The 57,671-nt window shown below is 62.7% G+C and carries 36 protein-coding genes and 2 tRNA genes (2 of these 38 running past the window's edge); 34 read left to right on the top strand and 4 right to left on the bottom strand.

Annotated elements, in window-relative coordinates:
- From CQR48_RS07600 to CQR48_RS07585, 4 genes are all read left to right on the top strand, one after another.
- Nucleotides 1-1,541: the 3' portion of a diaminopimelate decarboxylase family protein gene (locus CQR48_RS07600; protein ID WP_101452495.1), read on the top strand. The gene continues 88 nt to the left of window position 1, outside the view; 1,541 of the gene's 1,629 nt are visible here — the last part of the coding sequence; the start codon falls outside the window, past its left edge; its stop codon occupies nt 1,539-1,541.
- A 238-nt stretch (nt 1,542-1,779) separates the two neighbouring features.
- Nucleotides 1,780-3,087, top strand: coding sequence for a homoserine dehydrogenase (locus CQR48_RS07595; protein ID WP_101452494.1), 1,308 nt, complete (start codon nt 1,780-1,782; stop codon nt 3,085-3,087).
- Nucleotides 3,088-3,231: 144 nt separating this feature from the next.
- A complete protein-coding gene (thrB, locus tag CQR48_RS07590) occupies nt 3,232-4,230 on the top strand; it encodes a homoserine kinase (RefSeq protein WP_101452493.1) in 999 nt (332 codons plus the stop codon).
- 137 nt (nt 4,231-4,367) lie between these two features.
- Nucleotides 4,368-5,843: a Maf family protein gene (locus CQR48_RS07585; protein ID WP_101452492.1), complete on the top strand. Its 1,476-nt coding sequence runs from the start codon at nt 4,368-4,370 to the stop codon at nt 5,841-5,843.
- A gap of 74 nt (nt 5,844-5,917) precedes the next feature.
- Here the strand turns inward: CQR48_RS07585 and CQR48_RS07580 are convergent, their stop codons facing one another.
- Nucleotides 5,918-6,862 carry an AEC family transporter gene (locus CQR48_RS07580; RefSeq protein ID WP_033492761.1) on the bottom strand — a complete coding sequence of 315 codons (945 nt, stop codon included), beginning with the start codon at nt 6,860-6,862 and terminating at the stop codon, nt 5,918-5,920.
- 431 nt (nt 6,863-7,293) lie between these two features.
- On the opposite strand from CQR48_RS07580, the gene dapE reads away from it, so the two are divergent.
- From dapE to rplA, 12 genes are all read left to right on the top strand, one after another.
- Entirely contained in the window at nt 7,294-8,451 is a 1,158-nt protein-coding gene (gene dapE, locus CQR48_RS07575) for a succinyl-diaminopimelate desuccinylase (RefSeq protein ID WP_425513416.1), read from the top strand.
- Nucleotides 8,452-8,876: 425 nt separating this feature from the next.
- Nucleotides 8,877-11,831: an Rne/Rng family ribonuclease gene (locus CQR48_RS07570; RefSeq protein WP_101452491.1), complete on the top strand. Its 2,955-nt coding sequence runs from the start codon at nt 8,877-8,879 to the stop codon at nt 11,829-11,831.
- A gap of 166 nt (nt 11,832-11,997) precedes the next feature.
- Nucleotides 11,998-12,306, top strand: coding sequence for a 50S ribosomal protein L21 (gene rplU / locus CQR48_RS07565; RefSeq protein WP_015451052.1), 309 nt, complete (start codon nt 11,998-12,000; stop codon nt 12,304-12,306).
- Between the two features lie 30 nt (nt 12,307-12,336).
- The gene (gene rpmA / locus CQR48_RS07560) at nt 12,337-12,588 is read left to right on the top strand and encodes a 50S ribosomal protein L27 (RefSeq protein WP_015451051.1); all 252 of its coding nucleotides are present in this window, start codon (nt 12,337-12,339) and stop codon (nt 12,586-12,588) included.
- 271 nt (nt 12,589-12,859) lie between these two features.
- Nucleotides 12,860-14,557, top strand: a complete 1,698-nt coding sequence (gene obgE / locus CQR48_RS07555) for a GTPase ObgE (protein ID WP_101452490.1) — start codon at nt 12,860-12,862, stop codon at nt 14,555-14,557.
- Entirely contained in the window at nt 14,557-15,690 is a 1,134-nt protein-coding gene (gene proB / locus CQR48_RS07550; RefSeq protein WP_015451049.1) for a glutamate 5-kinase, read from the top strand. The genes obgE and proB overlap by 1 nt, the downstream gene beginning before the upstream one ends.
- A gap of 250 nt (nt 15,691-15,940) precedes the next feature.
- Complete coding sequence (locus CQR48_RS07545; protein WP_101452489.1) at nt 15,941-17,146, top strand: pyridoxal phosphate-dependent aminotransferase; 1,206 nt, start codon at nt 15,941-15,943, stop codon at nt 17,144-17,146.
- 232 nt (nt 17,147-17,378) lie between these two features.
- Nucleotides 17,379-17,454: transfer RNA gene (locus tag CQR48_RS07540), tRNA-Trp, on the top strand.
- Nucleotides 17,455-17,491: 37 nt separating this feature from the next.
- Nucleotides 17,492-17,716, top strand: coding sequence for a preprotein translocase subunit SecE (gene secE / locus CQR48_RS07535; protein ID WP_015451047.1), 225 nt, complete (start codon nt 17,492-17,494; stop codon nt 17,714-17,716).
- Nucleotides 17,717-17,742: 26 nt separating this feature from the next.
- The gene (gene nusG, locus CQR48_RS07530) at nt 17,743-18,612 is read left to right on the top strand and encodes a transcription termination/antitermination protein NusG (protein WP_101452488.1); all 870 of its coding nucleotides are present in this window, start codon (nt 17,743-17,745) and stop codon (nt 18,610-18,612) included.
- 352 nt (nt 18,613-18,964) lie between these two features.
- Complete coding sequence (gene rplK / locus CQR48_RS07525; protein WP_015451045.1) at nt 18,965-19,396, top strand: 50S ribosomal protein L11; 432 nt, start codon at nt 18,965-18,967, stop codon at nt 19,394-19,396.
- Nucleotides 19,397-19,410: 14 nt separating this feature from the next.
- The gene (gene rplA, locus CQR48_RS07520) at nt 19,411-20,106 is read left to right on the top strand and encodes a 50S ribosomal protein L1 (RefSeq protein WP_015451044.1); all 696 of its coding nucleotides are present in this window, start codon (nt 19,411-19,413) and stop codon (nt 20,104-20,106) included.
- Between the two features lie 288 nt (nt 20,107-20,394).
- Here rplA and CQR48_RS07515 read toward each other — a convergent pair whose 3' ends face one another.
- Entirely contained in the window at nt 20,395-21,414 is a 1,020-nt protein-coding gene (locus CQR48_RS07515) for a PucR family transcriptional regulator (protein WP_101452487.1), read from the bottom strand.
- A 9-nt stretch (nt 21,415-21,423) separates the two neighbouring features.
- Complete coding sequence (locus tag CQR48_RS07510; RefSeq protein WP_101452486.1) at nt 21,424-23,601, bottom strand: DUF6020 family protein; 2,178 nt, start codon at nt 23,599-23,601, stop codon at nt 21,424-21,426.
- Between the two features lie 454 nt (nt 23,602-24,055).
- Here CQR48_RS07510 and CQR48_RS07505 point away from each other — a divergent pair, with 454 nt between their 5' ends.
- The gene (locus CQR48_RS07505; protein WP_240932112.1) at nt 24,056-24,925 is read left to right on the top strand and encodes a biotin--[acetyl-CoA-carboxylase] ligase; all 870 of its coding nucleotides are present in this window, start codon (nt 24,056-24,058) and stop codon (nt 24,923-24,925) included.
- 191 nt (nt 24,926-25,116) lie between these two features.
- On the opposite strand, the gene CQR48_RS07500 is transcribed toward CQR48_RS07505, so the two are convergent.
- Nucleotides 25,117-25,731, bottom strand: coding sequence for a biotin transporter BioY (locus CQR48_RS07500; RefSeq protein WP_101452485.1), 615 nt, complete (start codon nt 25,729-25,731; stop codon nt 25,117-25,119).
- Between the two features lie 258 nt (nt 25,732-25,989).
- Here CQR48_RS07500 and CQR48_RS07495 point away from each other — a divergent pair, with 258 nt between their 5' ends.
- From CQR48_RS07495 to CQR48_RS07415, 17 genes are all read left to right on the top strand, one after another.
- The gene (locus CQR48_RS07495) at nt 25,990-27,867 is read left to right on the top strand and encodes an ATP-binding protein (protein WP_101452484.1); all 1,878 of its coding nucleotides are present in this window, start codon (nt 25,990-25,992) and stop codon (nt 27,865-27,867) included.
- Nucleotides 27,864-29,492: an acyl-CoA carboxylase subunit beta gene (locus tag CQR48_RS07490; RefSeq protein WP_205827625.1), complete on the top strand. Its 1,629-nt coding sequence runs from the start codon at nt 27,864-27,866 to the stop codon at nt 29,490-29,492. Before CQR48_RS07495 ends, CQR48_RS07490 begins: the two co-directional genes overlap by 4 nt.
- An 83-nt stretch (nt 29,493-29,575) precedes the next feature.
- On the top strand, nt 29,576-38,980 hold the full coding sequence (locus tag CQR48_RS07485) for a type I polyketide synthase (protein ID WP_101452483.1): 9,405 nt from the start codon (nt 29,576-29,578) through the stop codon (nt 38,978-38,980).
- 253 nt (nt 38,981-39,233) lie between these two features.
- On the top strand, nt 39,234-40,625 hold the full coding sequence (locus CQR48_RS07480; protein ID WP_101452482.1) for a CPBP family intramembrane glutamic endopeptidase: 1,392 nt from the start codon (nt 39,234-39,236) through the stop codon (nt 40,623-40,625).
- 77 nt (nt 40,626-40,702) lie between these two features.
- Complete coding sequence (locus tag CQR48_RS07475) at nt 40,703-41,212, top strand: holo-ACP synthase (RefSeq protein ID WP_033506172.1); 510 nt, start codon at nt 40,703-40,705, stop codon at nt 41,210-41,212.
- A 139-nt stretch (nt 41,213-41,351) separates the two neighbouring features.
- A complete protein-coding gene (locus CQR48_RS07470) occupies nt 41,352-43,163 on the top strand; it encodes an amylosucrase (protein ID WP_101452481.1) in 1,812 nt (603 codons plus the stop codon).
- A gap of 158 nt (nt 43,164-43,321) precedes the next feature.
- A tRNA-Gly gene (locus tag CQR48_RS07465) sits at nt 43,322-43,395 on the top strand.
- A gap of 827 nt (nt 43,396-44,222) precedes the next feature.
- Nucleotides 44,223-44,864 (top strand): hypothetical protein, encoded by a 642-nt coding sequence (locus tag CQR48_RS07460; protein WP_044092801.1) that lies wholly within the window; start codon nt 44,223-44,225, stop codon nt 44,862-44,864.
- Between the two features lie 145 nt (nt 44,865-45,009).
- Nucleotides 45,010-45,279 carry a 30S ribosomal protein S15 gene (gene rpsO, locus CQR48_RS07455; protein ID WP_015451031.1) on the top strand — a complete coding sequence of 90 codons (270 nt, stop codon included), beginning with the start codon at nt 45,010-45,012 and terminating at the stop codon, nt 45,277-45,279.
- Nucleotides 45,280-45,613: 334 nt separating this feature from the next.
- On the top strand, nt 45,614-48,334 hold the full coding sequence (locus tag CQR48_RS07450; protein ID WP_015451030.1) for a polyribonucleotide nucleotidyltransferase: 2,721 nt from the start codon (nt 45,614-45,616) through the stop codon (nt 48,332-48,334).
- A gap of 434 nt (nt 48,335-48,768) precedes the next feature.
- A complete protein-coding gene (locus tag CQR48_RS07445; RefSeq protein ID WP_015451029.1) occupies nt 48,769-49,332 on the top strand; it encodes a LemA family protein in 564 nt (187 codons plus the stop codon).
- A 114-nt stretch (nt 49,333-49,446) separates the two neighbouring features.
- Complete coding sequence (locus CQR48_RS09195) at nt 49,447-51,639, top strand: DUF2207 domain-containing protein (RefSeq protein ID WP_180334584.1); 2,193 nt, start codon at nt 49,447-49,449, stop codon at nt 51,637-51,639.
- Nucleotides 51,640-51,657: 18 nt separating this feature from the next.
- Nucleotides 51,658-53,154 (top strand): DUF2207 family protein, encoded by a 1,497-nt coding sequence (locus tag CQR48_RS07435; RefSeq protein ID WP_101452480.1) that lies wholly within the window; start codon nt 51,658-51,660, stop codon nt 53,152-53,154.
- Between the two features lie 254 nt (nt 53,155-53,408).
- The gene (locus CQR48_RS07430; RefSeq protein ID WP_101452479.1) at nt 53,409-54,272 is read left to right on the top strand and encodes an aldo/keto reductase; all 864 of its coding nucleotides are present in this window, start codon (nt 53,409-53,411) and stop codon (nt 54,270-54,272) included.
- Nucleotides 54,273-54,440: 168 nt separating this feature from the next.
- Nucleotides 54,441-55,949: a peptidase U32 family protein gene (locus tag CQR48_RS07425; RefSeq protein ID WP_244898967.1), complete on the top strand. Its 1,509-nt coding sequence runs from the start codon at nt 54,441-54,443 to the stop codon at nt 55,947-55,949.
- 352 nt (nt 55,950-56,301) lie between these two features.
- On the top strand, nt 56,302-57,345 hold the full coding sequence (locus CQR48_RS07420; RefSeq protein ID WP_101452478.1) for a purine nucleoside phosphorylase YfiH/LACC1 family protein: 1,044 nt from the start codon (nt 56,302-56,304) through the stop codon (nt 57,343-57,345).
- Between the two features lie 97 nt (nt 57,346-57,442).
- Nucleotides 57,443-57,671, top strand: partial view of an IspD/TarI family cytidylyltransferase gene (locus CQR48_RS07415; RefSeq protein ID WP_244898966.1) — the start only. 707 nt of this gene lie beyond the right edge of the window; only the first 229 of its 936 coding nucleotides appear in the window; the start codon lies at nt 57,443-57,445; its stop codon lies beyond the right edge, outside the window.

The following is a 57,671-nucleotide window of genomic DNA, read 5'->3' as shown; positions in this document are numbered from 1 at the left end:
TGACTTTCCACGGCCGCAGCGCGCAATCCCTGCTCGACGAGTTCGGCTCGCCGCTGTACGTGATGGACACCGATGACATCGATGCCCGCGCGCATCACTTCGTTCATGCGGCCGCCACTGCGTTCTCCAACGCCACAACCCACGTGAGCTTCGCCGCCAAGGCGTTCATGTCCAAGGAAGTGCTGCGACTGGTGACGAACGCCGGCATGCTGGTCGACACTTGCACGATGGGCGAGATGCGCATCGCGCTCGCTGCGGGTGTTCCCGGGCGTCGTCTCGTGCTTCACGGCAACAACAAGTCGGACGAGGAAATCGAACTCGCCATCCGCGGGGGCTTCGCGAGGATTGTGGTCGACGCCCCGGACGAACCCGCACGCATCGCGCGCATCGCCCATCGCTTGGGCAAAACCGCACGCGTCATGCTGCGCGTCACCACCGGCATCCACGCCGGCGGCCACGAATACATCTCCACCGCGCACGAGGACCAGAAATTCGGTATGTCCCTGCTGCCTGCCGGCACCGATCCGTCCGCGCTTAAGGTACTCGACGACCTTATCGCACAGGAGGACGCACACACGCCAAGCCGCGCGGACGCCACAGCGCCCGCCGGCCAGGACACCCATACGGTGGGACACAGCGGGCAACGCGATCTGCAATACGATATGCGCTCGCCCTACGACCTCGACGCATCCGGCATCAGCAAGCAAGACGCCGCGCTCGCCGAGGCCATGGACCTGGTCGCCCGCGGTCCTGCGCTCGCCGTGCTGAAGGATCTGTACCGGTATCCCGGCGATCTGGAACTCGTCGGCATCCATTCGCATATCGGTTCGCAGATCCATGACGCGAACGCGTTCATCGAGGCGGCCAAGCGCATGATGCTGCTGCGCAAGACCTTCTATGCGACCGACGCCTACACGCTGCCGGAAGTCGATTTGGGCGGCGGGTATTCGGTGGCGTACACCGAAGGCGAGGATTCGATGGACATCGACTTGGAGCTGGGACGTCTCGCTTCGGCGGTCACCGCCATCAACCGTGCGCTCGGCATGCCCATGCCGGTCATCTCCTTCGAACCGGGACGCTGGATTGTCGCCCCGACCTGTGTGACCCTGTACCGCGTCGGCGCCATCAAGCACGTAGGTTTGCCCGAAGGCACCACAGCGAAGGACGGCTCGCCGATTACCGAACGCACCTACGTGTCGGTGGACGGCGGCATGAGTGACAACATCCGCCCGGCGTTGTACGACGCGGATTACACGGCTCGCGTGGCCAACCGGCGGGGGAGCGCCGACACCATGCTGTCGCGCGTGGTCGGCATCCACTGCGAATCCGGCGACATCCTCGTGTACGAGTGCCAGTTGCCGGCGGACCTCAAGCGTGGCGACATTCTCGCCGTCCCCGTGACCGGCGCGTATGGCAGAACGATGGCCAGCAACTACAACCAGGCGCTGTTCCCCGCGGTGGTGGCGGTCAGCTCGTCCGGGGCACATGTGATGCTTCGCCGCCAGACCATCGACGATCTGCTCGGCTACGACCTGGGCTGACATCGGATTGTCATCGGGAGCGTATGAGGGCCGCATCGACCGTGGAGGTCGGCGCGGCCCTCGTTGTAATCGCGGTTCGTGAATGGTGTCCGGCTGCGGTGTGATCCACAGGTCGCATGGCACGCATATTCGGCGAAACGTCAGCTTGTCCCGGTACCATGGGCAAGGATGATGACGACGCATCGCGGCCCCGCCTGCATCTGGTGCAGTGGCTGCGAGCTCACGGGAAGGATCCACTGTGGTACAAGACAATCAAGCCCCCATTCGCATTGCGTTGCTTGGCGCGGGAACCGTCGGCTCGCAGACCGCACGTCTGCTGGTCGAGCAGCATGACGAGCTGGTCCACCGCATCGGCCGCGACTATAGGATCGTCGGCATCGCCACGCTTGACCCGGTCAGCGACCCGTGGATCGACCAGTCCCTGCTCACCCGTGATACTGCGGAGCTGTGCACCCGCGCCGATATCGTCATCGAGCTGATTGGCGGCATCGAGCCGGCACGCACCTTCGTGCTCAAGGCCATCGAATCCGGCGCTTCGGTCATAACCGCCAACAAGGCGCTGCTTGCCAAGCACGGTCAGGAAATCTACAAGGCCGCACGGGAGCACGGCGTCGACATCTTCTTCGAAGCCGCGGTCGGCGGGGCAATCCCGATTGTGCGCCCTCTGCGCGAATCCTTCGCAGGTGACAAGATCAACAGCATGCTGGGCATCGTCAACGGCACCACGAACTACATCCTCGACGAGATGACCACCAAGGGCCTCGACTTCGACGTGGCGTTGCATCAGGCGCAGGAGAAGGGTTACGCCGAGGCGGACCCGACCGGTGACATCGAAGGCTATGACGCCGCGAACAAGGCCGCCATCATGGCGACGCTCGCATTCCACACCCAGGTCGGCATCGACGACGTATCCGTCGAAGGCATCACCAAGATCGCAGCGGCCGATATCGCCGCTGCGACCGCCGAACACAAGGTCATCAAGCTGCTCGCCGTCGTCGAGCACAATGAAGCCGGTGTGTCCGCACGCGTCTACCCAGCCCTCATCAATGAAAACCACCCGCTCGCCTCCGTGCATGGCAGCTTCAACGCCGTGTTCATCAAGGCTAAGGAAGCCGACGACATCATGCTGTACGGCCGTGGCGCAGGCGGCGCGCCTACCGCTTCCGCCGTTGTCGGCGACGTGGTGATGGCCGCGCGCAACATCGTGTCCGGCACCACCGCGACCGGTATCCAGACGTACAACACCCTGCCGCTTGCCCCGGCGGATGCGTCCAAGGCCGCATTCGCCGTGCGTTTCCTCATCCACGACAAGCCGGGTGTGCTCGCCTCGATCGCCGAGGAATTCGCGAACCACGGCATCTCCATCAACGGTGTGAACCAAGACCTCCAGCCCACACAGCATGATCCGGGCTATTCGGGCGAGCTGCAGCAGCTGCGCATCGTCACCCATCTGTGCGACGAGGTCACGCTGCGCAAGACGGTGGACGCCGTATGCAAGCTCGAATGCGTCTCCGGCGAGCCGTCCATCCTGCGCGTGCTCGACTGAACCGAAACCGCGCAATCCGCGGCGCCGATGCCGGCTGATCGTGACTTCACGGCGGCCGGTATCCGGGACTTACCACAACCAACGCACAACCGACAATCGGCGGAACAGTCGGCACGCATGCCCACTGCCCGCGGAAGGATGACCATGATCCCCGTAGCCAAGCAAGTCCATGTCCAGGTACCGGCGACCAGCGCGAATCTGGGGTCCGGATTCGACACCATCGGCCTGGCGCTCAACTATTACGACGAGCTGACCTTCACATTGAAGGACGATACCAACGACCATAGCGTCACCGTGCTCATCGACGGCGAGGGGGAAGACACGCTGCCGCGCGACGAAACGAATCTCGTGGTCTCCACCTTCCGTAAAGCGTGCAACACGCTTGGATTGGAAAGACTCGGTTTCACGCTTGAAGCGCATAATCGCATTCCGCAGGCGCGAGGCATGGGGTCATCCGCCGAGGCGATTGTGGCCGGCATCTCCGCCGCCGCGGCATTCGCCCAAGAAGGCGACCTCAATCGTGACGCGGTGTTTGAGCTGGCCGCCACCATTGAAGGTCATCCCGACAACGTTGCCCCGGCAGTGTACGGCGGTTTGACGGTGTCTTGGGATTACCAGACACCGGAAGGCGTCGGCTCCACCCGCGTGCCGGGCGGTGAGCCGCTCTCCGGCGGATTCCATACCGTGAACTATCCGGTCAGCGAGAACATCCACGCTTCTGTGTTCGTGCCGGACTACGAACTGTCCACTGAAAAGGCACGTCAGGCGCTGCCCGCATCCGTGCCCTACCGTGACGCGGTGTTCAACGTGTCCCGCGTCGGCCTGCTGCCGGGGGCCATGAATCCTGGTGTGCTTCACGGCAGCCTTGACGCGAACGCCGTTTTGTTCAGCGCCACCCAGGATCGCCTTCACCAGCCGTACCGCAAGGACCTTATGGCCCCCTCGTGGGAGCTGATCGAGTCGTTGCGCGACCACGGCTATGCTGCGGCGGTGTCCGGAGCAGGTCCGTGCGTGCTGGTGTTGCATGATGGCGACGCCCGCGCCGACATCGAACGGATTGCCGGCGATCAGCTGGCTTCCGGACATTGGCGCGTACTGCATCTGACGGTCAACACCACTGGAGTGACTGTTCGGCGCAGCTAATCTGGCACCGCGCCCAACGCCGTGTCCGGCCTGTCGTGGCATGCACCAGTCACGACGACAGAACGGCGGGATGCGCTTGGGGAATACGTGCACACTTGGAGGCGGCTTCGGCGCCAATCGAATCGGAGGTATGAACAATGACGATATCGATCATTCTGGCTTCCCAATCCAAGCCCCGACGTGACGTGCTGTACGCCGCCGGGATCTGCCCGACCATCAAGGTCTCGCATGTTGACGAGCCTGCCGCGTTGGAACAGGCTGCCAGCAAGCTCAGCGTGCCCGTTGAGCGGCTTGATGTCGGCCACCGTGTCGCCATCCTCGCCCGTGCAAAGGCGAATGTGGTCTACGAAGCGTACCGAGCGGTCGCTGACACATCAAAGGCGGCAAGAGGCGAGCGCGTAATCGCTTACCCGCTTGAAGCCGAAGAGGTGCGCGTGCAACGTCGTGCGGATGAAGAACTCTCCGCTGACGCAACTGAAGCTCCTGCCGTATCAGGATCATCTGACGTGGGTACGGGACAACCTGCTTCGGTGGCCTCAAGCGCCATTACCCGCGATTTTTCCGGTATCACCCCGCCTACTCGTGTCGAACCGATTGACACGCCGGTCAATGGCAGTGAGGGGCTGAACGGTTCCGGCCCTGGCCCGTTGATTGTCGGTTGTGATTCGATGTTCCTGTTCGATGGTGAATGCTATGGCAAGCCGCATGACGAAGCTACGGCACGGGAACGCCTCCGCCGTATGCGCGGGCGCAGCGGGGAGCTGTGGACCGGTCATTGCGTCATCGATTTCGCCACTGGCCGGGCGGTACAGGATGCGAGCCGTGCGGTCGTGTATTTCGGCGATTACACCGATGAGGACATTGAACGCTACATCGCCACCGGCGAGCCACTTGAGGTAGCCGGGTCGTTCACATTGGAGGGTTTCGGCGGCGCGTTCATCGACCGGATCGATGGCGACCCGCATGGTGTCATCGGCATCAGCCTGCCGTTGCTGCGTCGTCTCGTCAGCAAACTCGATATCAGCTGGACGGATCTGTGGAATGTCAAGCCGCACGCCCCGAATCCGGAAGAACTTGACCAGCACCCCGGCAGCACCCCGCCTCCGGTGGAGAACGTGCACCAGCCCGGTGACGGTTGGGTTTCCTGCGCATGCGGACGCCGGCATTGGGGTACGCACGGTGCCGCGGGAATCCTGCTCGCTCGGCGGGATGCCGCGGGCGAGGTCACGCACGTGGCCATGCAACATCGCGCCAAGTGGAGCGCGGAAGGCGGCACTTGGGGCATTCCGGGCGGCGCAATCGCCGACAATGAAACACCGATCGAAGGGGCGTTGCGCGAGAGCTTTGAAGAAGCGAACATCACTCCGCAAGATATCGAGGTGGTCGGCTCTTACCGCGAGGACCATGGCCCGTGGGCGTACACCACGGTGTTCGCCTTCGAAAAGCCCGGTCATGAGGTGCATCTGCGGGCGAACGACGATGAAAGCATGGAAATCGCCTGGATTCCGATTGGCGAAGTGACCGACCGTAAACTCCTGACCGCGATGCGCACCGATTGGCAACGCTTCTCAGACCGTCTGCGCATCCTGTCCGCCGCCAACCGAGGCCGCTGACGCCCCTCCCGCAAGAACTGGGACTGGGGCGTCAGCAGAGTCCAAGCCAGCAGCAGAGTCGAAGCCGCCAGGGTTCAGGACAGCAGCGCGGCCACGATTGCGATGAAGATCGGGCTGGTCAGCGTACTGAGCAGGATGCCGTCGCGCGCGAAGGTGAGTCCCACGTTGTACCGCGCCGCATAGTTGTACACGTTCTGGCCGGTTGGCAGGGCCGCGAGCACCACGCACGCGTACAGGGTCGCGCCGCGGAAGCCCATCACGTAGTACGACAGCAGGAACGCGATAATTGGCATGACGATATTCTTCAGCACTGCGACGGTGACGGTCGCCGGCACATCGCTCTTGTTCTGCATCGGCTTGGTGCCATGCAACGACATGCCGAAAGCCATGAGGATCATCGGCACCGCGGATTCGCCGATCATGTTGATTGGGTCGTAAATGAAGTCAGGGATGATGAAATGCCCGGTTTTCGCGGTGATCGCCGAGACGATGATGCCACCGAGCGACCCGATGAGCAGTGGCTGGTGCAACGGCTGCGACAGAATGCGTTTCATGGACACCTCGCCCTTGGTGGTCACATCCAGCACGGTCAGTGCCACAGGGGTGAAAATCGCTTGCTGCATGACCAGAATCGGAGCGACCAGTGCGGGATTTCCGAGAATGTATGTGGCGATCGGCAGGCCGATATTGTTCGAGTTGAGGTAGAGCGAGTTGAGCGCGCCGATGGTCGCGTCCGCGGCCTTCATGTGGAAGAACAGCCGGTTGAGGATCAGGAACACCAGTCCGACCAGCATGGCTGAGAAGAACGCCACGAAAATCGAGGAGTGGAAAATCGCGAAAATCTTCTCTTTGGACAGGATTGCGAACATCAGGCAGGGGCTGGAAATGAAGAAGCTGAACCTGTTGAGCACCATCTGCGCGTTCGACCCGCCGATCTGCATGCGGGCGGCCACATACCCGACTGCGATCACGATGCCGATCACGCAGAATCCTTCCATGGCGCTCAGTAAACCTGGCATTCCCACCTCTCCTCGTCTTGATGTTTGTCCTGTCCGATGCTCCAAGCCTTGCGGCCAGCATGTCCGCTATCCGGACACGGTTGCGATACCGGTTCCGCGTTTCGCATGGTAAGCGTCGTCGGCGACGATGGCCTTCTGGCGTGCGTCTCGACTCCAGTATCCGTCTTTGCGGTGTGACGCGCGTCCATGGTCTCGTATCACGGGCATCGCCGGCAGGACACCCGTAAACGCACTGAAAAACGGGAATCTGAGACATTCCGTGCGGGTATCCATGACCTTTGCGATGATGAGACATGACGAAATAGGCGGGTATTGGCGATGGCGTGGGTTGCGAGGCGCGCATGCCGGTCTTCCCGATTGGCCTTCCCTGATTGACGGAGGATGATATGACAATGACGGATAACGGTGGAAACGACAGCGAAGCCGAGCGGATGCGTACCGAAATCGAGCGGATGTTCACTGATATCATGAACCGGTATTCTGTCAGCGACGATGAAGGCCCGTTGGCTGACGAGGTTGAGGCGTTCCTGTCCCGCCAACCGCATCTGACGGTGCGGCGGCATGGCGATACCGTGGTCGCGTCCACGAATCTGGGCCGGGAGCGTCGGGTGGTCCTCGCCGGGCATCTGGACACGGTCCCGGTAATCGACAATTTCCCGCCGCGCTGGCTGGAACCGGGCGATCCGCTGATCCGCGAGGACATCGCCGCCGCATACCCTGGCGAACGAGTGATGTGGGGGCGGGGTGCCACCGATATGAAAGCCTCGGATGCGGTGATGCTGTATCTCGCGGCGAATCTGAAGAATCCGAAATACGATCTCACCTTCGTGTTCTACGACCATGAAGAAGTCGCGGCGGAGAAGAACGGTTTGCGCAAGGTCGCACAAAGCCATCCTGATTGGATCCAGGGCGATTTTGCGCTGATCGGCGAGCCGACGGATTGCGGCATCGAAGGCGGCTGCAACGGAACCATCCGTTTCGATGTGATCACGCACGGTGTGGCGGCGCATTCGGCCCGTGCGTGGATGGGCTCGAACGCCATCCATAAGGCGGCACCGATCCTCAATACGCTTAACGCGTACGAGCCGCAAGACGTGACCGTGGACGGACTGACATATCGCGAAGGCGTCAACGCAACGCTGATTTCCGGCGGCAAAGGCACGAACGTCATCCCCGATGAATGCCGTGTCCATGTCAATTACCGTTTCGCGCCCGACAAGACGATTGCACAGGCGAAGGCGCTAATGATGGGCGCGGACGCGGGCGCCGAGCTGGGCAACGGCGAGCATGTGGCGACCGGTGGCATGTTTGCGGGCTTCGGCATCGAGATGAAGGACGAGTCGCCGAGCGCGCGCCCCGGTATGGACGATCCGCTCGCCGCCTCGCTCGCCGCGTTGGTCAAGGAGCGTACTGGCCGCGATCCACAGGCGAAGCTTGGGTGGACTGATGTCGCACGCTTCGCTCAGCTCGGTGTCCCGGCGGTCAATCTCGGGGCCGGCAGTCCGTTGCTCGCCCACAAGCATGATGAGCAGGTTGCAGCCAGCGAATTGACGCGTATGGCATCCATCCTGCTGGATTGGCTGGCGTAGTCCTCGGTTCCAGCACGAGTTCCGTGCATTCCCTGATTAAGCACCGAGTAGGCACCGCGAAATACCTGCACAATCTCGGTGTGTGCTCAGCGCAATCCTGGCGTATTCACGCGTGGCAGGTCATAATCGCCGCAAGCACGAACAATACTGCCGATTTTTCGACTTGTGCGCGAGCTTCGCATTTTTTGTGTCATACTTGAGTGTGACGGTTCTGCAACAGCCGTCATGCGTTTGATGGCGTCGATCCCCTCGCAATCCGGCTATGGTGGCCAATGCGAGCGCCGGTGTCCGCCGTCGCGCAGCTAGACTTTTATGTATTGCCCCGTATGGGCGCGAATGGTGCGCGGCCGCGGTGAGAGCGCGGTGTGACAACTGTGCGGGGCCGGGAAAAGGCGATATGGCTGCAGCATATCGCGAGGAGCATTGTGCCCAGAACAGAAGAACAGGGCTTTGCGGACGATTCGAATGAATCCCGCGAAGCGCAGCAGCAGACCAACACGACTCCAACATCGGCACAGCATCAGGCGGCTTCGTCTGAGACGTTCTCGGCCCCGGTTCGCCGGCGTCGCGGAGGCCGTCGTGTCGTGCGTGGCGCAGGGGCCGCAGGCGCGGACCTTGCGCTGAAGGTTGAGGAGCACCCCAAGCCGTTGTTCGAAGAGCCAGCGATTGATCCGGCTCCCGTGCGCAACACTGCGTCTGCGGACAACGCAACGGAAGATGCTGAAACGGACGGGGAACAGCATGCGCCGCACCGTGGCCGCCGCCGGATTTCCCGCGCGGCAGGGTTGCAGGGCACCTCAACGAGGTCCCGCCGTCGTACCCGTATCGCTGCCGATGATGAGCCGTCCGCGCAGCCTGTCGCAGATACTGCCGTTCTGGGCGGCCATGGCGTAGCCGACGCGGAAACTCCGGAGGAGCGTGTCCAGGATGCGCTTGATTCCCTCTCCCACGAGCATGGGGATGCAGCGCCGTCCGCCACCCGGACGCATCGCCGTTCCAAGCCGATGACATCCCTGCTCTTCCAGGAGCCGGTGCTGCCGTCGCATCAGTCTTCCGGGGCATCCGTCTCCGACGCCGATGACATGGAATCCGAAGATGATTCCGACCGTCGTGATGCGCGTGATGCGCGTGACGAACGTGACGAGGAACGCGAACCTCGCCGCACTCGCCGTAGCCGCTCGCGTCGTGGTCGCGGCCGCGGTGAAGATGATGTGGAACGTGATGACGAACGCTCCAATCAGAGTGCGAATTCGCGTGACAGCCGTGACAGCAGTGACGAGTCCGCCGCCGACGATCGGGAAGAAGACGAACCTCGTCGCGGCCGACGTTCCCGCCGATTGAATGCACAGGAGCGTCGTGCTGCCGCCGAGGTCGAACAGATTGAAGAAGACCTCGAATACGACGACATCGCCTATACCCCAATCGCCGAAGTGATGTCCGGCAATCGGAACGCCGGCGGCTCACGCAAGGACGACCATGCCGATGACGATGAGGACGCTCAGGACACCCGCACCCGTCGCCGTCGCCGCCGGTCGTCCCGCGAGGAGTCCGAGGACGACAACGAGCAGATTCTCGAGGTGCGCCACCGCCACCGTGACGAGGACGAGGATACGACAGTCACCCGTCGCCGTCGTCGCCGTCGTTCAGACAAAGGCGTGGAGGAGAGCGAAGAGCCAGTCCGCCGTTCCCGCAAGCAGCAATACATCGACGAAATCACCGATGTCGAAGGCTCCACCCGTCTCGAGGCCAAGAAGCAGCGTCGCCGGGACAACCGTCGTGAGCGCAGCCGCCAGAACCAGATCATGGAGCAGGACTTCCTCGCCCGCCGCGAGCATGTTGACCGGCTCATGGTTGTGCGCGAACGCGGCCACCATACGCAGATTTCGGTGATCGAGGACAACGTGCTGGTTGAGCATTACGTCTCCGACATCCAGGAGGTCGCCACCGTCGGCAACATCTATCTCGGCCGCGTGCAGAATGTGCTGCCGAGCATGGAGGCGGCGTTCGTGAATATCGGCCAGCCGCGTAACGGCGTCTTGTACGCCGGCGAGGTCAACTGGGACACCACGCGTCTTGAAGGGCAGCCGCGCCGCATCGAGCTCGCCTTCAAGTCAGGCGACCCGGTGCTTGTGCAAGTCACCAAGGACCCGATCGGTCACAAGGGTGCGCGTCTGACCTCGCAGGTCACGCTCGCAGGCCGTTTCCTTGTCCTCGTACCGTCCGGCGGTATGACGGGCGTCAGCCGCAAGCTGCCTGACCGTGAGCGTGCTCGCCTGAAGTCCATCGTTTCGAAGATCGCTCCGAAGGATATGGGTGTGATTATCCGTACCGCAGCTGAAGGCGCTTCCGAGGAGGCCATCGAGAAGGATCTCGAGGCGTTGCGCCGGCAGTGGGACAAGATTTGCGAGAAGCGCGACCTGTATCTGCACGGCAAGCGTCCGAAGCTGCTGCAGGGCGAGCCGGATGTCGCCATCCGCGTGGTGCGTGACATCTTCAACGACGATTTCTCCCAGATGATCGTCGAGGGCGACCGCGTGTACGAGCGGATCGAGGAATATCTCGACACGATGGCCCCGGACCTGCGCGACAAGCTGGTCAAGTGGGATCCCGAGGAGCATGGCGGCAAGGACGTGTTCGACAAGTGGCAGATTGATTCCCAGCTGCGCAAGGGCATGGAACGTCAGGTATACCTGCCGTCCGGCGGTTCGATCGTCATCGACCGCACCGAGGCAATGACCACGATCGATGTGAACACGGGCCGGTTCATCGGCAAGGGCAAGAGCCTTGAGGAGACTGTCACCCGGTGCAATCTTGAGGCGTCCGAGGAAATCGCCCGCCAGCTGCGTCTGCGTGACATCGGCGGCATGATCATGATCGACTATGTCGACATGGTGATGCCCGCGAACCGTGACTTGGTGCTGCGCCGCTTGGTCGAGTGCCTGGCGCGTGACCGTACCAAGCATCAGGTCGCTGAGGTCACTTCGCTCGGTTTGGTGCAAATGACGCGCAAGCGCATCGGCCAGGGCTTGGTCGAGGCTTTCTCGGAGGAGTGCCCGACGTGCAAGGGCCGCGGCTTCATCATCCATGACGAGCCGACGGTCAGTGCCGAGTATGACGATCCGTACGCGATGAAGGGCGGCGATCCGTTCGTCAAGACGAACAAGCACGGTCACGGCACTCCCGAGGTGCAGGCGCCGAAGGGCTCGAGCCCGGCGGTCAAGGCCAAGCTTGCGCAGATCGCCGCGGCGGCGGTCGCAGCGAATAACGCCGAGAACGCAGAAAACACGGAGCGCGCCGAGCGCAATGCCGCCTCACAGGCTGATGACTCGGCAGACTCGGCAGTCGATGCCGACAATACGGACGGTGCCACTGAACGGTGACTGACGGCCTTCGGGCACCGATACGAGACCGGTGTCCGAAGGCTGACACGCGTTGTTTCATCGACTTGACGGATGTACGCGGGTCGGTGTAGTTTTGAGAGTTGGTGTCTGGCCGGAGGCTCGAACGCGCTGGACAGTAAGCTTTCCACAACATAAGGAACGGAATATGTACGCGATTGTGAAGGCCGGTGGCCATCAGGAAAAGGTCGAGGTCGGTGACGTCATCCTGGTCAACCGTCTCGATGCAAAGCAGGGCGATACCGTGGAGTTCCCGGTCGCGCTCGTAGTCGACGGCTCCAAGGTCACCCTTGCCGCCAAGGACCTTGCCAAGGTCTCCGTGAAGGGCGAAGTCGTGAACGACGAAGCCAAGGGCCCGAAGATCAACATCATGAAGTACAAGAACAAGACTGGCGTGACCCGTCGTAAGGGCCATCGTCAGAAGCTCAGCCTCGTCAAGATCACCGAGATCGCCTGAGCGTTCTTGAGGACCGAAAGGAATTAGATCATGGCACATAAGAAGGGCGCTTCCAGCTCACGTAACGGGCGCGATTCGCAGCCTCAATACCTCGGTGTGAAGAAGTTCGGCGGCGAGTCCGTGCTCGCTGGCAACATCCTCGTCCGTCAGCGCGGCACCAAGTTCCATCCCGGCGAGAACGTCGGTATGGGCAAGGATCACACCCTGTTCGCCCTCAAGGACGGCAGCGTGAAGTTCGGTGTCCGTCGTGACCGTAAGGTCGTCGACGTCGTCACCGCCTGACGCATCAATACCTGAAGCCGCGCCCGTTGTCGGACGCGGCTTTTTTTATTGCCCAGTGCTGCTCGCGGCGCGGTTTTCGGGGTGACTTCCGGCGCGGCTTGTGACGCGGCTGTTCCACAGCGTCGCGTCGTGACGGTGGTTCCGTATCGCTGCGGGCTCAGTCTTAGGGCGCATCGCGCATGATATCGCGGTATGGCGGTATCGTTGATTATCCATGAATTCCCGTCCGTCTTGTGCGTTCACCGGCGGTCGGACGACGTAAGGTGACACTATGGCAGATTTTGTTGATCGGGTGACCGTCCATGTCAAGGGCGGCGACGGGGGCAACGGCTCCGCAGGCATCAGGCGCGAGAAATACAAGCCGCTTGCCGGCCCCAACGGCGGCAATGGCGGCGACGGCGGTTCCGTCATCTTTGTGGCGGATGAGAACGCGAACAGCCTGCTGGATTACCGGTTCATTCCCCACCGCACAGCCGACAGCGGCACCATGGGCTTGGGAGATACGAAAGATGGCTCGAAAGGCAAGGACCTGATTCTGCCGGTACCGGTCGGTACGATGATTTTCACTGCGAAAGGTGCCAAGGGCCAGACGAAGCGCCCCGGCGAACTGCTTGCGGATCTGCGGCATGTGGGGGACCGGTTCGTCGCCGCTGCGGGCGGTGCGGGCGGGCTCGGCAACGCCGCGCTGGCGAACCGTACGCGTCGCGCTCCGGGCTTCGCCTTGCTTGGTGAGCCCGGTGAGGAACGCGATGTCGTCCTCGAGCTTAAGTCCATTGCGGACGTCGCGCTCGTTGGCTTCCCCTCGGCGGGCAAATCCAGCTTGGTCGCAGCAATGAGCGCCGCCAAGCCGAAAATCGCCGATTACCCGTTCACCACGCTGGTGCCGAATCTCGGCGTGGTCATGGCCGGCGATTACCGGTACACCATCGCGGATGTGCCGGGTCTGATCCCGGGCGCATCCGAAGGCAAGGGGCTTGGCTTGGAATTCCTGCGCCATATCGAGCGTACGGAAATCATCGTGCATGTGATCGACTGCGCGACCCTCGAACCTGACCGCGACCCGGTGTCCGACTACCACGCGCTCGAACATGAGCTCGCCCAGTACGCGGACAAGCTGGAACTGCCGGTGGGTGCGATTCCGATTCCCGATCGTCCGCGCATCATCGTGCTCAACAAGGTCGATGTGCCTGAAGCCAAGGAACTCGCGGACTTTGTGCGTCCCGAATTCGAGAAGATGGGGTTGCGCGTGTTCGAGGTGTCCACCGCTTCGCACGCCGGCCTCAAAGAACTCGGGTATGCCCTCGGCGAGCTGGTCACCCAGATGCGCAAGGAGGTTGCGCGCCGCGAGCAGGAGCAGGAGGACGAGCGCGTCGTCATCAAACCGCTCGAACGCAAGGGTCGCAGACGCCCTGCTGCAGTCGCTGAGGCTGATTTCAAGGTCGAGCGCGAAACGAACCGCAACGGCGACGTGTGGTACACCGTCACCGGCACCAAACCGGAACGTTGGGTCGTCCAAACGAACTTTGACAATGACGAAGCCGTCGGCTATCTCGCCGATCGGCTGGCCAAGCTTGGTGTCGAGGACGAGCTGCGGCGCCAAGGCGCGCATGCGGGCGACGAGGTGCGCATCGGGCGGGGCGACCGCGCGGTCGCCTTTGACTGGGATCCGACCATCGCGGCGGGCGCCGAGATGCTGGACGGCTCGCAACTGGGCTCGCGCGGCAAGGATCTGCGCCTCGAGGCGAATGATCCGCGTGCCCAGCGCCGTACGAATGCGGAACGCCGACGCGAATACCACGAGATGATGGATGCCCGCGCGGCTGTGCGCGAGGCGATGATGGCGGAACGCAAGGCCGGCCACTGGGCCGATCCGAGCGTGGACGACGACCGTCATGACCGCGAAAGTCTGTTCGGACGTGGCGAGGCCGGTGACGACCAGGAGCAGGACAGCGAGGAAGCCGGGGAGTAATGGCACAGCCCACGCATGAGAGAGTCAGACGGTCCATCGCGCAAGCGCAGACGATTGTGGTCAAGGTCGGTTCCAGTTCGCTGACCAAGCCTTCGGGGCATCTTGACCCGGCGAAACTGGACGCGCTGGTCGCGGCACTCGCATGCGCGCGGTTGCAAGGGGCGCGCATCGTCCTCGTGTCATCGGGCGCTATCGCTGCCGGATTCGGGCCGCTTGGCTTCGAACGCCGGCCGGCCGATATCGCAACGCAGCAGGCGTGCGCATCCGTCGGCCAGGGACTGCTCATGGCCCGGTATGAGGTGTCGTTCAGCCGTTTCGGCATCCGGGTCGGCCAAATCCTCATCACCGCGGAGGACACGATCAGGGCGACGCAATACCACAACGCGCAGCGCACCTTGGATCGTCTGCTTGATTTGGGCGTCGTGCCGGTCGTCAACGAGAACGATGCCCTGGCGAATAACGAAATCCGGTTCGGTGACAACGACCGCCTGTCCGCGCTGGTGGCGAATATCGTGCGCGCGGACGCCCTCGTGCTGCTCACTGACGTGGACGCCTTGTATACCGCGCCCCCGAGCCAACCCGGTTCGAAGAAAATCGATTTCGTACCCGATGTTGAGCGCGCGCTCAATGAGGTCAAAGTCGCGGGCAGCTCCTCTGGCGTCGGTACCGGAGGCATGGTCACCAAGTTGGAAGCCGCCCATATGGCCGCGGTCTCGGGCATTCCTGCGGTGCTCACCTGTGCTGCGAATGCAGGGCCGGCCTTGATGGGCGACCCGGTGGGTACGGCGTTCGCGCCCATCAAGCGGCGTGGTTCGTCGAGGCGGCTGTGGATTAAATTCGCGTCGCATCCGCGTGGCGTGCTTGTCGTGGACACGGGAGCCGCACAAGCCGTGCGTGCCGGCCGTGCGAGCCTGCTGAGCGCCGGCGTTCTCGAGGTGCGTGGCGATTTTTCCGCAGGCGACCCGATCTGGATTGACGACGAGTCCGGCAAGCATATTGCCAAGGGGCTCTCCGGCTACGATTCCGAGGAAATCCCGCGCATGCTGGGGCGCAACACCGCGCAGCTGCGGCGTTTCTTCGGCGACGAATACGCGCATCCGCTTGTGCATCGCGATAATCTCGTTCTTGTGTGATTTGCGGAATTTGTGGGATTTGCGCGATTTGTGGGATTCGCACGAATGGTCATCATATGCTTCGCGCGATTGGAGTGGCGGTGTGACTACCATTTCGTGACTGTCGTTTCGTGATTTCATGCTGTGTCTGGCATATGGCGGCGTCCCGTTGGCAGCGGCCATACCGCGACCGTCCCGTTGTGCCGTACGAGTGCGTGTCGCGGCAGCGGGACGGTTTTCGCCCGTAGCGATTACAGTAGAGGCCATGACTATGGCTGACTGGCAGAACCTGAGCGACCGTGTCAACAATGTCGCCCCCAGCGCGACCCTCGCTGTCGATTCGAAGGCGAAGGCGATGAAGGCGCAGGGCATCGACATCGTGGCCTACGGTGCGGGCGAGCCGAATTTCCCCACCCCTGATTACATCGTCGACGCCGCGGCGGCTGCATGCCGTGACCCGAAGAACCACCGCTACACTCCGACGGCCGGTCTGCCCGAGCTGCGTGAGGCGATCGCGCGCAAGACGCTGCGCGATTCCGGCTACGAGGTCTCGCCTGACCAAGTCGTGGTCACCAACGGCGGCAAACAGTCTGTGTACGAGGTATTCCAGCTGTTGCTCAATCCCGGTGACGAAGTCATTATCCCCGCCCCGTATTGGACCAGCTATCCTGAGGTCGTCAAGCTCGCTGGCGGCAAGCCGGTTCCGGTGTTCTCCGGCGCCGAGCAGGGCTTCGAACCGGATATCGACAAAATCGAAGCGGCGCGTACCGATCGCACCAAGGCAATCATCATCACCTCGCCATCTAACCCGACCGGTGCCGTGTGGAGCCGTGAAACCATCAAGGCGATCGGCGAGTGGGCCGTGGAACACCACGTGTGGGTCGTTTCCGATGAAATCTACGAACACCTCAACTATGACGGCGTGAAGACCGCTTATGTCGGCGCCGAGGTGCCCGAAGTGCGCAACCAGCTACTCGTGCTTAACGGCGTGGCGAAGACGTATGCGATGACCGGCTGGCGCGTCGGCTGGACCGTCGCCCCGCTCGAGGTCGCCAAGGCGCAGACCAAGCTACAAAGCCATATGACGTCGAATGTCGCCAATGTCTCCCAGCGTGCCGCGCTCGCCGCCGTCGCCGGCGACCTGTCCGCCGTGGCCGCGATGCGTGAGGCCTTCGACAAGCGCCGTCGCGCCATTGTCGCCGCCCTCAACGAGATTCCGGGCGTGCATTGCCCGATGCCGACCGGCGCGTTCTATGCGTTTGCGAATATCGAGGAGCTGCTCGGCAAGCCGCTGGGCGCAAATGGTTCGGTTGCCCATACGTCGCAGGAATTCGCCGCGCTGCTGCTCGACAAAGGCCATGTCGCCGCGGTTCCGGGCGAGGCCTTCGGTGCTCCCGGCTACCTGCGCTTCTCCTATGCGCTTTCCGACGAGGATCTGGCCAAGGGCATGCGCTACTTCAAGGAGTGGATTGGCTGATTCCCGGTAGGGGGTGCGGTGCCCGGTCACGGCGTGGGTCGTGGCTGGGCACTTGTCGTTTACACCGATGCTGCAGTTGCGTCGGTGCCCGCGCCATTTCGACACTCTGATTTTCGGCGGTATGACGCGTGTGGCGGAACCCGATTGGACTAAATCGCGAGTACCCGCTAAGATGGCCTCTTGGCGGTTTTGCTCAGTCCCGTCGTTTCGATAGAATGAGCAGAGTTCACCTAGGGATGTGGCGCAATTGGTAGCGCAACGGTCTCCAAAACCGTAGGTTGTGGGTTCGAGTCCCGCCGTCCCTGCCAGTCTTTTGGATGTTCAGTAGCCGAGCGAAGGATGGAAATGGCCAAGGCACGTACAGACAAGCCGCGTAAGCCCAATATTTTCATGCGGATCGGCTTGTATATCAAGCAGACGTTCAATGAGCTGCGCAAGGTTGTGACCCCTACCGGCAAAGAGCTGTTCTCTTGGTCGTTCGCGGTGTTCGTGTTTGTGCTGGTGCTGATGGCCCTGGTCACTGCCATGGACTTTGGCTTGGGCAAGCTCGTGTTGCTCGTTTTCGGCTGATCCGTACACACGAAGGTTAAGTAAGCATGGATGATGAAGTGAATCTCGAGAATCTGGATTCGTTGCCAGACGTGGTATCCGATGAGGATGCAGCGAACGGTGATATTCCTGCGGCCCAGCAGCAGGTGGCGTCGGAAGCTGACGCCCAGCCCGCCGCGGACGACGCCCAGGGCGCCGAGCCGGAGCAGGCCGCTGGCGATGCCGAGGCAACGGATGCTGCTGAAGCATCCGAAGGCGAGTCCGATCAGACGCAAGCCAAGGAAGACGAACCGGCTGAGGATGCCGGCACCAAGGCTGTCCAAGAGTTCTCCAAGAGCCTTCGCACACTCGACGGCAAGTGGTATGTGCTGCATACGTACTCCGGCTATGAAAAGCGCGTGAAGACCAACATCGAATCCCGTGTGCAGAGCTTCGGTCTCGAGGATCAGATCTTCCAGGTGGAAGTGCCGATGGAAGAGGTCGAGAAGCACACTGAAAAGGGCAAGAAGGTCATCACCCGCGTCCGCGTGCCTGGCTATGTGCTGATTCGTATGTGGCCGGATGAGGACGCTCGTCGTATCGTGCGTGAAACCGAGGGCGTGACCGGCTTTGTCGGCCCGACCAAGGATCCGGCACCGCTGTCGCGCGAGGAAGTCGTGCAGATGATGGCGCCGATGATTGCTTCCGAAGCGCTGAAGGCGGCAGGAGACAAGCCCGCTGCTGCGAAGAAGCGCAAGCTCGAAGTCTCCTATGCGGTTGGCGATCAGGTCACCGTCACCGACGGCCCGTTTGCGACCATGCCGGCTGTGGTTTCCGACGTCGAGCCGACCACGCAGAAGCTCACCGTGCTCGTGTCCATCTTCGGTCGTGACACGCCTGTGGAGCTCGGCTTCGGACAGGTCGAGAAGATCGACTGAAGCCGAACAATCCGTTCGTACTCAATGGCGGCGGCACCTCACCGGGTGCCGCCGCCATTGTCATTGTGCTCGGCACATCCAATCTGGTTACGTTGGGTGGGGCTGAGCGTAGCTGGTTTGTGGGGAGGAGGAGTTCTGGGTGGTGATTGTCACGGCGCGGTCGGTGTCTTCGTGCCGCACCGCATCATGGGCGTGGCGACACTGATGTTGTCGAGACAAACGAGCATAATGGTGATGTTTGTGTCTGGAGGGGAGACCCGCTAGCACAGCACAGCAATGAACGTTGCGGGAGGAGACTGCGCCTCGTGCGTGGCGACCGTAACCACCGCTTCACAGAAAGAAGAACCAGACAATGGCTCCTAAGAAGAAAGTCACAGCGCTGATCAAGCTTCAGATCCAGGCTGGCAAGGCGAACCCCGCCCCGCCGCTGGGTCCGGCTCTGGGTTCGCATGGCGTCAACATCATGGACTTCTGCAAGGCCTACAACGCGGCCACGCAGGACAAGATGGGCCAGGTCGTCCCTGTTGAGATCACCGTTTACGAAGATCGTTCCTTCACCTTCGTGCTCAAGACCCCGCCGGCCGCAGCTCTGCTGAAGAAGGCCGCCGGTATCCAGAAGGGCACCGAGAACCCGCTGACCCACAAGGTCGGTACCGTCACCAAGGCTCAGGTCCGCGAAATCGCCGAGATCAAGATGCCTGATCTGTCCGCCCGCGACGTCGAGGCTGGCATGAAGATCATCGAAGGTACCGCCCGCTCCATGGGCATCACGGTCACCGACTGAGAGGAGAAGGACAGATGGCTAAGAAGCACTCCAAGAAGTACCGCGAGGCGGCCGAGAAGGTCGATCGTAACAACCTGTACACCGCTCCTGAGGCGATCGCTCTGCTCAAGAGCATGCCGAAGCGTGGTTTCGATGAAACCATCGAAGCCGTGTACCGTCTGAACGTGGATCCGCGCAAGGCCGACCAGCTCGTGCGCGGCGTCGTCAACCTGCCGAACGGCACTGGTAAGACCGCCAAGGTCCTCGTGTTCGCCCGCGGCCCGAAGGCCACCGAGGCCACCGAGGCCGGCGCCGACATCGTCGGCGATGACGATCTCGTGCAGAAGGTCCAGGACGGCTTCCTCGATTTCGACGCTGTCGTGGCTACCCCGGACATGATGGGCAAGGTTGGCCGTCTCGGCCGTATTCTCGGCCCGCGTGGCCTGATGCCGAACCCGAAGACCGGCACCGTGACCATGGATGTCACCAAGGCTGTCAAGGATATCAAGGGCGGCAAGATTGAGTTCCGTGTGGACAAGCACGGCAACCTGTCCTTCCTGATCGGCAAGATGTCCTTCGAAGAGAAGGCTCTTGACGAGAACTTCAAGGCAGTGGCTGACGAGATCAAGCGTCTCAAGCCGTCCACCGTGAAGGGCCGCTACATCACCAAGGCGACCATCACTTCCACGATGGGCCCCGGCATCCCGCTGGATACCGCGACACTCGCCTGATTTCTGGTTCCGTCCGTTATTTCGAGCCTAGGGCGGAACGAGAACGCACAAGCCCCATACATGCCGATTGCCGGTGTGCATGGGGCTTTCCCATTTTTATGGGGGGCGGGTCTTTTCAGTAGGTCTTTCGTGCCCAGTTGGTCAGAGCCCAGCAGATTCGTGTCCAGTACTTCGCAGTCCGGCACGTCCGGGTTACTAAGGTCGGAATTGTCGGTGTCAGTTCCGAAGTTGTCAGGATGACAATAACAAAGGATTCCCAGAAGGTGTCCGGGAAGTCAGCGGTACACCCTACAGCGTACCGTCATCGCGCCACAAACCGGCATCGCGTAGCCGTCCGAGCGTAATCGCAGTCGAGAGCACATATGCCTCGCGTGTATCGGTTGCATCCCAACCGCAAATTTCCGTGGCCCGTTTGAGCCGGTACCGCACGGTATTCGGGTGGACACTCAGCGCCCGGGCGGTCGCATCCAGCGAAGCGCCGGAATCAAGGAAAATGCTGACCGTTTGGAGTGTCGGATCATTGGGATTGTCGCCTTTGAGCGCCTCGTAGATTGATGTGATTAGCTCGTCGCGCGCATCCTCATCGCCCATGAGGGCACGTTCCGGAAGCAGGTCCTCGCATCGCATGGGTTGCGGCACTTCGCGCGTGCAGGCGTTGAGCGCGAACAGGGCGTTGATGACGGCCCGGATGGCGCGGGATGCACCGTCGGCATTCTGCCGGGTTGGCCCGAGACAAATCGGCTCATGCCCATCGAAACACGTTTCGGCGATATGCGCGACTTGGTCCGGGCTGGTTCCGTCATCGACGCGCACCAACGCCACCAGATTCCCGTCATGCTCGCCGATCAGACAATCCTGCGGGGTACCGTCGGCATGAGGCGGCAATTGGCTCCGGATTGACGCCGCGCACGAGGCGACATCGCGCGCCGGGGGAGTGCCGGCGATACTGCAGCAGACATAATGCGCAGGCCATCCAAGTGTATGCATCAGCGAGACGACCCGCTCGTCGTCCGTGCTTTCCGCGAGACACGCGAACACAATGGATTCGAGCAGGGTCCGGGCGTCGGCAGGGTGCTGCGACCCTGGTGCCGTTGCCGCGGCAGCATTCGATTGGTCAGCAGTTCCGAGTGCTCCGGCTGTTCCGGCGGTTTCATCTGTCGTTCCCACAACACCGGTTCCGGCAACGTCGGCCGGCCGGTCGCGTTCCAGCACATCGTCTCCCAATAGCACGGCGAGACGGGCCATCAACAGGTCAAGCAAATCCTTGCGATCGGAGCCTGACCCGGAGCGTGCAGAAACGGAAACCATAGTGCCAGCTTAGTCCCGCCCGGATTCAGTGTCACGGTGATGTCCACCCGCACTGTCCTCGGGCCCGGCGATACGCGTTTCATGGCAACCCCTGGACTCGCGCCAGTAGGTCAACGCGACGAAACAGAACACGAAAGTCAGCGGAAGCATATGGCGTTCGAAGTTGTTTGCCGGCGACGTGATCATCACGCCCATGAGCAGCAACAACGGCATATGCCACGCCAAAGTGCGCCAACGGCGGCGGACCACTTCCGCGGCGCCGAACAGCAGGGTCAAAATGACATAGAAATTGCCGTGCGTGACCCATCCGAGCACGGGGATCTTGCCCCAGTCGCGCGCGAACCTCGCGATATTCTCACGCCATTGTGGCTGCCAGTCCTTGATCCATTCGGTGTTGTTCACCACGTAATCGCTGGTCACGTAATAGTCCATGGAGACATACGGCAGATCGGCGATGTCGAAATAGCCGAAGCATTCGGCGAAGAACGCATCCGCCGCGATGACCGGGTTCGCCTTGACGATCTGCCACCACGCGCTGTTGAAATCAGCCATATCCTCTTTCGTGACGGAACGCCAACGATAGCTGACTTTCTTGGATTGGATCCCGGAGGATTTCACCGGGTCGGCGTCCTGCTGGAAGTAGGATTCGCCCATCTGGTCAAGGTTGAAGATCGGGGCGAGCTTGTCCGCCGCGTCCTTGGGTATGCCTTCGGGATTGCGTCGGGCAACGCGCGCGATTTGCTGCAGCTGGATGCCGCGGCTTTCGATCGGGTCGCCGTTGATGACCTTGCCGGTAGATACCAGAAGGACCAGGCCTCCATGCAGGATGACCGCCGGCAGCAGCAGGGCAGCGATGTAGGTCTTCCAGCGCCCGCGGTCGGTGATGAGCATAATGACCGTCTGCGCGAGGAGAATGTACCACGCGTATTTCGCGCTAATCAGCATGACGCAGGCGCTCGCGATGAATGCGGCGAGGGTACGTGCGGGCAGCCGACGGGGTGTCTCGCCGCGCTTGACGCGTGTCATATGCAGCTGGTAGGCGATGCCGAACCACCAGACGAATGCGAAGGCGAACAGCGGTGATTTCGTCAGGCTGATAGTGGAGAACACCGCGATCGGGCACAGCAGGAAGAACAGGATGATGATGGTGCGCTGCCATACGCCAGCCCGCGCGACGGCATGCGGATAATCCCCGGGTGTACTCCCTGGTTCGCTGTTCGGGACAACGGTGGCCTCGGTGTCCTTCCCGGACTCAGGTCCAAGCCACGGCAGGTTGAGGAATCGGTGCATCGTGGCCGAACAGCAGAACACCGCGAACAGGAACTGCAACGAGGACAGCACGACATATCCTGCATCGTTTGAACCAGTGAAATACCGGGATGCGGCGGCGACGGCACCGTAGAACACGGTGAGCACGAGATTGTGCTGATCCGTCAGATAGGTCGGGTCTTGCGGCCACAGGTAGTGCGCGGTCGGGTAGATATCCATCGGGACGAAGGCGAAGAACCCGGTATACGGCTGTTGCAAGCCCGTCCATTGGTTCCATGCCCAGCTGAATTCCCGCACTTGCGAGCGGATGTCGGCGCCGAACGCGGACAGCAGGGTGACAGGCACCCACAGCCATCCGATGAACATGATGAGCGCGAGGCCGATCCAACTGCGTGTGCACCGCATGATGATGCGCGGGGTATACGTGCGGACGGCGGTCCAGCAACGTCCGACGGCATGCGCGAATCGTGTGGCTGTAAATCGCCGCCACAGGCGTGCCAAGGCGTGCCATGGCTTGCTGATGTTCCGCCGCCATCCAGTGTGGCAGAAGGTTCCGATTGCCGCCGCCACCCGACGACAGGCGGAGCGAACGGATGAGGGGATGGCCGCAAGCCCGCCGCCGACGTGCACCAACGCGATGAGCAGCATCAGGTAGATGGCTAGAGCGAGCAGGAAATAGATGGTGTTGACGAATCCCCAGTCGGCGATGCTGCCGCCGTACCAATAGAACGGTCCAATCGCCGTGCAGAAACTCAGCCACAGGACGGCGAGGATCGCCAGCGTCCACCGGGCGATGACGCCGGCCAGCGCGCGGTGCGAGGAATGCCTGCCCGTCGTGGCCTTGGAACGCTTTGCCGCTTGATCGGGTTGCACGGATGGTGTGGTCGTGGCTCTCGAGGTTCGCGTGGCTTCGGTCATGTTTGAGCATTGTAGTCTGACGCAAGGAGCCGGGGCTGGGCGCAGGAGAGGCGTACGATGGCCGCGGGCGTAGCCGTGGAGGTGGTTGTGTGAGGATCCGCTCACACAGTGGCGGGTTTGGTGGGCTCGAGTCGAGGTCTGGCTGGTTGTGGGCGTCACTGTGTGAGGATTGGCTCGCACAACGGGGTTTGAGATGGTTGGCATCGGGCGGAGATGTTGCGATTGGAACCGTTGTGTGAGGATTGGCTCACATGGTGGCTGGGTTCGGTGTCTCGGACAGATGCCTGGCTGGTTGCAGGTGCCATTGTGCGAGGATCCGCTCACACAGTGGCCGGCTTGGTGGGCAACGCGTCCTGGCCGCCTGCCGGTTCCGCAGCCGCGGTCAATCCGCAACTTGGGTACATCCGGCGCGTACATCCGCGAAAAACGCGTTGTTCGGCGGTAGGCTGGTGCCATGATGACGAAACAGGGGACGGTTCCGCGCATGCCGCGGACCGAACAGGAGGCTGACCAGCTGATCGCGCTTGCCGAGGTGGATTCGACGAACACGCTCGCCTGCGAGATGCTCGCTGATGGGCGGATCGGGGGCGACCCGGCGGATGACGGGAAAATCACGGTGATTGCCGCGGACTACCAGACCGGCGGTCACGGCCGGCTGGGGCGCGCGTGGGTGAACCGTCCGGGGGAGTCCTTCACGGTGTCGTTCGTCACGGTGATGCCCGCCGATGTCGTGGCTGATGACACGGTCAACGGGTGGCTGCCGACACTCGCCGGTCTCGCTTCATGCGACGCGATTCGGTCGGCGGTGTTCTCCAGCGGCGCCCGTCCGCGTCAGCAGGATTGCACGCTGGCTATCAAATGGCCGAACGACATTTTCTGCCATGGCCTGAAACTCGGCGGGATTCTGGTGCAGCTCGTGCCCTTGGATGAGCATCGCACCGGTGTGATCATCGGCATCGGCATCAATCTCGCCCTGCGCGCGGAAAGCCTGCCGACCCCGCAATCCACATCCTTGCAGCTGCATGTCGACCCGCTGCCGGACGTGCAAGTGCTGCGTGACCTCATCGCGGCAGGAATCACAGCCGGCCTGCGTGAGCGTATCGCCCGGTTTGTGCGTGATCGCAAGGCCTACGCCGCCCAGCTGCTTGAGGAAACCCGGCAGGTGAGCTGGACACTCGGCAGGAGAGTGGAAGCCAGACTTGTAGGGGGCGAGACGATTGTCGGGCGCGCTATCCGCATCAATCCAGACGCCTCACTGGCCATTGTGGACGACGAGGGAGTCGAGCATACGGTGACGACCGGTGATGTCGGTGTTCTTGACTGATGGGCCACTGATGACTCACTGACCGCCAGCTGAAGGCCTGCCGTCCGCAGCGGTGACAGACAACGCATGCACATATGCGAAAGGCCGCCGCCCCACGCAATCGGGGCGGCGGCCTTTCGTTATCGACTGGTGCAACTAGCGCGCCCAGCCGTTACTTGCCGTTATTTGACATTATCTGACGTTCTTCGATGTCACTTGGCGTCACGGGCGATACGCGAGGACAGCCCGCTGACGGCTGCAGAGGCGACAACCGCCTTGAGCAGGTCGCCGCCGGCGAACCCGAGCGAAGCAAGCGCCACAGCGCTCAGCGGAACATGTGTGAGCATCGCCTGAATGCTCACACCGAAGGCGTACACAATCACCACGCAGCCAACCAGCGAGGCGCCGAAATATCTCGCGGCGGTCAGCCAGTAGCCACGTGCACCCGTGCCGCGTGCTTTGCCCTTGAGCAGGGAGGTGACGATCACGCCCGGCAGGAAGCCGAACAGGAAGCCGGCGCTCGGGCCGACCAGCGCCAGCGTGGACATGCCGCCCGAGAACACCGGCAGTCCTGCAGCGCCAGCGAGCAGGTACAGCACGACTGCGCCACCGGCTTCGCGCCAATCAAGACTCAACGCGGCAAGCATCAGGACGAAGGTCTGCAAGGTGATGCCGACCGGAGTGCCGGGAATCGGGATGCGCCCGGCGGCGGCCGCGGCCCACAGCAGCAGCGCGAACAGCAGCGACATGCCTGCCGAACGCAGCAGGCGGCGGGCGGTGGTAGGGGCCGCGGAAGCCAGTGCGGCGGATGGTGTCTGATGTGACATAGGAATCCCTTCCTTTCATGCAACTTTCATGCAATGCCCGGTCAGGGGCGTGCTGGCCATCATTCTATGGACCCGATTACGCCCGCCAATGTCGCAGATGTGTCCGGCCGGTTGCGACGAAAGCGCTCAATGGCGGAATACCGCCGAAAATCGCAAGCCAGCTTACGGTGACGTTTGTGGAGGGTTACAAAAAGATTGCCGATTCTTTGTCGTCCATGCCCCCGTCGGGCGCAAGTCTCGCGGCATAGGTTGGAACGTATGGTCAATAATGTCAGCAAACTTCTGGTGGCGAACCGCGGCGAAATCGCGCTGCGCGTCGTGCGCACCGCCCGCGAGATGGGCATCCGTACGGTCGCCGTGTACGCCGAACAGGATCGCGACGAACAATATGTGGATATGGCGGACGAAGCCTACCTGCTGCCCGGCGACACCTACCGCGACACGTATCTCAACGAGGACCTGCTGGTCGGCATTCTGCACAGGAGCGGTGCCGACGCGGTGCACCCCGGTTATGGGTTCCTTTCCGAGGTGCCGTCATTCGCGACCAAGGTCCGCGAGGCGGGTGCCGTCTGGGTGGGCCCCGATCCCAAGGCCCTGGTCGATCTGGGCGACAAGATCACCGCCCGCCGGGTCGCCGCCCGCGCGAAGGTCCCGCCCGTCCCCGGTATTTCCGAGCCGGTCAAGGATATGCGTGAGCTGCTTGATTTCGCGCAGACGCACGGCTATCCGATCATGATGAAACGCACGGACGGTGGTGGTGGCCGCGGTATCACCATCGTGCACAACGACGACGAGCTGCGCAGCTTCTACTTAAGCCATGATGCGCTCCAGGGCGGGGATTTGGACGAGTATTTCGTCGAACGGTTCATCGACAAGGCGCGGCATGTGGAAACCCAGTGCGGGCGTGACAGCCACGGCGATTTCGTCGTGTATTCGACGCGCGACTGCTCGGTGCAGCGGCGCAACCAGAAACTCATCGAGGAGGCCCCGGCCCCCTTCATGCCGCCGAAAGCGCTTGAAGCGCTGGAACGCTACTCGCGCGGCCTGTTTGAGGCGGTAGATTATGTGGGGCTCGGCACCTGCGAGTTCATGCTCACCGAACAGGGCAAAGTGTATTTCCTGGAAGTCAACCCGCGTCTGCAGGTCGAGCATACGGTCAGCGAACAGGTGTGCGGGCTTGATCTGGTGCGTGAACAATTGACGATTGCCGCCGGCGGGCACCTGACCCGCCCGGAGAGCATCCGCGGCCACAGCTTCGAGCTGCGCATCACCTGCGAGGACCCCGCGACGAACCTGACGCCGAGCTCCGGCACACTCACCGGGCTGCAATGGCCGGCCGGACCGGGGATTCGCGTGGATTCCGGGGTTAAGGCGGGAGACACGATTTCGCCGAAGTTCGATTCTCTGATGGGCAAGCTCGTCGTCACCGCGCAGGACCGCGCGACTGCGGTTGCCCGTGTGCGTCGCGCCCTCGGCGAGCTACGTATCGAAGGCGTGCCGTCGCCGGCGAGCCTGTTCGAGCAGATTTTCAATGATCCTGAATTCACCGCCGAACAGCATCCGTTCAGCGTGTCCACCAAATGGCTGGAACGTAAGTATCTCAACCGCGAACCCGCGGCCGCAGGTGCCGGACAGCCCGCATCCGTGGCCGTAGGGGCCGGGGAGAAGGCTGCTGCCAGCGATTCCTTCGTCATCGAAGTCAATGATAAGCGCGTCAAACTCACTGTCCCCCAGACGATTGTCGACGGGCTGACAGGTGCCGCCCGCGCACGGTCCGCGCGACGCGCCACCCAGCCGTTGCGCGGTCAAGGATTGCATGATATCGGCAAGCCGAAGGTGGATGACGGCGCGAAAGGCGGCATCATCTCCTCGCCGATGCAGGCGATCGTCACCCGTGTCAACGTGGCGGAAGGCCAGAGCGTCTCCAAGGGCGACCTGTTGGTCGTGCTCGAATCCATGAAGATGGAGAACTACGTGTACGCGCCGGTCAACGGTACGGTCAAGAAGATCTGCGTCGGCCCGGCGGATGGTGTCGAAGGCGGGCAGACGCTTGTCGAGCTTGACATCCACGACGCCGAAGGCACACAGGCATCCGGGACATCGACGGACAAGGATGCGGAAGGAGACCGGCAATGAGCAGCACACTGACCGCAGCGCAGACAACCACGGCGCCGGCGGACTCCACGACACTTGTGGACTCCACGGCGCATGACGTGACTCAGCCGATCCGCCCCGCTGTGGGACGGGCCGCCGAACTCGCGCGTGCCGCCGAGGAGCACGCCCGCGAACGCCAGCATGCCAAAGGCAAAGGCACGGCCCGCGAACGCCTCGACCTGTTGTTCGACGCCGACAGCTTCCAGGAAATCGGCCGTTTCATCGGCGGCGACATCAACAAGGGGGTTGCCGGTTCGGCCGTCATCACCGGGTTCGGCAAAGTGTACGGGCGCACGGTCGCCGTGTATGCGCAGGACTTCTCGGTGCGCGGCGGCACGCTCGGCGTGGCTGAAGGAGAGAAGATCTGCCACCTCATGGATATGGCCATCAGCCTCAAAGTGCCGATTGTCGCATTGATCGACTCCGGCGGCGCGCGTATTCAGGAAGGTGTCGCGGCGCTCAGCCAATACGGGCGGATTTTCAAGAAGACCTGCGAGGCGAGCGGTTTTGTCCCGCAGATCTCCATCATCCTCGGCCCATGCGCGGGCGGCGCCGTGTACTGCCCGGCGTTGACCGACCTGATCATCATGACGCGTGAGAACTCCGACATGTTCGTCACCGGGCCGAACGTCGTCAAGGCGTCCACCGGCGAGACGATCAGCATGGCGGATCTGGGCGGCGGCTACGTGCACAACGTGGTCTCCGGCGTCGCGCATTATCTCGGCGAAGACGAGGCTGACGCGATTGACTACGCACGTACGGTGCTCGCATACCTGCCGTCGAACTGCCAGTGTGAGCCGCCGGTATTCGCCTACGCGTCCACGCACGCCGACCAGGCGGCAGCCTCGCGCGTCGCCTCCATCGTGCCGGATAATGATCGTCAGCCCTACGACATGCTCGATGTCATCCACGGCATCGTCGATTATGGCGAATTCGTCCAAGTGCAGGAACTGTACGCGAAATCCGCGGTCGTCGGCTTCGCCTGCATCGAAGGCCACCCGGTCGGTGTGGTCGCCAACCAGCCGAATGTGCTCGCCGGCATCCTCGACGTGGAATCTTCTGAGAAAGTCGCGCGTTTCGTGCGCTTGTGCGACGCGTTCAACCTGCCGGTCATCACCCTCGTGGACACCCCCGGATACAAGCCGGGCAGCGACCAGGAGCATGCGGGCATCATCCGCCGCGGCGCGAAAGTGATTTACGCGTATGCGAACGCGCAGGTGCCGATGGTGACGGTGATCCTGCGCAAGGCCTTCGGCGGCGCCTACATCGTCATGGGTTCCAAGGCGATTGGCGCGGACGTTAACCTCGCTTGGCCGTCCAGCCAGATCGCGGTGCTCGGCGCCCAAGGCGCGGTCAACATCATTCATCGCAAGGATCTGCAGAAAGCCAAGGAACGCGGGCAGGACGTGGAAGCGCTGCGTGCGAAGTACGTGGCCGACTATGAGGCTACGACCGTCAACGCGAATCTTGCGATGGAAACCGGGCAGATTGACGCGATGATCGACCCCGAGCAGACAAGGGAGGCAATCGCCGGAGCCCTGCGCACACTCGCCGGCAAACGCCGCCACCGGCCGGTCGACAAGCATCACGGCAACCAGCCGATGTAAGCGCTTCCGGCAATGCTTCCGACAATGTCAACCACACCAATCAACAACACACGAATCGAATGGAAACCAGCAAAGGAACAATGATGACCAGTACCACACCTTTCTTGTCCAGGCTTGTTAACGAGCCGCACGCCGTGGTGTTCGGCGGGCAATCCACCCCGTGGACCGCAGCGCTCGCCGATGCGATGGACGACCCGCCCCTAGCCGCGGATCTGCATGCCCAGGTGCTCGCCGCCGACCGCCTGCTGACCCCGGTGGCCGCCGACCTGCTCGCGGTGACCGGACACCCGACCGACATCTTCGGATTCAAGCCGTCCGGTGCCTCGCTCGGAGCCGCAGCGGATGCGTCCGTGAGCGTCGAAGGCATCGCGCTCACCCAGCTCGCAGCGATTATCGACGCCGTGCATCTGGGGTACAACCCCGCTTCGAAGCCGGTGGCGCTGCTCGGGCATTCGCAGGGCATCATTGGCGTGCATATGGCCCGCGAACTGCAGCATGCCGGCTCGCTCGAAGCCGCGCAGGAGCCGATTGAGGAAATCCTCGCCGTGGCCCGACTGATCGGCGTCGCCGGCACCCGTCAGGCGCGGCTGCTCGGCCTGCATGCCAAACTCGAAGGCGCAACCCCGATGCTGTCAGTCAAGGGCGCCAACCGCGAGCAGACCGAAACCCTGATTGCGCGCGTCCCCGCCACCCGTGGACCGATCTCCATCGCCGTCGAAAACGCCCCCGACCATCAGGTTCTGTCTGGCTATCCGGAGGATCTGGCGCTCTTCGCGCTCGCCGCGGGCAAGGAACACCGCAAGCAGGCGCGTCTGCGCGAGCAGAAGGTGCGCGGCGGCTCGGTGTTCGACCCGACGCTCGAATACCTTGACGTGACGCTGCCGTTCCATTCTCCGCTGATGGCCGATGCCGTCAATCAGACGGTCGTCTGGGCGCAGGCGTGCGGTTTCGATGGGCTGCGCGCTCGCGAACTCGCCGAGGAAGTGCTTATCAACCATGTGGATTGGACAGGCCGCGTGCACAAGCTGCTTGAGTCCACGGATCCGTCCGCATTGTGGATTGTCGATATGGGCCCGGGCACCACGGCTGGCAAGCTGGTCGCCGCACTCGCCCAAGGCAGCGGCGCCGGTGTGGTCGAGGCGGCAAGCACCGCCGACCGCGCCGCGCTGTCCACGCTGACGGGCGACCCCGAACGCCTGCAGAATTGGAAGGCGTACCGTCCGCGCGTCATCCACACGCCCGCCGGTGACCGGATTGCCACGAAATTCAGCGAACTGACCGGCAAACCGCCGATCCTGCTGGCCGGCATGACCCCGACCACCGTGGACCCGCAGATTGTCGCGGCCGCGGCGAACGCCGGATACTGGGCCGAACTCGCCGGCGGCGGCCAGGTGACCGCCGAAGTGCTTGACCGGCATCTGACCGAGCTCGAGGACGAACTCGAAGAAGGCCGCACGGTCGAATTCAATGCGATGTTCATGGACCGCTACCTGTGGAACCTCCAGTTCGGCACGCAGCGTCTGGTGCCGAAGAAACGCGCGTCCGGCGCCCCAATCGACGGCGTCGTTGTCTCCGCCGGCATCCCGGAGTTCGACGAAGCCAAGCAGCTCATTGCCGCCCTGCGTGCCGACGGTCTGCCGTATGTGGCGTTCAAGCCGGGCACGGTCGACCAAATCCGCCAGGTGGTGCGTATCGCCAAGGCGGTCGCTCCGGTCACCATCATCGCCGAGGTCGAAGGCGGTTCCGCCGGCGGCCACCATTCTTGGGAATCGTTGGACGACCTGCTGCTCAACACCTATGCCGACGTGCGTGGATGCGAGAACCTCGTGCTGGTCGCCGGCGGCGGCATTGGCACGCCGCAACGCGCCGCGGACTACATCTCTGGCCAATGGTCCCGCGCTTACGGGGAGCCCGATATGCCGGTGGACGGCGTGCTTGTCGGCACCGCCGTCATGACCGCCAAGGAGGCGCACACCAGCCCGCAAGTCAAGCGCATGCTCGTCGAAACCCCCGGCATCACGCTCGAACAGGGTGGTGACGACCCGTTCGCCCCGCGCGGCGAACGCTGGGTGCCGTCCGGCAAGGTGGTCGGCGGGGTGAGCTCCGGCTTGAGCCATCTGCACGCCGATATCTACGAATTGGAGAATTCGTCCGCGCGCTGCGGCCGTCTGCTGGTCGAGATGATGAAGCACCCCGAGCAGATTGAGCCTCGCCGCGCCGAAATCATCGACGCGCTCGACAAGACCGCGAAACCGTATTTCGGTGACGTTGCCTCGATGACCTACCGCCAGTGGGCACAGCGTTTCGCCGACCTGTCCTTCCCGTGGGCAGACCCGACCTATGCGGACCGCTATCTGCACCTGTTGCAGCGCATCGAGGCCCGCGTGCGCGACCAGGAATCCGGTGAATTCACGCCGTTGTTCGCGGTGCGCGCCGACGTGGAATCCGACCCGCAGCAGGCGCTGAACCGGCTGGGGGAGCACTACCCGCAGATCGACACGCTTGAGGTCGAGCCGACCGACGCCGCATGGTTCATCACCTTGGTCAACGAATACCCCAAGCCAATGCCGTTCGTCCCGGTGATCGACAACGACCTGCTGCGTTGGTGGGGACGCGACCAGCTGTGGCAGTCCGAGGATCCGCGCTACAGTGCGGACGCCGTGCGCATCATTCCCGGCCCGATTTCGGTTGCCGGCATTACGACCGTCGACGAACCGGTGGCTGATATTCTTGGCCGCTTCGAACACGCCGCGCTGGAACGCACCCAAGCCCAGGCCGCGCAGGCGGACGAACCGGCTGTGGACGCGCTCGGCACGCTCGCCGGAGCCACCGACGTGCAGGCCTATGTGCGCAGCTGCCCGAATATCTCTTGGATCGGCCATGTGACCAGCAATCCCGCGTACGGCACGGCTACGGACGACGCGAACTACCGCATCGAACAGGTCGGCACGGATGGCGACAAGACCCTGCTCGACCTTGACATCCATCTCGACACCTTCTGGGACAAGGATCCCGACGGCGGGCTCGGCAAGCATGCGGTGCGCGACATCGTGATTCCGCTCATCGTGGGCGGCGCGGATTGCGGCCGTCTGCCGGTCGTTGACCGCGATCGCCTGCCCGAGCACGTGTACGCGATGCTCGCCGCGGTCGCCGGCATTGGTAACACCGCAATCACCGGTGACAGGCTCGTCGCGATGCCTGAAATCATGCCATCGGATGACACTGAGCGCTACCCCTTCGGCCTGGCACATGCGCAGTACACGCTGTCCGCGAATCTCGGCGTTGACCATGAGGCTGCGACCGCCGGAATCCTGCCGGAAGGCCTCAACGCCTCGCGTATCGCCCCCGACGCGCTGGTCGGACCAGCGTGGCCGGCGATTTACGCGGCACTCGGTTCGGTGAGCGTCGACGGCTATCCGGTTATCGAAGGCCTACTCAACGCAGTCCATCTCGACCATCTCATCGAACTGCAAGTGCCTGAACGCGAGCTGCTGCGCCATACCGGCGAGCAGGTGAGCCTGACCAGCTGGGCAGACCCGTACGCCGAATCCGCCTCCGGCCGCGTGGTTACCATCCATGTGACGCATACCGCCGCCGATGGCACGGTGCTTGCGCATGAGACCGAGCGCTTCGCGATCCGCGGCCGCGCCTACAGCGACGAGCTGCCTATCGAAGCCCCCGATTATGGCGAATATCTCACTTATCGGGACAATCCGTCTCACAACCCGAACGAGGATGACGCCAAAGAACAGGCTGGCGAACTCACCGAGCCGACCCCGCGTCGTTTGCTGCGCCGCGTCACTGTCCGCGCTCCGCACGAGATGACCGCTTTCGCCCGTACTTCCGGCGATTTCAACCCGATTCACACTTCCGTGCGCGGCGCCGCAATCAGCGGCCTCGACGCCCCACTCGTGCATGGCATGTGGCTGTCCGCCACCGCCCAGCATGTGGTGCAGGCGGCAGATGACAAGGGCATGCACTACGAAATCGCCGGCTGGACTTACAACATGTACGGCATGGTCCAACTGGACGACCAGGTGGAAATCACCGTCGAACGCGTCGGCCATATCCGTCATGGCGGCCTGCTGCTCGAAGTGACCTGCCGCATCGACGGCCAGCTCGTCTCGCGCGGCACCGCCGCAACCCGCCCGCCGGTGTCCGCCTTCGTCTACCCGGGCCAGGGCATCCAGAAGCAGGGCATGGTCCTGGACGAACGCGCGAAATCCCCGGCTGCCCGCAAGGTGTGGGAGCGCGCCGACGCCTTGACCCGCAGCAAGCTCGGATTCTCGATCCTCGCCGTCGTGCGTGACAACCCGAAGGAACTCACCGCCAACGGCGTCACCTACCGGCACCCCGACGGGCTGCTCAACCTCACCCAGTTCACGCAGGTCGCGCTCGCCACGGTCGCGTTCGCCCAGACTGCACGCCTGCGCGAAGCCGGCTGCGACCTGTGGCCGTCCTACTTCGCTGGCCATTCGCTCGGCGAGTACAACGCGCTGAGCTCCTTCGCCGGTATCATTCCGCTGGAGACCGTGCTCGAGCTCGTGTTCCACCGCGGCTCCACCATGCATCATCTCATCGAACGCGACGAACAGGGGCGTTCCAACTACCGGATGGGCGCGCTGCGGCCGAACCAGTTCGGCGTCGGCGATGACGGCGTCGAAGAGTACGTCGAGAGCATCGCCAAGCAGTCCGGCGAGTTCCTGCAGATAGTCAACTACAACCTCGCCGGCCAGCAGTACGCGATTGCCGGTACGATTGCCGGACTCAAGGCTTTGAAGGCGGATGCCGCCCGCCGCGTGGCGGAATACGGTGGCAAACCGGCCTTCATGCTCGTGCCCGGCATCGACGTGCCGTTCCATTCGAGGCTGCTGCGCAAGGGCGTGCCCGAATTCCGCGACAAGCTGGACGCGCTGCTGCCGCAGTACATCGATTACCAGCGTCTGGTCGGCCGGTACATCCCGAACCTTGTGGCAGTGCCGTTCGAGATGACGCGTGATTTCGCGCGCAAGATCCTCGACGTCGTGCCGTCCGAACGCATCAAGGCTGCGCTCGACGACCCGAAGGTGTGGGATTCTTACGCAGCTGACGAGCAGAAGCTCGGCAGACTGCTGCTCACCGAGCTGCTGTCTTGGCAGTTCGCCAGCCCGGTGCGTTGGATTGAGACGCAGGACCTCATGTTCCGCGCTACTGCGCATGACGGGCTCGGCGTTGAGGAATACGTCGAGGTCGGTCTGGGCAACGCCCCGACGCTCGCAAACCTCGGCACGAAGACCCTGCGCCTGCCGCAGTACACCGGCCGCCATGTGACCGTGTACAACGTGGGGCGTGATGAGGGTCGCATCTACATGACCGACACTGATCCGCTCGTCGAAACCGACACTGAGGAGGACAGCGCCGCTCCGGTGACCGCCCCGGCTGCTCCGGCAGCGCAAGCCGCCGCTCCTGCCGCTCCTGCTGCTGTTGCGCCCGCCCCGGCTCCTGCGGCCCCTGCCGCCGCATCCGGCGAACGCCCAGCTGATCTGCCATTCCGTGCCTCCGACGCAATCGCCGCGCTGCTCGCCTACGCGGGCAAGATCCGCCCCGACCAGATCGGCGACAACGACACGACCGACACGCTCACCAACGGCGTCTCCTCGCGCCGCAACCAGCTGCTTATGGATATCAGCTCCGAACTCGGCGTGGCCAGCGTCGATGGCGCCGCCGAAGCGCCGGTCTCCGCGCTGAGCAAGCTGGTTGACAAGGTCGCCCCGAATTACAAGCCCTTCGGCCAGGTCTTTGGCGATATCGTGCGCGACCGCATCCGCCATCTGTTCGGTGCGGCCGGCATCAAGCAGGCCCAGGTAGAACAGCGGGTGACCGATACGTGGCATCTCAGCGAAGGCTGGGCATCCCATGTGTTCGTCGCGCTCGTGCTCGGCACGCGTGACGGGGCGTCCTCGCGTGGCGGGGATCTGGCGACGCTCGGTACCGAAGCCGCCCAGAACCAAGCCGCCGCCAATGCGCTTATCGATGCCGCTGTCCAGCAGGTGGCCGCAAGCCGCAATATCACGGTCGCGCTGCCGTCCGCTTCCGGCGCCGCCTCGGGTGCGGTGGTCGATTCCGCCGCGCTTGACGCCTTCGCCCAGCAGGTCACCGGTTCCGCTGGCGTGCTCGCCTCCACCGCCCGTTACGTGCTCGACCGGCTCGGCCTGAACACCCCGGCTGCCCAGCCTGAAGATGACGACGATGAGGCGGTTGTCCAAACCGTCGCCGCGGAACTCGGCGCTGATTGGCCCAAGCAGGTCGAACCGCGCTTCGACGCCCGCAAGGCTATAGAATTCGACGACCGCTGGGCTTCTGCCCGCGAAGATCTCGCCCGCTTGTACTACAACGACGACCGGTCGGTCGCGGAGCTGGACTTCACCGGTGCCGGCGACGCGGTCTGCAAGCAGGCCAAGTGGTTCGCCGCCAAGGCCGAGCAAGAGAATCGCCGCGACCTCGCCGCGATCTTCGGCACCATCGCCACCCAGGCGCTTGCTGACCCGAAGGCAGACCCTGCGGCATCCCGCTTCGCCGGTGATATCGCCGTCGTCACGGGCGTCGCCCCGCGCTCCATCGCCGCCCAGGTCGTGTGCGGCCTGCTGGCCGGGGGCGCGACCGTCGTCGCCACCTCGCACAGCTTCAAGCCGTCCGTCAAGCAGTGGGCGAAGCAAGCGTACCGCACGCATGCCGCCACGGGAGCCCGTCTGTGGCTTGTTCCCGCGAACTTGTCCAGCTACCGTGATGTCGACGCGTTGGTTGATTGGGTCGGCCACGAGCAGAAGAAGACCTCTGGAGCCACGACCACGGTGATCAAGCCCGCGTACGAGCCCACGTTGTTCTTCCCGTTCGCCGCTCCGCCGGTTCACGGCACCATGGCAGACTCTGGTGAACTGTTCGAATCGCAGGCACGACTCATGCTGTGGGGCGTGGAACGCGCAATCACCGGATTCGCGGCCATCGGCTCGGACACCGACGTGCAGCACCGGCTCCACGTGATCCTGCCCGGCTCCCCGAACCGCGGTATTTTCGGCGGCGACGGCGCTTACGGCGAAGTCAAGAGCGCTTTCGATGCGATCGTCAACCGTGCACACGCCGAACGCGTATGGTCCGGCCGTGTCACCTTCGCCCATCCGAAGATTGGCTGGGTGCGGGGAACCGGCCTGATGGGCGGCAACGACCCGCTCGTCGAGGTGGTCGAACGCCACGGGCTGAAGACCTACTCGACCGCGCAGATCGCCGTCAAACTGCTCGACCTGTCCACGAAGGAAGCCCGCGAACAAGCCAAGAAGGCGCCGCTCGACGTGGATCTGACCGGTGGCCTGGGCAGTGAGCCCATCGATATCAGCGCCCTGCGCCGCGAGGCCATGGAAGACGCGAAACGCGCCGAATCGCAAGCTGCCGACGACTCCAAGGGCACGGCAGCTGCCCCTGCGGCCGCCATCAAGGCCCTTCCGACGCCGCGCGTGCCCCGCCAGCCCGACATTGATTTGAAGGATTGGACCAACGTCACCGCGCGCCCTGAAGATGAGATCGTGATCGTCTCCGTCGGTGAACTCGGCCCGTGGGGCTCCGGACGTACCCGCGCCCAGGCGGAGCTCGGCATCCACTCTGACGGCAGCATTGACTTGTCCGCGGGCGCTGTGCTCGAACTCGCGTGGAATATGGGCCTGCTCACGTGGCAGGACAGCCCGAAAGCCGGCTGGTATGACACTGACGGCAACCTGGTCCCCGAGGAAGATATCGCCGAGCGCTACCATGACGAAGTCGTGGCGCGAAGCGGCATCAGGCCTTTCGAGGACGGCATGGGCTCCAACTATCTGCGTGACGGCGAAACTGGCGGCAACGACGAGGAGGAGGCTGAGATCTTCCTCGACCACGACGTCGAATTCTCCGTGCCCACCGAGGACATGGCCCGTGAATACGTCAAGCTTGACGAAGCGCACACCAGCATCCGCGAGGATACCGAAGCCGGAGAATGGGTGGTCACCCGCCATGCCGGCTCGATGATCCGTGTGCCTCGCCGCGCAGCGATGACCCGCACGGTCGGCGGCCAGTTCCCGAAGGGCTTCGACCCGCTCAAGTGGGGCATCCCCGCTTCGATGGTCGGCGCTGTCGACCCGATTGCCCTGTGGAACATCGTCACCACGGTGGACGCCTACCTGTCCGCGGGCTTCACCCCGACGGAGATCTTGCAGGCCGTGCACCCCTCCATGGTCGCGGACACACAAGGTACCGGCTTCGGCGGCATGCAATCGATGCGCAAGCTGTACCTTGACCGCTTCCTCAACCATGAGATCCCGACCGACATCCTCCAAGAGGCGCTGCCCAACGTGGTCGCCGCCCATGTGATGCAGTCGTATATCGGCGGATACGGCAATATCATCCAGCCGGTCTCCGCCTGCGCGACCGCCGCGGTCTCCGTCGAAGAGGGCGCTGACAAGATTGCCCTCGGCAAGGCCGATTTCGTGGTCGCCGGCGCAATCGACGACATCGGCGTCGAATCCGTCATCGGTTTCGGCAACATGAACGCCACCGCCAACGCCCAGGAAATGTACGCCAAAGGCATCGACGCACGCTTCTTCTCCCGCGCGAACGACCGTCGTCGCGGCGGCTTCGTCGAATCGCAGGGCGGCGGCACGATTCTGCTGACGCGCGGCGATATCGCGTTGAAGCTCGGTCTGCCGGTCGCGGGCGTCGTCGGATTCATCCACTCCTATGCGGATGGCGCGCACACCTCGATCCCGGCTCCGGGTCTGGGGGCGCTCGCCGCCGGCATGGGCGGCCGCGATTCCAAGCTGGTGCATGATTTGGCGCGGCTCGGTGTCACCCCGGACGATATCGCCGTGGTCTCCAAACATGACACGTCCACGAACGCGAACGACCCGAACGAGTCCGAGCTGCACAACACGCTCGCGCACGCCATCGGCCGCACCGAAGGCAATCCGCTGCTGGTCATCTCCCAGAAGAGCTTGACGGGCCACGCGAAGGGCGGCGCCTGCGTGTTCCAGATCAACGGTCTGACCCAGCTGTTCCGCACGGGCATCGTTCCGGCGAACGCTGCGCTCGACTGCGTCGATCCGAAGCTCAAGCGCGACGATTTCATGGTCTGGCCGACCAGCCCGATCAAGGTCGGTCCGGTTAAGGCGGGATTGGCGACATCCCTCGGCTTCGGTCATGTCGGCGGTTTCGTGGCGATTGTCAGCCCCGGTGCCTTCGAGGCCGCGGTCGCGCACACCGCGGGCGATGAGGCGCTCCAAGCGTGGCGCAAGCGCGCGAACAGCCGTCTGGACGCCGGTCACCGTCGTCTGGAAGAAGGCATGATGGGCCATGCCGCGCTCTACGAGCCCATCGACGAGCGTCACTTCCACAAGGACGGCCACGGCTATGACGCGCATGAAGTCGAGAAGGCCATGCTGCTCGATCCGAACGCCCGTCTGGGGACCGACGGATACTACGAGGTCTGACCTACGCATGAGGCCGGATTGTCTGGACTGTCCAGATTGTCTGGATGGTTCGGATTGTCCTGACAGTCCGGCCTGTCCGGCGCGTTGATTCCTGCTGCGTCCGCCGGCACTGAGCGATTCCTCAGCGTCGGCGGACGCAGCACGCGTTTTATCCCCATGAAACGGTCAGCAGCGACTGCGATGATGGCAACACGACGATGGCGACAGCGCACGGCAGCCTCGCATGCGCGGGGCGCGGCAGGAAAGAGAACACATGAGCAACCAGAGCGATGATGCAGACAAGACTTGCACAAATCGGCCGGAACATGTCGCACCGACCGGTCAGCAGCCGCCGATGATGCAGCCGCAGCAGACCGCGCGGCAGGAATATCAGCAGGTCCCGCCAGCGCAGGCCAGTGCGCAGCCTCAGCCATATCCGCAATTCCCGCAGCCGGCGGCTCCGGCGGCGCCATACCCGAATTCCGCGTATCCGGTCCAGATACAGGTGCCGCCCTACCCGTACCAGCCGTACCAGTATCAGGCGGTCCCGCCCCAGTCATATCAGCCATACCCTTATCCGCCTCAAGCCGCGCCGCCCTACCAGCAGGCCCCGCCATACCCCTACCCGCCGCAGCCGATGCCACAGGCCCAACAGCCTGCATGGATTCCTCGACGCTTCCTCACCTACGCCCAGCAGGTGCGTCGTGCGGTCGGCCGCGAGGCGCGGCTTGTGCTGTTCTATTGCGTGGTCATGACGGCTGTCGCGCTGGTCGCCCAGATGACCATCGCCACGGTGATGATTCTTCAAGGCACCCCCGAATCGGAGGTGTTCAGTGACGCATTCAGCAATCGGATATCCGGCGCCGTCAGTCTGATTGCCCTCGTCGGATGCGCGATCTACCTGGCCCTCATGCGTTCGCAGGACCCGTTATGGCGCGGCTTGCCGCACGAGCTGCGTCTGGAACTGACCGGCAGCGGCGAACGCGCGCACCGCAAGATGACGCCTGTCGTCTTTCTGCTTGCCATCATGCTGATTCTCGGCGCTTCCGACGTCTACACCTTCATCCTCGAACCGGCGCTTGACTGGCTGTCCGGCCTGTTCGACCTCCAGCCCAGCACGGCGATGGACAGCATCGACGCCTCGATGGGCACGCTGGCGATGGTCCTGTACGCCGGCTTCTTCGGCCCGATTATGGAGGAGCTGTTGTTCCGCGGCCTGGTGATGCCTGCGCTCGCCAAGTACGGCAAAGTGTTCTCAATCGTCACGAGTGCGGTGCTGTTCGGTTTCTTCCACACGGATCTGTTGCAAGGCACCTACGCGATTCTCGTCGGACTGGTCTTGGGCTATATCGCCGCCGAATACGGGCTGGTGTGGTCGATCGCACTGCATATCACGAATAATTTCGTCTTCTCCGACCTGTTCTCCCGCTTGCTGACCGTGATGCCGGAAAATGCGCAGAACATCGTCGGCTATGGGCTCTACATCGCGGTCGGCGTGGGTTCCCTGCTGTACCTTGTCTTGCGGTTCAGAGATATCCGCGGGTACATGAAGGCCAACCGCAGCCCGCAGGGTACAGTTGCGGCGTGCTGGAATTCGCCGTGGTTCCTGGTGTTCCTCGGGTTGTCGCTCCTCTTCGCGTTCGTGACCGGATTTACTGCGGTGTGATGATGCGCGATTCGGACGAAACGGCGGTATCGAAGGCGGCGATGACGTCAAGCGTTGCGATGGCGGCGATGACGGCGATGGATGGGCAGGAACCCGGGGACCGTATTGCCGGTCTCGGCCATGATGTCGTGGCACTGGACGTTTTCGCCGAACAGCTCGCGGAACCCGATGGGGGCATGCGCCGGCTGTTCTCGCCGCGCGAACTGCGGCAGAGCGCCTTGCGCGGCCGACTCAAGGCGGATGGTGACGCTGTGCATCTCGCCGCACGCTGGGCCGGCAAGGAAGCGGTAATCAAGGCGTGGTGCGAGGCGCTGGGGGAGACCTGCCCGCTTCCGTACACCGTGGACAACGTCCCGTGGGCGCGGATCGAGATTCTTGATGATGCCCGTGGGGTGCCGCATGTGGTGCTTGCCGACGATGACGCACGGGCACTGTCCGAGGCCTTGCGCGGTGTCCAACGTGACGTGCCCACAGCGTCGGATGCCGGCGCACAACCGGGGGAGGGCGCGCGCTGGCGTTGGCATATCTCCCTGAGCCATGACGGCCCGGTCGCCTCGGCGGTCGCGATATTGGTCGTTCGCAGATAGCACCGCTCCCGCGGCGTGGAATCAGTGGAATATCGCCGCATCCGGAGTGTCGCGTTGCCCGGCTCGAACCGGTTCGATATACTGAAAGCTCCTGGATCCGAACGAACCGGTCCCAGGATGAGAGACATAGGAGTTTCAGATGGCTGCCAAGCATATCGATACCGTATTCGCCGAGCGTCTCGCGCCGCGTCGCGCCGAACTCGAAGAGTTGTTCCATTCGCTGTACGGCGATTCGCCGGAACTCGCGCATTTTGAACGTGTTATGGCCAAAGCGCACGCCGACCGGCCCGCCGACCTCAAGAGCCTCGACGTCGCCCGCGAGCAGGACCCTCAGTGGTACCGCCGCGGCGACATGTTCGGCATGACCATGTATACCGACCTGTTCGCGGGCAAACTGACCGACCTCGCCAAACATATCGACTATCTCAAAGAGCAACATCTGACCTATCTGCACCTCATGCCGCTGCTAACCATGCCGCATCCGGACAACGACGGCGGCTACGCCATCGAGGATTTCGACACCGTCGACCCATCCATCGGCACCAATCAGGACCTCGCCGACCTCACCGCGAAACTGCGCAAAGCCGGCATCAGCCTATGCCTTGATTTCGTCATGAACCACACCGCCTCGACCCACCGGTGGGCGAAAGCGGCGCAGGCCGGCGACCCCGAATACCAGGACTATTACTTCTGCTACGACGACCGCACCATCCCCGACCAGTACGATGCCGTCGTCCCACAGGTCTTCCCGACCGCCGCGCCCGGCAACTTCACATGGAACGAGCGGATGGGCAAATGGGTCATGACCCAGTTTTACCCGTTCCAATGGGACCTCAACTACCGTAACCCCAAGGTCTTCGTCGCCATGATGTCCAGCCTGCTGCATTTGGCCAATCTCGGCGTCGAAGTCTTCCGCATCGACGCGGTGCCGTACATCTGGAAGCAGCTCGGCACCAACTGCCGCAACCTGCCGCAGGTCCACACCATCGTGCGCATGATGCGCATCATGTCCGAAATCGTCTGCCCAGCCGTCGTGTTCAAAGGTGAGGTCGTCATGGCCCCCAAGGAGCTCGCCGCCTACTTCGGCACCCCCGAAAAGCCCGAATGCCACATGCTGTACAACGTGTCCGTCATGGTCAACTTGTGGAGCGCGCTCGCCAACGGCGATACCCGGCTGCTGAAAACCCAGATCGACAAGCTCGACGCGCTGCCCGACAACTGCTGGTTCGTCAACTATCTGCGCTGCCATGACGACATCGGCTGGGGCCTGGACGAGGATGTCGAACGCCAGCTGGGCATCGACCCGCTCAAGCATAAGGAATTCCTGTACCACTTCTATGAGGGCATGGTGCCTGGCAGCTGGTCGATGGGCGAACTGTACAACTACGATCCGGCGTCCGGCGATGCGCGTAGCTGCGGAACCACGGCGAGCCTGTGCGGCATCGAACGGGCGATCATCACGCATGACCGGCCGCTGTACGAGCGCTCAATCCAGCGTGACCTGCTTATGCATCACGCGATGGGCTTCCTGCGTGGGTTCCCGATGCTCAACTGCGGCGACGAAATCGGTCAGCTCAACGGCTGGGATTATAAGGAAGACCCGGACCGTGTCGCCGACAGTCGCAATCTGCACCGCAGCAAGTTCAACTGGAAGAACGCCGCGAAGCGCGATGTCCCTGGAACCTTGCCGAACCGGCTGTGGGAAGGCATGGCGGATGTGCGGCAGATGCGCTCGGACCCATGCTTCGCCCCCAACGCTTGGGTGACGACGTGGGACGCACATGATGACGGCGTTCTCGCGATGGTCCGGCAGGCGGGCGGGCGCACGCTGCTCGGCGTGTTCAATTTCGCGAACCGCGATGCGACGGCCACGCTCGACAGCATTGAGGGCGTAAGCCTGCCGCGCACGGTGGTGCTCAAGCCGTACGAGTGGAAAATCGAGGTCTGCTGACGCGGTTTGTCATAGCGGCCGATGCGATCGCCAATCCGTCTGTTGTGTGAGCCGGCTGTCGCATGACAGCGGTGGAAGATCTGCGGCGCGCGGCGCGTCGTCGCGGTTTCGTGTATAATGACACGAGTTGCGCCGTATGCTTGCAGATGGTGCGATACGCGGATGTAGCTCAATGGTAGAGCCTCAGTCTTCCAAACTGATTACGCGGGTTCGATTCCCGTCATCCGCTCCACAAGCCCCGGAATCCCGGGGCTTTTCCATTCCCGCGCAGCCGCCCTCCTTCCCCAAACTGGTTACGCTGGGAGCGCTGTTGCCGTCGCCAGTGTCTGTGTGACTTCGCGGTCCGATATGCCGGCACCGGCCTTGGGGCAGTCGGAGAAGGCGAGTCTCAATATCTCGCGTTTGGACGCCGATTTGGCGAGTTGTCCAGGAAAAAGTCGGAAAAACTCGCGCCTGACACCTGATTTCGTGAGAAATTGAGATTTTGCAAGGTGATCGAAGCGGCGGCCAATCTTGAGAATCCAGCAATATCAACGGTTTTGAGGTGCCGTCAGTCTCGTGTGCCACGCGGGAAATCCGGAAAAAATCAGCAAACAGCACGGTTGACGAGAGATGTTGAGACTTTTCTCTTAATATCTCGCCGGCACACGCTGATTCTCGCAGATATTGAGATTTTGTCTGTCCTGATCGCCTGACGATAAGGGAGATGTATGTGACGATGCCCTGCCCCGATTCGTGCGCATCCATCCGGCATGCGGCATACTAGAGTGGATAGCGAAACAACGCGTGTGGCCATCGCGCCGCATGTCCGGACAAGTGAGGCAATGGATGGCGGAGACGAGCCCACACAACAACGCAAACGCGGGCGGGGCGAACACTGACGTGATCGATATGGATGCGACCAAGGCGTCGGACCGCGTCATTGACCTCTCCGATGCGGGCAAAGCGGCCGTCCCCTCTACGATTGGCGACGCAGACGATTCTGCCGTCTCCTCCTCGGCGCAAGCCACCACCGCCGATTCCAGCACCGCTCCGGACGAATCGAATACCGCGACCGAAATCGTGCGGGGGAAGGTCGAACACGTGGATGTGTCCAAACATCCCGAACCCACCATCCCAGACAGCGATTTGTCGTTGGCAGATATCGAACGCAGCAAGTCACATCCGGTGCAATGGGCGGTGTTCGCAATATTGCTGCTCTTGGCCATCATCGTGCCGTACGGCATCGGCCGTGATATCGCCGTGCGCAATACCTCCGATTTGGTCGCCGCGGTCAGCAAGCTGTCTGTGCAAGGGGTCATGTTCATCTCTTGGCTGGTCACGGTGCTCGCGTTCACGGGTCTTGGCATGTTGATTGTCGACACGCGCCGTTGGCTGTGGCGAGTGGTGTTCGTGCTCGGGGTCATCGCCGAGCAGTTCATCGCGGGCATGTGCCTGTTGCGATTCAATTTCTGGTATTCGACGTATGTCGTGTATGGTTCGGACGCACCGCTGGCGAACGCCGCGAACCTCGGGATCATGGCGGCGGGCGCCGCGGTGGCGGTCTACGCGCTGGTGTTCGTCGGGCTGCTGGTCGCGATCCGAAAGGATTCCCCGCTCAACGCGCTCACGCACAGCTGGGCTTCACTCACCATGTTCTTTGTGATTGAGGTGGCCGCGTTGTGCATCGTGATGTTCGGCGGCCTGCTCGAGGCGGTTTGAACGTCGGTGCATCGTTGACGTCGCCATGCCATAGGTTTTCCATACCTTGGTTTACAATTATATTTTGGCGTGTTTCGCCCGCGGATAGAGAGCGCTCCGGCATTGGGCCGGTGGCACCGCGCAGCTAGAACCCAAGGAGGAAGCCGTGGCACTTACGGCTCAGGACAAGCAGGAAATCATCAGCAAGTACGCGACGCACGAAGGCGACACCGGTTCCCCGGAGGTCCAGGTTGCACTGCTGACCAAGCGCATCACCGATCTGACCGAGCATCTCAAGACCCACAAGCACGATCATCATTCGCGCCGTGGTCTGCTGCTCATGGTCGGCGACCGTCGTCGTCTGCTTGACTATCTCAAGCGCGAGGACATCGATCGTTACCGTTCCCTGATCGACCGTCTCGGCCTGCGTCGATAGAAGACTTACGCCCGTGCCTTGTGCGCGGGCGCTCGTATATCACGCTCGAACTCATAAACGTCCCGCCCACAGGGGGCGGACCGATGTCGGCGGCGGCAGACAGCATGGCAGCGCCTGTCGCCGCCTTCGAGGCAAGACAACACCAGGGGCCGGCGGGGCATGCACGGGGTGCGATGCCGCAAGCGAAAAGTCAACGAATAAGTGAATAATGGAACTGACGTTCTGACACGAGGAAAACGAAGGATTCGCGGCCAGGTATGCCGCGTGACACGCAAGGCCTGCGTCAGGTCAGTAATGGTTTAGGTAGATAGATAATCAAACAAAGGAGGAACCCTTGGAGGGTCCCGAAATCAAGGCCGTAGAGGCCGTAATCGACAATGGTTCATTTGGCAAGCGCACGTTGCGTTTTGAGACGGGTCGTCTCGCCCAGCAGGCGGATGGGGCTGTGGCCGCCTATCTTGATGATGATTCGATGGTCCTGTCCACCACCACGGCCGGCTCCAGCCCGAAGGAGAACTACGACTTCTTCCCGCTGACCGTTGACGTGGAAGAGAAGATGTACGCCGCGGGCAAGATCCCGGGCTCCTTCTTCCGCCGTGAGGGCCGCCCGAGCTCCGAGGCGATTCTCGCTTGCCGTATCATCGACCGCCCGCTGCGCCCGCTGTTCCCGCACACGCTGCGCAACGAAGTGCAGGTCGTGGAGACCGTGCTCGCCGTCAACCCTGACGACGCCTACGATGTGCTTGCCCTGAACGCCGCATCCGCGTCCACCATGATTTCCGGTCTGCCGTTCGAAGGTCCGGTTTCCGGCGTGCGTCTCGCCCTGATTGACGGCCAGTGGGTCGCCTTCCCGCGCTGGAGCGAGCGTGAGCGCGCGGTCTTCGAGATCGTCGTCGCAGGCCGTGTGGTCGAGAACGGTGATGTCGCAATCGCCATGATCGAGGCCGGTGCCGGCAAGAACGCCTGGCACCTCATCTATGACGAGGGCCAGACCAAGCCGGATGAGGAAGTCGTCGCCGGCGGTCTTGAGGCCGCCAAGCCGTTCATCAAGGCGATTTGCGAGGCCCAGAACGAGCTCAAGGCCAAGGCTCCGAAGCCAGCCAAGGAGTTCCAGCTGTTCCCGGAGTACACCGAGGACCTCTACAACCGCATCGACGAGATTGCCCACTCCCAGCTCGACGAAGCCCTGTCCATCGCGGAAAAGCTGCCTCGTCAGGAGCGCATCCACGAAATCAAGGAACAGGTGCGCGAGCAGCTGGCCAACGAGTTCACCGACATGGACGACGCCGAGAAGGAAAAGGAACTCGGCAACGCGTTCAAGGAGCTGCAGCGCCAGATTGTGCGCCGTCGCATCCTGACCCAGGACTACCGCATCGACGGCCGCGGCCTGCGCGACATCCGCACCCTGTCTGCCGAAGTGGACATCGTGCCGCGCGTGCACGGCTCCGCCCTCTTCCAGCGCGGCGAAACCCAGATCCTGGGTGTCACCACGCTCGGCATGCTCAAGATGGAACAGCAGATCGACGCGCTGAGCGGCCCGCAGTCCAAGCGGTACATGCACAACTACGAGATGCCGCCGTATTCGACCGGCGAAACCGGCCGTGTCGGCTCCCCGAAGCGCCGCGAAATCGGCCATGGCGCCCTCGCAGAGAAGGCTCTTGTGCCGGTGCTGCCGAGCCGCGAGGAGTTCCCGTACGCCATCCGTCAGGTCTCCGAGGCCATCGGTTCCAACGGTTCCACTTCCATGGGCTCCGTGTGCGCCTCCACTCTGTCGCTGCTGTCCGCCGGCGTGCCGCTGAAGGCCCCGGTTGCAGGCATCGCGATGGGCCTGGTCTCTGGTGACGTTGACGGCCAGCACATCTACAAGACGCTGACCGACATCCTGGGCGCTGAGGACGCGTTCGGCGATATGGACTTCAAGGTGGCTGGCACTTCTGAGTTCATCACCGCGTTGCAGCTGGACACCAAGCTCGACGGCATTCCGGCAGACGTACTCGCCGCCGCCCTGCAGCAGGCGAAGGAAGCCCGCGCCACGATTCTCGACTTGATCAACGAGTGCATCGACGGCCCGGCCGAGATGAGCCCGTTCGCTCCGCGTATCATCACCACCAAGGTGCCTGTCGACAAGATCGGCGAGGTCATCGGCCCGAAGGGCAAGATGATTAATCAGATCCAGGAGGACACCGGCGCCGAGATCACCATCGAGGACGACGGCACCGTCTACATCTCCTCCGAGGGTGGCGAGGCTGCCGAGAAGGCGAAGGGCATCATCGATTCCATCGCCAACCCGCATGTCCCTGAACCGGGCGAGGTCTACAACGGCAAGGTCGTTAAGACCACCAGCTTCGGCGCGTTCGTGAACCTGACCCCGGGCACCGACGGCCTGCTGCACATCTCCCAGGTGCGTAACCTCGCCAACGGCGAGCGTATCGACGCCGTTGAGGACGTGCTCAAGGAAGGCGACACCGTCGAGGTCGTCGTGCAGGGTGTTGATGACCGCGGCAAGATCTCCCTGGCCATCCCCGGTTTCGAGGACCAGGAGTCTTCGGCTCCACGTTCCGCCGGTCGCGGGCGTGACGAGCGTCGTGGCGGCGGCCGTGGCCGTCGTGATGAGGGCGAGGATCGCGGATATCGCGGTGGCCGTCGTTCCCGCGATGACCGTGACGAGCGTGATGATGAGTATGATGATCGTCCGCGTCGTGGCCGTCGTTCCGACCGTGATGACCGTGACGACCGTTACGATGACGACCGCCGTCCGTCTCGCCGCAGCCGTGACGACCGTTATGATGATGAGCGTCCGTCCCGTCGTTCCCGCGATGACCGTGACGAGCGTGATGATGAGTATGATGATCGTCCGCGTCGTGGCCGTCGTTCCGAGCGTTCGGAGCGTGACGACCGTGGTGGCCGTGGCTATCGTGGCGGTCGTCGTGACGATCGCAACCCGCGCTATGCGGCGGATGACCACTACGACGAGTATCGCGCCGACCGCGAGGAGCGTCATGAGCGTCCGCGTCGCCGTGTGCGCCGCGATTTCGATCCGTTCGAGGAGAACTGATCGCGCATCGGTTCGGCTGCGTGCCGGAACGCCTGTACATGGCATAATCGTCCGGTTCGGCTGAACTGATTGTGGCTAATCGATTGATTGGCTGATTGGGCCGTCGGGAGTATTTCCCGGCGGCCCTTTTGCATGGAATGTCTTGTACTCTCAAACGTCGTGTGCCCTGAACGTCTTGTGTATGGAAGGTCTTAGCACCTGAACGTCCTGCGCTCTGGAACGTCCTGTGCCGCCGCAGCCGTGGCGCTCCCTTTCACAAACCGTCTACGCTAACAGGCGGTTTAGCGTCACCAGTTTGGGAAGTACGATGTTCTCGATGGGTAGGCCACAAGCATCCAAGGAATTAGCCATTGGTACAAGCCTTCTGAGATACTGGTATTGCAGGCTGTCCCTGCCGGGCTCGAGAGACCCCGATGTCTTCGAAGGAGAGAACGATGGTGTGGATCATCATTGCCGTCATCGTGCTGCTGATCATTGTGTGGATGATCAGCGCCTACAACAATCTGGTCACCCTGCGCAATCGGGTCAAGAACGGCTGGGCGCAGATTGATGTCCAGCTCAAGCAGCGTGCCGATCTGGTGCCGAACCTTGTGGAAACCGTCAAGGGGTACGCCGCCCATGAATCCCAGGTACTCACGCAGGTCACGGAGGCTCGCGCCAAGGCCGTCGCCGTGGCCGCCGACAAGCAGGCGGGTACTGCGGAACGCATTGCCGCAGAGAACGAGCTGACCCGCGCCCTGTTCAACCTGCAGGCCACCGCTGAGGCGTATCCGCAACTTCAAGCGAATCAGAACTTCATGGATCTGCAACACCAGCTGCAGGATCTCGAACAGAAGATCGCCTACGCGCGTCAGTTCTATAACGATGTCGTCATGAAGCTCAACAACGCAATCGAGACCTTCCCGAGCAATATCGTGGCAGGCCTGTTCCACTTCGAGCAGGCGGATTACTTCCAGGTGGACGACGCCTCCAGGCTTGCCCCGCAAGTGAAGTTCTGAGCCGAATCCATAGAGGCTCACAGGTAAGTTCTCCAAGTGGTCCGCGGTGCTTACAGTGCCGCGGACCGCGGGGATTGTCGTCGTGGATTTTCGAGGATAGTCGGAAGGGCAAATATGCAGAACCGGGGCAATACTTGGCTGAAGACCATTGCAATCATGGTCGCGGTGACGTTGGTCGCCGCCGCCGCGTTGGTCTTGACGACTGGTTGGACCAGCTCCCCAGATCTGTCATATCGGAGCGTGGACTATCAGGTCAAGGTGATGGCCAACGGCGACCTGCGCATCACCGAACATATCGATGTCAAGCTCCAGAACCGTGACAGGCCTTGGCGGCAACTGTATCAGCGCTACACGCTGGACCCTGACAAACTCACCGCAATTACGGACATTAGCGTGCGCAACACCACTGCCGGGGTGAGCTATTCGCAGGCAGACCCCATCATCGCCGGCTCGCAGACCATCTCCCAGTGGAACAGCCAGTATGCAGGGCACTGGTATATCGGTACTGTAGACTCCAGCGACTCGCTGCAACAGTACGATCCCGCCTCCACAACCAACGGCACCGTGGAGCTCGGCTGGAATATTCCGGCAGTCAATGCCGCCGACAGCATCGGCTTCGATATTTCTATGACGTTCAAAGGCGTCGCCACGGCATACGACGATGTCGCCGCATTCCAGTGGGAGCCCGTGGGCGAATCAAACAGCGTCCCAATCGGCAAACTGACCGGTACCGTCACCTTCCCGGAGGGAATCAGCGAGAAGAACTCGTGGGCGTGGCTGCATTATGAGGGCACATCAACCACTTCGCGCGGCAAGGGAGGGTCGCTCAATTTCACCGCGTACGACGTGAAATCCGGCATGTACCTGGATCTGGTCACCATGTACGACGTGTCAGCGACCAAAGATGTCGCCCGTCACGTCAGCGGCGAATACCGCAGCACACTGATGAGCACGGAACAGCGCAAAGAGCAGGAGTGGAACTCGAAACGCAAGGTGGAAGCCGCGCTGCTGATCGCCAAGATTGCGCTCGCCGTGATTATCGGCATCCTGATCATGCTCTGCCTAATCATGGCGATCATCCGCAGCAAGCGCAAAGCGGCGTTCCCCCAAGACCCCGGGTACCGCCGCGATCCGCCGGATATGAGCCCGAACAATGCCGCGCAGCTCAATGGGGTGATTGAGCACATCTCTTCTGATCAGACCCAGTCGCGCGCGTTGAATGCTACCATGCTGTCACTCGCCTCGAAACACGCCATCAGGATCCTGCCCGGCTCGGTAGCCTCGTATGGCGCCATCGACGTGTCCCATCCGGACGGCGCAACCGTGTCATCCTATGTCAACACCCCGCAGGTAGCGGCATCCGTGACATCGGTCCCGTCCTACTACAACGTGACGATCGCAATCGAACCTGGCAGCTATGACCCTGCGCACCGCGACGCGTTGAACCTGTGCGAGTCGGAGAGCGCGCTGCTTGACTACTTACAACTGGTGGGCGAACACCACGCGTCCCGCGTGTTCGACATGCAACAGATGCGCGCCATGATGAATGACTGGGAGGAGGGCGCCAGGAAGCTACAGGACCTGAAACTCAAGTTCATTCTGGAGTACGGCAAGCTCAACGCGTCCACCTCATACGGCGGCTGGAGCAATCTCGTGGCTTGCCTGAGCGTGGTATATGCGATTGTGTGCCACAACATGTTTGCCAGCAACCTGTTCCTGCAATTCGTGACCGTCCTGCCGGTCGCCTGCTGCGTCGGTGCGTACATCGGCCTCATACATCTCCAGGTGCTCACCGACAAGGGCAAGGCACTGGCCACCCAGATCGACGCATTCAAGCGCTACATCACCGATTTCAGTGATTTCAAGGATCGCGGCGCTGCCGATCTCGCCTTGTGGGACCGGTATCTCGTGTATGCGGCGGCTTTCGGATTATCCGAGGTAGTCATGCGGCAACTGGCCCAGGCGGCCCCCGAGCTGTCCGATGCGCGATGGCTTGACGAGAACGCCACCGATTCGCTGCTGTACTGGATGTACCGCCCGAGCCTGTGGTCCTTCGACTTCGGGCCGAATGCGGGCGCTGCGTTTGGCGGTGCTGCGGCAGGCGCCTCGTTTACGCCATCGTCCTTCACTGATCTGGGTGACCAGCTGAGCGCCGGATTCGCACAGGTCTCGGATGCCGCGCAGACTTTGCTCGCCCCGGCAAGCTCGTCGTCGGGCGGCGGTTTCTCTGGTGGTAGCTTCTCCGGTGGTGGCGGCTTCGGCGGTGGTGGCGGCGGAGCCGGCGGCGGCAGTTTCGGCGGCCGCTGACACCGAGGCGAAGATACCGTGTATATCGTTGATGCCGGCGGCAGGCCGGACCATGCGCTGGATTGGCTGTCGGCTATGCCGTTGCCGCATTTCCTCGAGCATCATCGGGTGCTGCGCGGGGCATTCGCGGGTCTTATCGTGCTCGCGCTCAGTATCGTGTTGATGCTGTACATCATGGGTGCCCGGTTCCGTTCCGACGTGTTGCAGGCCGTGAGCAGTGCGGCGCCGCCGAGCTTGTCGACCGGTCAGTTGAATCTGCTCGCGTTGTGCGTTGCGCTCGCGGTGGCCGGACTCGTATCGATGGTCGCCGCCGCCTTGAGCGCACGCGTGGTGAAAAGCATCGGATATTGGCGCCAGGAACCGGATATCAGTCCGGCAAGCGCTGCTTGGATTCGCGGCATGATGAACGGGCGAGATTGGTCCAGTGTGCTTCCCCGCGCACTGGCCGCGTCGGTGCTGTCGCTTGCTTCCAAAGGCGCGATCGCGCTGCTGCCTGGGAATGTGGGTCGTAACGCCGCCGCCGGGGCGGCGGGCGGGAAGCAAACTGCCGGCCATCCAGGCGAATACATCGCCGACGCTTACGGCAACCCCCGCGCTTCTGTCGCATTCGCTGACGTACCGGGCGCGCAGGTCCTCGATGCGATGCCGGGACAAACGTTCACGCCAGTGTCGCCGCAGCCGTCCACCCCAACAGGGGTGCCCAGACCGGCAGTTGCCGTCACGCCCTCACCGTATGCTCCGGCCGATTCTGGTACATCCCCCGGCAAGACAACGCCTGACCCCATTCATCGCGTAGCAGACGGCTGGCTGGGATTTGACGGCCCCGAGGGCAGCGTCACCACCATCGTGATCCTGCCCGCTGCTCATGATCCGCACCTTGCCCTGTACGACAGCGAAATGGCTGCGCTTGATGTTTTGGAACGTGTGGCGCAGCATAAGGGCGTCACCATGTTCGACACCTCGCAGATGCGTGAAACATACCGCAATTGGGGTGACGGCACGCAGGCACTCACCGGTTTTTCCGACCGGATGCGGCTGGAATTCCGCGGTTTGCATGCCACCCATCGTGTGGGGCGGCTCGCGCTGGTATGTGGGCTGGTGCTGCTGCCTGTCTCGTTCGTCGCATTAGCTGTGCTGATGGCACAAGGTCTGATTGCATTGCTCCCGGCGGTGACGATGGTGCTTGCCGTGACGATGCTGCTCGGCACGAATCGGTACGGTTTGACGTATACCGGTCGCTACTATGCGACCCAGGTCAACGGTCTTGCCGACTATCTTGAGGATTTCGGCGAGTTCAAGGATCGTGACATCCCTGATTTGAAGTTGTGGAACCGGTATCTGGTGTTCGCCGCCGCCTTCGGTATCGCCAATAAGGCACTGTGGCGTGGCCGGGACACGATTCCGATTGTTATCGACGAGCAGGAGTTTGAGGACCAGTTCACCTTTGTCGGCATGGCGTTGGACGCAGGCGTTGACCATGTCATCAACCTGTGGAATTGGCTGTTCGGTGACTGACCAAGGCATCCGAAGTGGCAGGCGTCAGAATCCACAGTACCGGTGGATCAGCTGACAGAATCGCCCTGCGTGATTATCGTGCAATTGCTACGTACTCACTGCGAAATCACCGCGAAATCCATATCCGCCCGTAGGCTGGAACTGATTGCGTCAAGCTGCGATAGGTGAATCGGTGCCGAGGCCGCTTGGCCGACGGACACGTTGTCCGGCAGCCGCCTGCCATGAGGGTATGCGGTGTCCGCGAAGGAGGATTCATGACGTTATTCCGTGATCTGGGACCGTTCCACACCACCGCCATCGGGCATGGCGAAATGCCGCTGACCATCGAGAACAACCGCGGACATGCGGTCGGCATCGAGACGCTGCATGCCTCCCTTGACGCCGGATGCCGCCATATCGACACCGCGTGGGCATATTACACGCCCGGCGAGGAGGAGCAGACCGGTGAGAAGCTGGTGCGCGAGGCGCTTGACACGTGGAACGGCCCGCGTGACGAGGTACTGGTCGCCACCAAGGTGGGTTTGCGCCGCGCATGGGACGGCGACAAGCCGATCTGGCCGCGTGACGGCAAGCCGGAGCATCTCATCGAATACGGCAAGCAGTCGGCGCAGGCGCTCGGCGTGGACGCGATCGACCTGCTGTACCTGCACCGCCATGACCCGGAGGTCCCGTACGAGGAGTCCTGCGAAGGCATCAAGGCGCTGCTCGACCAGGGTGTGGCCAAATGGGCGGGCGTGTCGAACGTCACTATCGAACAGCTGGATATCGCCCGGCGCGTGTTGGGCGACAAGCTGGTCGCCGTGCAGAACCAGTATTCCCCGATTCATCTGGAAACTCAGGACACGCTTGATTACTGTGCGAAACTCGGCCTCGCATTCGTGTGCTGGAGTCCGCTTGGCGGGTATCGCCACCCCTACGACGAGCATCTGTTCGACCCGTTCCGTGAAGTCGCCGCGAAGCATGGTGTCAGCTACCAGCGGGTGGTGCTCGCGTGGGAGCTTGCCAAGGGCGACCACATGTTCGTGATTCCGGGCGCGCATCGGCCCGAAACCATCCTTGACTCACTCAAGTCCGACGAACTCGAGCTCAGCCCCGACGAACTCGCCTATCTCGGCTGAGCTGGTCTCCAGCACCTGCTGTCTTCCACAAACTGGTTACGCTGAGGGGCTTGTCAGCGTAACCAGTTCGTGGAATGGAGCGATTCGTGGGGAGGCGGTTCTGGGGAAAAGACGCTGCAGAACGTTGCAGGACGTGTCATCGCGGCGAGGTTGTTATGCTATGCGGTGATGAATGAACAGATGACGACTTCGCAGACTCCACAGGCCGGACAGATTCCGGCGGCGATCACACCAATGACCGCACAGACTTCACAGACCGCGTCGATTGTGGACGCAGCCGCAGCTCCGATTGCGGCGACCTTACGCCATACTCGCCGGCGCCCCGAAGTGCTGGCGCCGGCCGGCAACCTGCGCAGCCTGAAAACCGCAGTCGATTTCGGCGCGGACGCCGTCTATTGCGGTGGCAAGGCCTTCGGCATGCGTTCGGCACCGAAGAATTTCACGCTCGAGGATTTCGAGGAGGGCGCGCGGTACGCGCACAAGCATGGCGCCCGCGTGTACGTTACCTGCAACATCCTGCCGCATAACGACGAGGTCGCGGCCATGCGCGAGTATCTGGGCCAGCTCGCCGAAGTCGGGGTTGACGCGCTGATCGTCACCGATATCGGCATCATGATGGAAGCCCGCCATATCGCCCCGAATCTCGAATTGCATGTGTCCACGCAGGCAGGCGTCACCAACTACGGTGCCGCGAACGCGCTGTACGAACTGGGCGCGAAGCGTGTGGTGCTCGCCCGCGAGCTTGACTTGGACGCGGTCCGTGACATCCGCGCGAACACGCCGGACGATCTTGATATCGAATGCTTCGTGCACGGCTCGATGTGCATGGCCTTCTCCGGGCGCTGCCTGCTGTCGAATTATCTGACCGGACGCAGCGGCAACCACGGCGATTGCGCGCAGCCCTGCCGCTGGAAATACCATGTGGTCGAGGAAAAGCGTCCCGGCCGCTTCTTCCCGGTCGAGGAGAACGGCGAGGGGACGTTCCTGTTCAATTCGCAGGATATGAACATGCTCGGCCATCTTGATGACCTCATCGACGCGGGAGCGACGAGCCTGAAAATCGAGGGCCGGGCGAAAAGCGCATATTACGTTGCCGCAGTCACGAACGCCTACAAGACGGCGGTGGACGCGTATATGGTCCAACGCGGGTTCGAGGACGGGCAAGGCCATACGCTGCGGCCGTTCGCCGACCGGGTCCGCCGAACGCCGGCAGGACAACCCGCGTTGCTGGGCGATGCCGCGCGCATGCCCGGTGACGCGCCGCATGTCCGCCTGCCGCAATGGGTGTTGGACGAGCCGTATAAGGTCTCGCACCGCGAATACAGCACGGGCTTCTACTATCCTGAGCAACCGGTCGGGCAAAATACGGACCGCGGCGGGTATTTCCGCGATTGGATCGTCGTGGGCGAAGTGATGTCGTATGACGCTGCGACACAGCGAGTCACGCTCATGAGCCGCAACAAAATCGAAGCCGGGCAGGAAGTCGAGTTCCTGATGCCCGGTCGCGAGCCGCTGCGTATGACCGTGCCGGCGGGTGGGTTCCTTGACGCCGATGGCCATTGGGTTGAATCGGTGAACAACCCCGCCCATGTGTTCTCCATGCCCTGCCCTGAGCCGGTGACCGAGAACGCCGCGATCCGTTCGCGCGCCCGCAATCGCACGCTGAAAGCCGAATAGTCGGGGCGGGCGGCTCGGGTTCGGGTGGAGCCGGCGGTACGGCTCAGTTCGGCCGAGGCCGGGACGTGGCGTATGGCTGATTGCGTATGCCGCAGCATACACGGCACGCTGGATGGTCGGCATCCGCCGTTCCTCTGAGTTGAACTATCCAGCTGCGTATGCCGTGGCATACACAAGTCGTCGAACCCGATGGCATCCTGCCGTTTTTCGCCGCGGTCCGGCAGGCTGCGTATGTCCCGGCGTACGAAATCTGGCAGAACTAGGCAAAACCAGGCAGGGTGCCACGACCACGCTGAGAGTGGGCAAGGTCGGGCGTATGGCGATTGCATGGCATACCGCTAGGATAGGCGGTATGAACGATCCTGCGAACATCGTGGACAGCAACGCCATCCCGCCGGTAGACGAATCCGGCAATCCAATCCCCGTCACCATTCCGGTCATCCTTGCGCCGGGTATCACCGTGACCTACACGACCCGGTTGGGAGGGGTCAGCCAAGACGATTACGCGGCGTGCAATCTGGGCGGCAAATCCGGAGACGACCCCAAACATGTGCTCGCCAACCGGGTGGCTTTGCGCACCGCGGTCGGCGCTGACCTGTCGCTGATCAGTCAAGTCCATTCCGGGGAAGCAGTGGATGTCGACGGTTCCTTCACCATCAACACACCCTTCGGATTCGATGTATCCGGCACCGTGCGGGCAGACGGCACGGCTGCAGACGCCGCGAACTCTGAGGCCACCGACACAGGCGTCGACACGGACAGGCAGCCTCAGGTGGTCGCCGCCGACGGCCAGGTGACCTCGCGCACCGGCATCGCGCTCGGTATCTTCGCAGCGGATTGTCTGCCTGTTCTCATGGCAGATCCGGTATCCGGCATCATCGCGGGTGCGCATTGCGGCAGGCGAGGGTTGGAACGCGACATTATCGCCCATACCATCGATCTCATGTGTTCCAAAGGTGCAGAACGCTCCCGTATCGTCGCCACGCTCGGACCATGTATCTGTGGCGACTGCTATGAGGTAGGTGGGGATATCGCCGACGCGTTCGACGCGAAATTCCCCGGCACCTACACGCTCACCCGCTTCGGCGGCCCTGGCATCGATATTGCCGCCGCCGCCCGCCAGTGCCTGGACAAGGCCGGTGTAAGAGCCGAACGCATCATCGATTCGCGGCCCCGCGTCGCCGCCGCAACGCAATATCTCGCGCAAGACCAGGAACTGCGCGACTTGTGCCGTATCGACAACGAGGGCGATCCTGAGCTTGACGAGCGGGTCGGCGCCATCAAACACAGCCTATGCACCTTGGAGAACCCGCTGTGGTACTCGCATCGCCGCGCCGCGCTCGCGAAGAAAACCCATGAGGGCCGTATGCTCGCCTTGATCTCGCGCCAAGCCTGACCGTCTGTCGGCCGGCGTAGCGCGTGCGATAAAGATTCGGTGCAGAAACCCGCGGATATCGTGGCATCAGGGCATGGTTGCGTTTACGGTGGGGCGTATGTGCGAAGAGAGTCCAGAATCCCAGCATGACCGGCAGCCCGACCGTGCCCGGCAGTCGCAGGCTTGCGATGCCGACCGGCAAGAGGCAGTCCAATCCCAACCGGCCACCGAACCCGCCGAATCAGCCGCCGAATCAGCCGCCGAACCGGCCGCCGCACCAGCCCAGGTCCCTGTGGTCGCGGTGGTGCTGGCTGCGGGCTTCGGAACCCGTTTCGATGCCCGAAACC

This window comes from Bifidobacterium thermophilum, from assembly GCF_002846655.1.
Lineage (GTDB): Bacteria > Actinomycetota > Actinomycetes > Actinomycetales > Bifidobacteriaceae > Bifidobacterium > Bifidobacterium thermophilum.
Note: the sequence above shows the minus strand (reverse complement) of the source record. Positions and strands in the feature narration are given on the sequence as shown.

Excerpts from the sequence above, each read along its gene's own strand:
- thrB (WP_101452493.1), top strand. The coding sequence starts at position 3,232 with ATGATCCCCGTAGCCAAGCAAGTCCATGTCCAGGTACCGGCGACCAGC.
- CQR48_RS07585 (WP_101452492.1), top strand. The coding sequence starts at position 4,368 with ATGACGATATCGATCATTCTGGCTTCCCAATCCAAGCCCCGACGTGAC.
- CQR48_RS07580 (WP_033492761.1), bottom strand. The coding sequence starts at position 6,862 with ATGCCAGGTTTACTGAGCGCCATGGAAGGATTCTGCGTGATCGGCATC.
- dapE (WP_425513416.1), top strand. The coding sequence starts at position 7,294 with ATGCGTACCGAAATCGAGCGGATGTTCACTGATATCATGAACCGGTAT.
- rplU (WP_015451052.1), top strand. The coding sequence starts at position 11,998 with ATGTACGCGATTGTGAAGGCCGGTGGCCATCAGGAAAAGGTCGAGGTC.
- rpmA (WP_015451051.1), top strand. The coding sequence starts at position 12,337 with ATGGCACATAAGAAGGGCGCTTCCAGCTCACGTAACGGGCGCGATTCG.
- obgE (WP_101452490.1), top strand. The coding sequence starts at position 12,860 with ATGGCAGATTTTGTTGATCGGGTGACCGTCCATGTCAAGGGCGGCGAC.
- proB (WP_015451049.1), top strand. The coding sequence starts at position 14,557 with ATGGCACAGCCCACGCATGAGAGAGTCAGACGGTCCATCGCGCAAGCG.
- CQR48_RS07545 (WP_101452489.1), top strand. The coding sequence starts at position 15,941 with ATGGCTGACTGGCAGAACCTGAGCGACCGTGTCAACAATGTCGCCCCC.
- secE (WP_015451047.1), top strand. The coding sequence starts at position 17,492 with ATGGCCAAGGCACGTACAGACAAGCCGCGTAAGCCCAATATTTTCATG.
- nusG (WP_101452488.1), top strand. The coding sequence starts at position 17,743 with ATGGATGATGAAGTGAATCTCGAGAATCTGGATTCGTTGCCAGACGTG.
- rplK (WP_015451045.1), top strand. The coding sequence starts at position 18,965 with ATGGCTCCTAAGAAGAAAGTCACAGCGCTGATCAAGCTTCAGATCCAG.
- rplA (WP_015451044.1), top strand. The coding sequence starts at position 19,411 with ATGGCTAAGAAGCACTCCAAGAAGTACCGCGAGGCGGCCGAGAAGGTC.
- CQR48_RS07515 (WP_101452487.1), bottom strand. The coding sequence starts at position 21,414 with ATGGTTTCCGTTTCTGCACGCTCCGGGTCAGGCTCCGATCGCAAGGAT.
- CQR48_RS07510 (WP_101452486.1), bottom strand. The coding sequence starts at position 23,601 with ATGACCGAAGCCACGCGAACCTCGAGAGCCACGACCACACCATCCGTG.
- CQR48_RS07505 (WP_240932112.1), top strand. The coding sequence starts at position 24,056 with ATGATGACGAAACAGGGGACGGTTCCGCGCATGCCGCGGACCGAACAG.
- CQR48_RS07500 (WP_101452485.1), bottom strand. The coding sequence starts at position 25,731 with ATGTCACATCAGACACCATCCGCCGCACTGGCTTCCGCGGCCCCTACC.
- CQR48_RS07495 (WP_101452484.1), top strand. The coding sequence starts at position 25,990 with ATGGTCAATAATGTCAGCAAACTTCTGGTGGCGAACCGCGGCGAAATC.
- CQR48_RS07490 (WP_205827625.1), top strand. The coding sequence starts at position 27,864 with ATGAGCAGCACACTGACCGCAGCGCAGACAACCACGGCGCCGGCGGAC.
- CQR48_RS07485 (WP_101452483.1), top strand. The coding sequence starts at position 29,576 with ATGACCAGTACCACACCTTTCTTGTCCAGGCTTGTTAACGAGCCGCAC.
- CQR48_RS07480 (WP_101452482.1), top strand. The coding sequence starts at position 39,234 with ATGAGCAACCAGAGCGATGATGCAGACAAGACTTGCACAAATCGGCCG.
- CQR48_RS07475 (WP_033506172.1), top strand. The coding sequence starts at position 40,703 with ATGGATGGGCAGGAACCCGGGGACCGTATTGCCGGTCTCGGCCATGAT.
- CQR48_RS07470 (WP_101452481.1), top strand. The coding sequence starts at position 41,352 with ATGGCTGCCAAGCATATCGATACCGTATTCGCCGAGCGTCTCGCGCCG.
- CQR48_RS07445 (WP_015451029.1), top strand. The coding sequence starts at position 48,769 with ATGGTGTGGATCATCATTGCCGTCATCGTGCTGCTGATCATTGTGTGG.
- CQR48_RS09195 (WP_180334584.1), top strand. The coding sequence starts at position 49,447 with ATGCAGAACCGGGGCAATACTTGGCTGAAGACCATTGCAATCATGGTC.
- CQR48_RS07430 (WP_101452479.1), top strand. The coding sequence starts at position 53,409 with ATGACGTTATTCCGTGATCTGGGACCGTTCCACACCACCGCCATCGGG.
- CQR48_RS07425 (WP_244898967.1), top strand. The coding sequence starts at position 54,441 with ATGAATGAACAGATGACGACTTCGCAGACTCCACAGGCCGGACAGATT.
- CQR48_RS07420 (WP_101452478.1), top strand. The coding sequence starts at position 56,302 with ATGAACGATCCTGCGAACATCGTGGACAGCAACGCCATCCCGCCGGTA.